Raw genomic sequence first — 51967 nt, 5'->3', positions numbered from 1 at the left:
TCGTCTGCTTCATCGCAATATTATAGCATCGCTGACATTAAGCGCATCATCGAATGGCGGTTTCCTGCCACTGGAATGTGCAGGCTAGGAAGGACGTAGGGGGCTGTCTGCCCCCGCGCCTCACGGCGCTCCCCCGAGGATATTTTCAGGAAGATGAAAGAGGCTAGACCAGATCGCTCTTGATCGGGTCGGTTCGCCCTGTCGGCCGCCAGCCTGAATCGAAAAGGGATATGCGGCCATAGATCGGCCATGCAATTTTGAGGCGGGCAATACGGCGAAGCCGTGTCGCCTGCTCGGTGATGAGCTGTGCCACGTCGCTAACCGATGCGCCGTCTCGAAGGATATACCATTCCCGATTGCGGGTCCGGTCTCGTCCAGCCAGACGCCCCACCTTGGCGTGACAACGGGCCTCAAGAGCGAACGCATGGGGCATTCTCACGGTCTGGACAATGACCATTCGGCCTTGAACGCTGCGCGAAAGCTCCTTCCTCCGATCAACTGTCTTGCGCTGCGTGAAGCCGATCTTGATGCGGCAGGGGTCTTCCTCGTCACAGGTAAGATAGACTGTTCCCCAAGCCACATTGCGCCGAAACCAGCGGATACGGGTGAAGCCCCGAGATCGGCGGGCCATCAGGCCCGCTCCGACTCGGGTGCGATGCCGTAAGGGTATGCGGGACCGTAGCGAACGCCGCCCTGTTCAAAAAAGCCCATGCTCCCGAGTAGCCATGCGCGGTGAAACTCGGTTCCGGCGATCAGGCGGCGAATCGAACGGGGGATATGCCGGCCCGCGTAGCCTGCCAGATAAGCGCGAAGATAAATGCTCTGCATCATGTCGAAAATTCCTTTGTAGCCAGAATACTAGGTGGAAGGGCGGGCCGGAAGGCCCGCCCGACGATCAGGCGCGGGGCTTGTAATAGACACAGTATCCGGTGGGGATGTTCGTGCCGGAGCTGGCGAAGCTGCCCACAGGCAGATCGCGCCAGTCGCCAATTGTGGTGCCGTGGTCGTAGTAGGCGGACGCGGGCAGGATGCAGACCAGACAGCCGCCGGGCTTCAGGAACTTTACCGCATGATCGAGGTGTTTCTTGTAGTGCCGCCCATAAAAAGGGGGGTTCATGACCACCTTATCAAACCGCGGATCGGGCGCGACCTGAAGGAAATTCGCGGTCATGACGTGATGGCCCTTCGCGCGGGCCAGGTCGGCACGGGCGGCGTCGTATTCAACGCCTGTGACGGACACGGCCCCGCTCATCCGGTTTTCGCGCAGATCGGCGTTGCGCCGGGCCAGCTCGTCCATCAGTGCGCCGTCGCCACAAGACGGTTCTAGGATTTCCTCGCCGCCGCTAAGGTGCAGGGCGTCGATCACGGTTTCTGCCACGGGCCGGGGGCTGGCATAGAATTGCAGATCGCGGGCAACATCTGTGCTTGGCCGCTTCGCTTCGGCCTCGTTTGGCGCGTCGGGCAACACTTCGCCATAGAACTCGGCCAGGGCGTGGTTGATGTCTTTTCGGCCCTCGGGGTCGAAAATCAGGTGGCCGTTGCCATTCTTGAAAACGCGGATGATGCCACCGCAGAAATCAGCCTCGCCGTGGCGCTGCACCTCGTCCATCGTGTCTTCAAACTCGCGGTAGGTATAGCGCGGCTGGCTTCGATAGACGCGCAGGGCGTTAAGGGTATCTTTCACCCGCTCCCGGCCCCAACTGTTCCAGCCGGTGACATAGGAAACGATGATCCGTTTCGGCAGGCCCTCAACGCCGATTTTCACTTTGGAATGGCTCTTATAGGCCGGGTCCAGATCGGTGAAGCATTCGGCCAACCCCTTGAGGACGTGAAAGCGTTGATCGAGCAAATAGCTCCCGAACACCTCAGCGATATTTTCCAAGGTGAAGGGCAGGGGTTTGGTCAGCTTCAAGTCGAGCTGCTGCCGGTCCTTGGCGCTGGCGATGTTCTCGATATTCAAGCCTTCGTAGACGTGTTTCCATGCGGATCGCAGCAGGGTCAGGCGCACGTCGCGCTCGTATAGACTCGGATCGGTCGCAAAGACGCGCCCGCCGTAGGTGCCGCCGATGCAAGCGGCGGCATTGATCGCGGTTTCGGCCCTCTTGAAAGCCTCGATGGCGCCGGGGATGCTTTCGGCCTTTGCATCATACTCCGCGACGATCTCGGACAGGCTGCGCCGGATTGCCGGTGCGCCGTGGTCCTTCTGGTCGGTTTCGCCAATCTTTGGAAATTCGCTGTGAAATGTCATGCTCTCGTCTTTCATCCTTGGCCCAGGAACCGCTCGCCAGCGTTCGGGCCATATTCGATCACTTCCCAAACCTCGTGCCCGGTGCGGCTGGCGTAGCGCCATGCCGTTGCCTCGTCCTTGTGGACGCGGGGCAGGTCGTCGGGGTGTTCGCGGGTCTCGAAGGTGCGCCAGCTCATGCCTCGGTTCCCCGAGGCATGGCTGCGAAAAGGTCGTCGTTGTCCCAAGCCGGGTGCGACTTGGCGGCGGGCAGGGGATCGACACCCTTGGTCTCGATCACAAGGCGGGCCGTGCGCTCGCAGGGACAGCCATAATCGTTGCGGTAGTGCTCGCGGATTCGGACTTCGTAGCGGTTCGTCGTCTCCGGGATCGGCGCGACGGTGTATCGCTTGGGCGAAGATTTCCGGCCCAGCCAATCCGCGCCCCATGTGGCGGGATGCTTGTCGCGCTGATACTCGATGCAAGCCAGAATATTGCGCTTGTCGGAGGCGGTCAGGTGCCGCCCCTCGATGAGTGAAATCTGCGGTTTCATTGGGCCTTCTCCTGAAGGTAGGTGCGATACCCCTTCTGATCCGTGCTGCCGAAACAGATCACATGCTGATCGGCCAGATGGCGCAGGTCGCAAAGCGCATACTCCATCAGATCGGCTACCTGGCCGGAGGCGTCAGGATAGAGCGCGGTCAGTGCATCAAGGATGCGCGCTGCCTGAATGTCGGGGGTGTTGTTGGGGGCACTCATGCCCCCATCTCCGTCCAGTCAGTCGCCCAAGTATCCATCGTTGCGACGGTTTTGCCTTCGGGATCGAGCAAGCGTAGATCGGGCTTGTGCGTGGCGGCTGCGTGATGATCGCGGCCCATCTTGCGCAGCAGGTCGGGATTGGCGGAATAGACCACTTCCGCGCCGGGCAGACCGTCATATTCGGACCATAGAGAAAAAAGACGTGCGGACATAAATCGTCCTCCTTGTGGTGATGCCCTATCCGGTCTGGTGCCGAAAATTGGGGCGGGGTTTCTGGCGAGGACCGCTGCAAGCGGCCCTCTCCTGAAAGCCTGCCTCCCGGCGAGGGCAGGAGGGGGGCCCGCGCAAGCTCCATGACAAGGAAGGGGGGAGGGGGATCACCCGGCCACGCAGCTCGGCCCCCGGCCGAGACCGTGGTTGGGGACACCCCCCTGACGCCGCTCATGGGGCTTGCGTGGGGGAACCGGCGGTTCCCGATACGGACAGGGCGCGCTCGCGCGGTCTGGCCCAAGGATGCAGGGGGCGTTCGGCTTGCCCGAATCCCCCCTGCCAGTGTGATCGCCGCGCAAGCGCGGGGATCTCCGAACCCTCTTCCGCCAGAGCTTTCCAGACCGCCCCGGCCAGGGGGACGGGGCAGGGGCCTTGCAGGCGACCTGTGGTAAGGTCTGGCGCTGCGAAAGCGACCGTTACCCGGATGGGCCGAGACTGGCCCCCTGACAGGACCATGCGCCGCGCTGCCCGGTGGCTCGGGACGAGACGGCGGGCGGCGCACCTTGGCGCAGGGACGAGCAGGGGGGAAGGCTCGGGGCGCAGGCCGCTTGCCGGCCGAAGCCTAGGGCGCGGTCCTGGGCGGGCGTGTCCTCGAGCAACCGCACGAGGTCACGAACGACCGGGATTCGCCACGAAATTCAACAATCGAAGATACTAGCACTTGCGGGATATACTTTTCGGCTATATTGTATATCCTGAAAGGATATGCACATGCCCCTCTACATCAAAGACCCGGACGTAGATAAGCTCGTTGACCGCTACCTTGCTGCCTCTGGCGCAAGGAACAAAACCGAAGCGGTTCGCACGGCCTTGCTCAATAGTATAGCGGCGTTGGAGAAGCAGGAAACCCTCGCGGAACGTGTAGCGAAGGTTCAGCGAAAGGCAGCCGAGGCAGGTCTGAAACCGCGCGAATCCGACGACAAGCCGTTCATGGATGAGCTGTGGGGTGATGACTGATGTTCATCGACGCCAGCGCGCTTTGCGCCGTGCTGCTGAATGAGCCGGAAGCCCCGGCGATGCTCAAAGCAATGGAACAGGCCCGAGGCAAGCTGATGATTTCGCCGGTTGTGCGGGTAGAAACGACGCTCGGGATCGCACGGGATCTGAAGGAAAAGGATGGCGTAACGCATATCAGCGAGGCGCACTTCGACAAGGCGAGCGAGCTTGTCGCAGACCTGCTCCAATCACTCGGCGTTCGTGAAATGCACCTCACCGAAAGCATGGGCTCGGCGGCGATCGCGGCGTTGAGGAAATACGGCAAGGTGGCCGGTCATCCGGCGAAACTCAACATGGGTGACGCCCTCGCCTACGCCGCCGCTAAGGCGTTTCATGCCCCCTTGCTCTACAAGGGCGATGATTTTGCGAAGACCGATCTCGCATGAGGTCGGAAGAAAGGAGCTTTCGATGAAACTGATAGCGGCAAACGTGATGCGCAGCCTGCCAGCGGCGGCATACCTGGTTGGCGCAGCAGCAGCCCATGCGCAGGAAGGCTCGGCTGACGATTGCGAGCTTGTGAGCGCGGCCATGTCGCAGATGGTGCAGGCGAACATCGCCAACATCGAAGTGACCGGCAACATGCTGCAAAACCAGGCCGCCATGCTGGCGCATCTGGCGACGAGCGGCGATGGCGACGCCTTGGCGGCGGCGGCGGCCGTGACCGAGAACCTGGGCCAGCTTCAGGTGCCCAACGGCCCGGCCATTACGGATGGAATGGCCGCGCTGCGGCGCATGTGCCCGGAGCGGTGAGGGGGCTGTCTGCCCCCGCGCCTGGCGGCGCTCCCCCGAGGATATTTCAGGGAAGATGAAATGCAGAAAGGCCAAGCCCCGGAGGGCCTGGCCGTTGCAGCCGCCCTACTCGGGGCGGCGCTTGAGGGTGATCCCGACCTTCAGGAAGCCGAGGTTGATCGAGATCGTAAGGCTGAGGTCGATTGCGCGCAGCAGCTTGCGGATGGCTCGGAGCCGGCGAGCGGCGATGCGACGAAGTTTGATGGAACGCTTGCGAATGAATTTCATGGTCTGTCTCCTGATTGAAAAAACGAGGCTCGGTGACACGGCGGGAAAGGCGGGCCGTCAACACGCGCGCAGCGCCCCGAAGGGCTTGGTGTTGACGGCTCGCCGCGCCGTGTAGAGTGGCCGCTGTTTTTCAAGGAGGCAGACCCTGCACCTTCGCAGGGGTCCAGTGTCGCATTGCCGCTTGTCGGCGGTTCGGAGCTGAAGGCTGTGAAGCGCGATCGGCCGCCCTCTCGATGGGGGCGGCCGATTGGTCGGGGCGCAGCGCCGCGCCCGAAGGGCAGGCGGGCCGTGAGGCCCGCCCGGGCGGTCAGCCCGCCTGTTGCCGCTCCATCTGCTTGCGGATCATGTGGGCCAGGTTGGCGAAGTTGTCGCAGGCCAGTTTCACGCCGTGGCGGGTTTCGCCGCTATTGGTCTCGTAGCTCTCGGAGCGGATGGTGCCGGTCGCGCGAACCAGGTCGCCTTTGACGGTGTTTTCCTTGACCCATTTGATGACGTTCTCGTTGAAGATACTCACGTCGTTCCAGAAGGGTTTCGACTGAAAGTCGCCGTGATTGTCCTTGCGGCCATACTCGGCGGCGATGGAAACCCAGAGGACGCCGTTGCCTTCCTTGATCTGACCGACCCGACCGATGATTTCAAACTCAGCGAAGGTATTCATTTTTTGTCTCCTTGGTATCTTAGTGTTTCGATGAAAAACGGTCATGCTGGTCCTCGATGCGATCAAGCCAAAAATCGGAGGGTCCGCAAAGCGGAAACCGATTTTTTGATTGAAGGGCGGGGCGTTAGCCCCGGACGGTCGCTAAGAGAGGAACAAGCAATGTTCCGTTTGAGAAACCCGGACCAAGGAGACGGGTGAATACCTGGGTTGCACGAATTTCAGTGTCGGTTCCAGATCAAGGAAGGCAGCGGCGTGTGGATCTCGACAGGGGCTCGATTCATACTGCAAGGACAATCACGGCGACGGTCGAAACCTGGGGCGACGGATGCTCATCTGCGCAGCGGCAAATGGGTCAAGGGAAACCCGATGGCGGCCTAGCGACAACCGGCACAGGAACAGAAGAGGGCAGAGCGGCTTGCGAAACTGGCTGCGAGAAACTGGATCGAGACGCGGACAACATGCGCGACGCAGGCGCTTGTTTGGAGTTGCGGCAACAGGTGCGATGATCGTCGCGGCCTTGCTGTCGATCGACACCGGGACGGCGGCAGAGCCGATCAATCCGGCTTCAGTCTATGTGATCGACGGCGACACGATTGACCTGGGCGGTGAGCGGTTCCGGCTGGTCGGTCTCGACACGCCGGAAACCTACGATCCGCAATGTGCATATGAAAAGGCGCTTGGTGACGAGGCGACGAGGCGCTTGCGCGAGCTGATCGGCTCGGGCGAGTTGGTGGAACTGATCGTGTTGCCGGGCCGCGACCGAAATGACCGAGGGCTAGCGCGGCTTTACATCGGTCGTGCGGACGTGGCCGGTATCCTGATCGGGGAAGGGCTGGCGCGGGAATACAATGGGGGCAGGCGGCAGGGTTGGTGCTGACGGCCAAGCCGCGCAGCGGCCCCTGCGCGGGTAGCGCAAGGCCGGTGCGTCGGGGCGCAGTCCCGGCGCACCGGGCATCACCCTCGGCGCGGTCCCTTTCGGAACCAGCCCATGACGATAATCGTGATGCCGATGGCGAGCAGGTAGAGAACGGCAATCATCCAGATCAGCATGAACGCCTCGCCAAGCTGCCGGGTGAATGTCCGATCCGCGCCGAACAGGAAATGCTCGGACCCGCTCATGGCCCATCCCATGACGATGCCGAATCCGAGGGCAGGCAGGAACACAGTCAGGAAGGCCAGCATATAGCGGTTGATCGTCGGTCGCCCGCCACGCCAGCAGGCCCGGACGACACGGCCCGGACAAAAGACGATCTCGGCCATGCGATACTGAACCAGATCGAGCCTATCCTTGAAGGTGGTTTCGTCGTCGTCGTGCATGATCGTCCTGAATGTCGGTCCCTGGAAAAAAGAGGCCCCGCGCGAGCGGGGCCAGTGTTATCCTCACCACAAGGATATTCTCAAAAAGCTGGCCTGCCCGGCGTCAAAGATGCGCGCGGCGGCTCCGAATTTCGTTCGACAGATTGGCGGCTTGTGCGAAGCACCCGAAGGCGATGGCTGTGCCGATCCAGTAAATCAGATTGGGGACGTTGACCCCCGCGAAGAACGCGATGCAAGCGGCGATCACGATAGCCGCGCCAGCAGCTCCGATAAAGAACCAGTTCCACATCTTGCCGATCAGTTCGGCAATGATTTCTTCAGCGTGAGCGCGGCGATCAAACATCTAAGTTCTCCTTTAGTTCCAGTCGTAGCACAGTCGATCAGTTCTCGCCAGCGCCATGAATATCCCTCAGAACAAAGCCAGTTGCTCGGGCTGAGGCCGAATGCCGACGCGCCCGCGTGGATCAATGATCCATCCGTCGCCGTCGCGCAGGATGCTGGCGTCAGGTCCGTGCTGGTCGATGAAGACGCGATCCGCCTCCACCTTGCGACTGTGATGAAAGTCGCTCGCCATGTGGCCGCTCGGGCGACGGCACCAGACGCCGGGCGCTCTGCCGCAATCGGGGCAGCGCACGGCAAGGACCGGATGACGGTGGGCGGTGAAATCAGGCATGGGCGTTCTCCAATTCTCCGAGGCGAAGGAATAGCTGCGAGGCCAACACGCGATTCTGGGCGGCGCGGTCGCGATCCTTGTTCTTCGATGCCGCCAGTTGAAGATGGTGATAGGCTGCGTGACGTTCCGCCAGCGGGTGACGGTCAGGATCGGCGGCAATCTCCCGCGCCTTGAGGATCGTCACGAACAGGTCAGATGAAGCGAACAGGTTCGCGATCCTCGCGCCCGAGGCGTCGGTGCGCGACAGCGGGAAAGGCGGGCTTTTCAAGTCGATCCTGCCTTGGCTGTAGCTGTGCAGGACGCTCAACAGATAAGACGGGTCGGCGGGGTATGGGGCGCAGTCCCATGCCCGCCGCACAGCGCGGCGCTCATCTTCGGGCAGGGCGTCGATCTGGCGGCGGGCTTCATGCCACTTCTCTGCCCGAGCGCGACGGTCCCTGATTTCCTGTTCGGACCATGCCAGTGCGCGGTCTGCCATAACACGGTCCTCGCTCGGCTGTGCCTCGGCAATCTGATCGGCCAGCAACGGAAGGGCCTCGCGCTCAAGGCGCTGTTTCCGGCGCAGTGCGGCCCGCTTGCGGGGCGTGTCGGTGAACGGGTGTCGGGGTGAACGCTTGAATCTCATGGGAACCTCCATCGGTGGGCGGGGCGCTGCCGCCCCGCCCTCGATCTCACTTCATGCCTTCGGGCAGCCATGCCCCGATCTTCGCGGCCTGCTCGTCGGTGACGCCAAGGGCGCTGCGCAGATCGTGGTCGCCACGGAACAGGGCTTCCAGCTTGTCGGCCTTCTCGCCCTTTTTCAGCTTGGCGAAGGTCGTGGCGGTCGGGTGATCGTCGGACAGGTCCAGCAGATCGCGCCACAGATCGTTGAGGTAGGGGCCTCCGACGCGAGAAAAGAAGTTCGCCGCATTGGGGGTCCAGACTTCGCGGATATTCGGCTGCGTCTCCTTGTCGATCATCGCGGACAGCTTCTCGTCGCCGCCCCGATATTGAGCGGCAAGGAACCGGACCAGTTCACCGCGCACATGCTCCGGGCCTTTCTTGCGAAACGCGCGGAAGGATGCGCCAAGGTCTTTCGCATCCCACATATCGCGCGGCGGGTTGCTGGTCAGGCGCTCGTCAAGGGCATAGCCCTCGGCCTCGGTCGAAGGCCAGTTCGGAACCTCGGTCGTGGCGATGCCAAGCGGATCGTTCCAGCGCAGGGCGTGGCTCAACTGGTAGGCCAGAAGGTCAATCAGCAGATCGGGATCGCGCAACACCGCATGTTGCCGTGCGCCCTGTGCGACACGGGACAGGTCGTCGCGCAGCTTCTGGCTGATGGGGGATTTCGGCTCGGCCTCGGCGCTCGAATGGCTGGACTTGCGCAGGAACCCGGCCTCGATGGCGGCGGCCCGGTCCTCACGCCTCACCAGCCCCTCGGCGGTCTGAACCTCGCCGCTCTGGTTGACGTAGACAAGGACGCCCGAAACGGCCTTCTGCTCGGCGCTGAATGCACCATCCAACACGGCTTGCAGCGCCGCCAGTTCGGCCTCGCCCTCGGCGTCCAGAACCTCACCTTCGGCCAATTCCGCCAGTTCGTCGTAACGCTCTGACTGCTCTTCGGTGAGCGTCCCTTCATCCCGATAGATGCGGTCCAGCTTCCGTTCCTCGATCTCGTAATAACCAAGATAGGTGGTGTCCATCGCCTCGGCCCATTTCCAACCGTCGCCGGTCATGGCCTCGGCGGTGGCGTTCAGCTTCGCCTTGAACAGTTCGTCCAGCAGGGCAACATCATCGAAATAGGTCTGGTCTGCGAAAAGGTCGCCAGTGACGCGCCCGCCCTCGGCCTCGTAAGCCTCAAGGCCAACAAACTTCACGCGCCGATCCGTGCTGCGCACCGAGTCCGGTTTGAGCATCTGCTTGATCTGGTGATCGCTGTAGCCCTCGCCCCGCACCTTTTCCAGCACGGCCAGCGTGTTCGCCTCGTCCTCGCTGACGGTGAAGGCGGCGGCGTTCGACAGGGTGATTTCCCCGGCCTTCAAGGCGTCCAGAACCGACACCGGCAGGCTTGCCAGCTTCAAGCGGCGATAGACGTGCTTTTCATTGACGCCGAACGCGATGGCGATGGAGGGAACCGGAACGCCCCGCTCGGCCATGCTGCCATATTCGCGGATTTCATCGGCGGCATGGGGTTGTTCGCGGTGGTGGTTCTCGCTCGATGCCCAAATCTCGGCGGTCGCCTGATCGGGCGCGATCTTCACGGAAACCGTAGCGAAGCGCGGATCGTCTTGCAGCAAAGCCAGGGCGCGAAGCCTCCGGCCTCCGGCCACGATGCCAACCTTGCCGGTTTCATCGCGCAGCCCGGCGAGGTTCTGGATCAGGCCAAGCTGGCGGATATTCTCTGCCAGTGCCTCGATCCCCTCGGGGCTGAACACGGTGCGCGGGTTCAGGTCGGAAACATACAGATCATCGAAGGGAACCTGTTCGATGGGGGCGATGATCGTCTCTTGCTTTGTCATGGGTCTTATCCTTGTCGTGTGGTGAGTTTTTGTGTTATCGGTGCCCCAGCCCTGACGGGCTGAGGCGAGGGGGCTTAGATGGCCCCGTGCTGGATCAGGAAGCGGCGTCCGATGCCAAAGTGATCGCCCTTCCTGAGAAGCGCCCAAGCCTCGGCAATGCGGCGCTTCATGGTTTCATTGCTCATTGATTTCACCTTCCTTTCCGTTGTGGTGAGGGGGTGGGAGAGGCGCTTGCCGCCCCTCCCTTGGGCCTGCTCGACAGGCCAGCCTCGGCGCGGGGCAGGGAGAGACCCCGCAACCGAACTCAGTATTCCTCGGGCAGAAGGATGGTCAGCACGCGGCGGGTCTTAGTGGTGTCCGCGCAATCGTCGGAACCGAACTCATAGCCCGCGTCGTAGAAGTTTCCATGCAGGAGGTTGCGCGAACCGGATAGGTTGGGCGCAGATTCACAAAACGGGAGATTTCCAAGATGATGACACCATCTATTGCGGCGACCTGCTTTGTCGCCATTGATCTGAGCAAATCGAAATGGCTTGTGGCGCTTGATGCGCCGCAATTGGCCAAGATCAAATCCGTGCGTTTGGACGGGTTTGATACGGCAGGACTGATTGATCTGGTTCGAGGGACCGTTGCGGAGGCGAGTGAGCTCTTCGGGCCTGATCAGCGACCTATCGTCTGCTTCGAAACTGGATACGATGGTTTCTGGCTGCAGAGGCTGCTGTCCAACGAAGGGATCGAAACCTTGGTCTTGGATCCGACCAGCTTTCTCGTGAACCGCAGAGCCCGCCGGGTCAAAACGGATCGAGTCGACGCCGAAGGCATGGTCGTTCTGCTGAAGAACCACTGTTCCGGTGATCGAAAGGCATTCCGAACTGTGCGCGTCCCGACCGTTGCTGAAGAAGACGCCAAACGCTTTCACCGAGAGCGCAAGAGGCTGATGAGCGAGCGCACTGGCCACATCAATCGCATTCGTGCCCTCCTCGCGCTGCAAGGCGTCCGGCATATCAATCCAGCGATGGTCACATGGCGCAAGAAACTGGAGGGCCTCGAAACTGCCGATGGCCGCCCTTTCCCCGATCAGCTCATGCGCGAGATCGTTCGCTCTTTCGAACGCTTGGAACTGACGAACAAGATGATCAAGGCTCTGGCGGAGGAACGCGACGAAGCCCTTGCGACTGAATCGGAGCGGTTTCCTGAACACGAGAAGGCCGTGCTGCTCGAAGGGCTTCGCGGTGTTGGACGACACAGTGCGATGCTCTTGTCCGCAGAGGTGTTCGGGCGAGAGTTCAAGAACAGGCGACACCTGTCGTCTTACCTTGGCCTGACGCCCAGCCCTTATTCCAGTGGTGATGTCGAACGAAGCCAGGGTATCAGCAAAGCTGGAAACCGACCGGCGCGCACCCTCGGGATCGAACTGGCGTGGTGCTGGCTGCGGTATCAGCCTCAAAGCGCACTCGCGCGCTGGTTCAGAAAATACACGGCTGAACGCCCGGGAGTGAGAAAGAAAGTCGCCATTGTGGCTCTTGCCCGCAAGCTCATCGTGGCTTTGTGGCGATATGTGGAAACGGGACTTGTCCCGTCTGGCGCGGTTCTGAAGGCGGAGGTGTAATACGGGATACTGAAACTTCAGAATAACGCGCAACGCCGGATGGTTGAGTGACCGAGAAGATTGATGGTCTTCACAAACCCTGTAGAAGTTTGGTCCCAACCAAGGCGGCTCCATTCCGGGAACGTGAACGGAAATTTGGTTCGGGCAGCACGCCCACCGTATGCAAGTCGATGCCACTGGAGTGAGCATAATCGAGGAGCCAAACCAGCGTTGCACAGAAAGAAAAGGACTTGAAAATGTAATTTCCTCATGCAGGTCGATTTTCCAGTAAAGCCGAACCTCGCGTTCGCCTTCGGCCACGGTGAAGATGCCGAAATCGTGGGTGCCGTAAGGGTCGTTGTCCTCGGTGAACTCGGAAAACTGCATGACCGCGACCATGATCGCCACCTGTGCCTCGTGCGACAGTGCGGCCACGCCGCGCGTCATGACAATCTGGCCGGGAACGGTGAAGTCAGCGCCCCATGTGGTGCGGAACCGGTCGTTCTGTCTTGCGATAAGCGCGACCCGCGCTGCCTCGACAGCCGCCTCTGCGGTGTTTTCCGAATGAATATCAGCCATGTCTGGCCTCCTTGTGGTGATGCCCTATCCGGTCTGGTGCCGAAAATTGGGGCGGGGTTTCTGGCGAGGACCGCGAAGCGTCCCTCTCCTGAAAGCCTGCCTCCCGGCGAGGGCAGGAGGGGGGCCCGCGCAAGCTCCATGACAAGGAAGGGGGGGAGGGGGATCACCCGGCCACGCAGCTCGGCCCCCGGCCGAGACCGTGGTTGGGGACACCCCCCCTGACGCCGCTCATGGGGCTTGCGTGGGGGAACCGGCGGTTCCCGATACGGACAGGGCGCGCTCGCGCGGCCTGGCCCAAGGATGCAGGGGGCGTTCGGCTTGCCCGAATCCCCCCTGCCAGTGTGATCCCCGCGCGAGCGCGGCGATCACAGATTATCGTCCAAGGCCCAAAAAAAGGCCAGCGCGAGGCTAGCCTAGTCTGCGGGGATTTCCGCACAGGAAGTTCAATTGAACGAGGCGTCGGGGCAAACTACGTGCCTCAGGACAGTCCTCAAGCAAGCATATCCTTCAACGCCGCCACCACCAAATCTGCATGCTCGACTGTGATCTTGTTGGATGACAACCGCACTCCCTCTATATGTCCTCTGGGAAGCATATAAAGCGGGGTATGAGACCCCTTTATGCGCCAGGCAGCAATCCGGTGCTCTCTGAGGTTCCTCACCACCTCTTCGGCGGGAATCTTTTTATGACGAAACGAAAATATACCTCCACGGTTCCTACCAGGATCGATCGGTATGACCCCTTCAAGAGCGGAAACGCCTTCGCGAATTCGGAAAATGCCATCGTTTAGCCGATCCCCGCCATGCAGAGCCTCCTCGATGGCCCGTGACAAGCCGATGATGGCCCCGCAATTACGCTCCCCCATTTCGAGGAAGCGCGCATTTCCCATGTCTTTTTCGATCCGGCCATCGGCTTTGATATCAGAAAGGTGAAGATCGACAAATCCGGGAGACATCCTGGCTCTCAGCTGTGCTGAGACAAAGGCAAACCCGGTGCCCCGGGGGCCGCACAGGAATTTACGCCCGGCACCAGTGAGCACATCGCAACCGGTTGCGTGGACATCAATCTGAACCTGACCAACAGCCTGGCAGGCATCCACGATGTAGACAGCTTGGTATCCCGAGAGGATTTCACCGATGGTCGCAACAGGATTTATGATGCCACAGCAAGATGGAACATGCACGACGGACACGAGCCCAACGTCATTTCCCATGTTTGATTGCAGCCATTCTAGGTCGATTTCACCTTTATCAGTACAGGGTATCGTGATCAGTTCGAGTCCTTCCCGTTCCGAGAGATCCTTCAGATACTGAAGGTTCCCAGCGTATTCGTATTCGGTTGTAAGGATGCGGCGCGCGCCTTTAAACGAAAGTCGGCTCACGACTTCCGTCCACGCCCGGGTAGCGTTGTCGAAGATCGCGATGTCAGCCGCAACGCACCCTAAGAGGGTGCCAAGATTTTCGTAGACGCGCTCGTCAAGCTCGACGTGATGATCGAGCTCAGTGTCATAGGCCCCGACCTGCTGCTCGATTTTCAGGTATGTCGTAGTTGCGGCCAGAACCTCATCAGAAACGGGCCCCGATCCGGCCATGTTCAGATATGCGGTTGGAACGCGCGGTGAGGTGAGTGCCGTCATCTTCAGTAGTCCGCGCCGAAGACAACCCGGTCTGGGTTGTAGAAATCTGCCAGCGCCTGCAGGGCATTCGGCGGATGCTCGGCAAGCCGGTGCAAGAAATGAAGAAGCCATTCTTCCCCGTAAACGCCGGTTATGCGGCACCGATGCCCCTCGTTGTTCAGTGTGTGGAAAAGACTTGGGTTACATCCATGTAGCCCCTCCAGCTCTTCGGCCGCATCCAGGAGGCCGCGGGCATTCAACATGTCGATGATGGCAGGGTCATGCGTTGCGACAGCGAAACGAGACCCGGCCTCGGCGAGCTTCTCGATGCATTCCACATATCGAACATCCAGCTCTTTCCCGCGCGGCAGCGTCAGCGACGAGTGCTCATCATAGACACCCTTCACAAGGCGGATCTTACGCCTGGTCTTGATTAGCTTGGGCAGATCAACCTCGGTACGATGCATGTAGGCTTGGATAGTCAGACCAAGATTTTCATGCGAAGGGGCCAGCTGGTGAAAAGCATCCAGAATGGTGTCGGTCTGGGTGCTGCGCTCCATGCTAATCATAATCGTGGCACCTTGCTCGGCAGCCACCTTCGCAATGCGCGCCGTATTCGTCATCGCGAGTTCGCGGCTTATAAGCATGCCGACACTGGAAAGATCAAAGCCAAGCTGTAGCCCATCCGAAAACGGGCGCCCGCGCGCATGTAAGAGGAAGCGGATGTTTTCCTCCACAACCTGCTCGACCTGACCGCCATCGGATATCTCCTCACCAACAAACTCGACGCCGGCGAGGTATCCCTTTACTGACAAAACGTCGAACTTATCGGCGGCTTCGGACATTGACTTGCCGATGATGTATCGCGCCACCGTTTCGGTGAAAAACTGCTTGATGAATGGGTCGGCCGAGAACTTCTCACGGATTACAGGGTGAGCAGCGATTTTCCTGAGACCCTTTGCGACATCCTGATGCAAAGCATGAAGATTTTGCGATGAAGCTTGACGGAATTCTGGCTTGGTCATAAATCAGGCTCCTTGTGCCAGCGGATGTTGGAGAAGGATGCGCTGAGCAAAGCTCGGTCGATTTGGATCGCGTTCCTCGCGCGAGATTTCATCCTTGTACTTTCTGACGTAGGAGATCAGCGTCTCTTCTTCAGGATGTCTCCGCGTGAAGATGCCGCCCCACATTGCATCCCACTTCCGATAGGAGGTAGTGTCCCGGGAGATGGTGTAGGAACTGGCGTCCACCTGCTTCTTCATAGCTGGTGCTGCTCGTTCACTGCGCGGCGATCATCGTCGCCGCGCCGGTATCGTTGCACACGGCCGTCAGCTTTTCCACCGGCATGTAGCGGCGGGAGACGGCCCATTCATCGTTTTGCTCCAGCATGAGCGCGCCGACCAGCCGGATGACGGCTTCGCGGTTGGGAAAGATGCCGACGACATTGGTCCGCCGCTTGATCTCCTTGTTGACGCGTTCCAGTGGGTTTGTGCTGTGCAGCTTCGAGCGCAGGCTCTCGTCGAAGGCCATGTAAGCCAGCACGTCATGCTCCGCCTCATCCATCAGCTCGGCAACATCGCGGAACCGGTCCCGCAGGCTGTCGGCGACCTCACGCCAGCGGGCATGGGCCTGGTCGCGGTCCTTCTCGGCGAAAACGGTCTTTACCACCGCGCTGACCACCGGCTTGTGGGTCTTGCCCACGCGGGCCAGGAGGTTGCGCTGGAAATGCACGCGGCAGCGCTGCCAGCCGGCACTGAGCACCTTGCGTGCGGCAGCTTTCAGGCCCTCATGTGCGTCGCTGATCACCAACTGCACGCCCCGCAGGCCGCGCCGAGTAAGAGACCGCAGGAAGTCGGCCCAGAACGTCTCGGCTTCCGAGGGCATGACGGTAATCCCCAAGATCTCGCGCCGCCCGTCTGTATTGACCGCCACAGCCACTATCACCGCCATCGAGACGATCCGCCCGCCCTCACGCAGCTTCACATAAGTGGCGTCGAGCCAGAGGAAGGGCCAATCGCCTTCGAGAGGCCGGTTCAGGAACGCCTGCACCCGCTCGTCGATCTCCTCGCAGAGCCGCGAGACCTGGCTCTTGGAGGTGCCCGTCAGCCCCATGGCGCGCACCAAGTCATCGACAGCGCGCGTGGAAACACCATGGATGTAGGCCTCCTGGATCACTGCCATCAGCGCCTTCTCCGCCGTCCGCCGTGGCTCCAGGAAGGTCGGAAAATAGCTGCCCTTGCGCAGCTTCGGGATGTTCAGGCCGATGGTCCCCGCCCGGGTATCCCATTGCCGCGGCCGGTAGCCGTTCCGCTGGTTCTCCCGGTGCGGGCTGCGCTCGCCATGGCCCGCACCGCAAACGGTGGCCACCTCGATATCCATCAGCCGCTGCGCGGCATCCTGGATCAGCTCGCGCAAGAAATCCGCGTCATCGCTCTTGGCGATCATGCCCGGAAGGTCGATCATGTTCTCGGTCATCGTGCTCTCCTTCGTTGTCGTCGGTCTTCGAACAACCTCAGACTACGAAGAAGCGCGATGGCCGCCAGCCCGGCCGCGCGCTGCGCTACGCCAAGGGCTTCGCGCGCGGCCTCTTACACCACCCCACGGGGCACTACCCGATAGGACGGGTCCTCAAGGAGCACTTCGTGCGCCCTCTTGAGGTTGTAGAAGGGGATCGTCGGAAAGATGTGATGCACCAAGTGGTAGCGATCATAGTGCCGGCCGAAGAGGAAATTCTCGACTGCCCAACCATGGCGGTTACGCGTCATGAGAAGGCGCTTATTCTCTGACTCCGGCAGCGGGTAGTGCTCCGCGAGTTCAGCACACCAACCGATCGCGATGTAGGTTGTAAAACACGGTACGATCCAGAAAAGTAGGAATTCGAGCCAGATGTTGAACCAGGTCACCAGTCCTAAGACGACGATCCAGGTCGCAGCAAACATGATCCGGTCGCTCGTGACCGAGATCGGCATGCGGATGACAATCTTGTCCTTCGTGAAGAGAATGCGGTCCTGATAGATATACTTGATATACTCCCAGGATCGATACCCGATCAGAGCCAGAACGAGGTTCTTCAAGATGAACCGGCTGTGGCTTTCTTTGGCCTCGTATAGGCCCAGCAGAATGTGAAAATTGTAATCTGGGTCATCTTCCGGGTCGCCGAAATGACGATGGTGAAATCCCACGTGAGAATTTCTATAGGGCGTAAACATGTGGAAGATCAGGTAAGACGTCAGAACCGTCCCGCCCAGGAAATTGAGCAGTTTGTTCTTGGCAAAGTGAAAATGCGCAGCCTCGTGAAGAATATTGGCAAAGGTGCGCTGCGCAGACCCGATGATAATGATGGCAAGCGGATAGAACCAATAGGATACTCCAACGCACAGATAAATCGACCCTGCGATGAGAGCATATTCAAACGCGAGGGTGCGGACGGCGGCGACGTTGCTGGGCTCAGAGAAATGCTTGAGCTGGCGAAGAACATCCTTGCGTATTTCAAAATCGTGTTCGGCGTAGTCCATCATAGCCTCCGAAAGTATTTTTTTACAGTAGGTTACTGACCAAAGCGAAAGTGATGACGCCCCCGATCATGGTCAGCACGACATTGTTGGTGTAAATCGCGATCATCAGGGTGATCGCCGCAGCCAGCCATCCAACTTGAGTGATGCTGGACAGGGATGAGGCAACGAGCGCCACAATCAAGAGCCCTGGAAGCTCATCGAGCACCCAAGCGAAGCGGGACCTCTGGATCATGTTCCCCGTGACCAGGCCAAGCACGCGGATCGCATAGGTAGCGACTGCCAGCCCCCCAATCAGATACAGAATGTCATGGTTCATGGTTCTGCCTCCTGACGAAGCGCAGTAACTGCATGAAAAGCAGTCCCCCGATCGTTGCGATGACGATGGAATTCGCTGTCGCAAATCCCAATCGGGAAGCAAAAATAGCAATCGCGAACGTGACAGCCCAAGGGGCTAGGTCGGACCGGCCCCGCCACATGCCTCGGCCCATAGCAATGAACGCAGCCGTAAAGGCGAAACCCAGGCCAAGTTTCTCAAGATCCGGCACTGTGGAACCAGCGATGGCACCCATAGTCGTCGATGTCACCCAGGTCAGGATCATTACCGCCCCGGCTTCAACCAGGAAGCGTGCGCCGATAGATCGGTCTTTGTTTGCTTCGGAGACCGTTAACGCCCAGCTTTCATCACTGGTGATATGGATAGAAATGAGCTTCGCCCAAAGCGGCATCCCCTTGAGCATGTCGGCAATGGAAGCAATGATTCCGATGTAGCGCAGATTCAAAATAGCCCCTGCGAAGACTGCCCCCACGACACTTGATGTCGCAGCATACTGGTCAACTGTGACTATCTGCGCCGATCCGGCATGGACCAGCCCGCTCATGACAGGGACTGACCACCAAGGTACGCCTAACTGAACAGCTAGGAACCCGAAGGCGAACCCGTAGAGGGCGGCACCCACGGCCAGGGGGAGGATGGCAACGAAGCCAGATTTGGTGACTGCTGCGGTGTACATAAACCGCATAATTTGGTGGATTATATCAATATCATATAGCTTTTTTCCCCCAATATCGATTTTTCATTACACTTTATATGTGGCATGTGATCATACTCGATCATGGATGGTTTGGATCGAAAAATTCTTGCTCTTGTTCAAAGCGACTCACGGATCACGATCCAGGAACTCGCGGAAAGAACGGGCGCTTCCACCGCTTCTGTTCAGCGCCGACTTCGCGCCATGCGCGAGGCCGGTACCATCAAACGGGAGGTCGCATTGCTCGACCAACAGGCCCTCGGCCTTGGGATTACGGCAGTTGTCTCGGTGGATCTTGAGCGGGACAGCGTCGAACAGACGGAAACCTTCAAGCGGAAGGCCAAAAACGACCCTCACGTCACAAATTTCTATTGTATCGCAGGGGACTCGGACTTCGTCATGATCGTCGTAGCGAAAAACATTCAAGACTATGAAGCCTTTACGCAGCGGTTTTTCTTCGCTGATAAGAATGTCAGGAAATTCCGGACTTCCATCGTTGTCTCCACAGTCAAGGCCACTTTGGAGATGCCGCTTTGAATGGATAGTCACTTTCGCTGCTGCGAAAGCGACCGTTACCCGGATGGGCCGAGACTGGCCCCCTGACAGGACCATGCGCCGCGCCGCCCGGTGGCTCGGGACGAGACGGCGGGCGGCGCACCTTGGCGCAGGGACGGGCAGGGGGAAAGGCTCGGGGCGCAGGCCGCTTGCCGGCCGAAGCCTAGGGCGCGGTCCTGGGCGGGCGTGTCCTCGAGCAACCGCACGAGGTCACGAACGACCGGGATTCGTCATGAAACTACCCTTTCTCGAAGAATCCCGGATGATCCTGATGCACCCCATAGCTGACGACTCTCTGACCAAACCGGCGATTGATCCGGTCAATGGTTTCCGCCAGCTTTTCCCGCTTGTTCGCCTCACCCGGCGCCAGCGGCAGAAACAGCTCGCCCGGCCGTTCGGAAAGCGGGATGACTTCGCCCAGGTGAACGCCGATTGACAGCACATAGCCGTGACGCTCGTGGCGAAACTGCACCCATTCGGCTTCGAACAGCTTCAGGAAAATCGCGGAATCCTGACTCGGCGTCAGGGTTTTCGCGCGAGACCAACCGCGGCCTTCAGGAAGACGGATCATAAGGGAAAACCGCCGGGCGCAAAATCCGTCACGGCGCATTCGCTCGACCGCTTTTTCAGTCAGCCATCGGCCAACCGGTCGCGCGGCATCGGGCCGACGATACTGCGGAGCGAGAACCTTCGAGTTGCCGTAGCCGTTTCGCTGCGTCGGCAAGAGCGGAATCTCCATGCCCTGCAAGGCTCGAACGAAACGCTCACCTTCGACGGAGCGCCAAATCTGCCGGGCGTGGCGAGGATCGAGCGCATAGAGTTCCGCGACGCCCCAAACGGCTGCACGCTGCAACCGGGCTTTGATGCCGTGCGAAATCCCCGGCAGATCGTCAAGCGACAGATGCGCGATACGGTCGGGCATGTTTTCCGGGGCAAGCCATTGCAACCCGTCCGGTTTTTCGAGCTTGCCCGCGATCTTCGCAAGCAGGTGGTTCGGCCCGATGCCCACGGAACAGCGCAGCTCCGATCCGACCTGTTCGCGAATTGCGGCCTTCAACCGGCGGCCGAGATCGAGCGCGGCCGACAGCTCCGCTGTCTGGCCGCCGAGGGCGACCTGAAATTCATCGACGGAGCGGACGGCTTGAAGCTCTGCGATCTGGTCGATGACGCCGGCGATCTTCTGGTTCACGCGAACGTAGAGGCGGTGGCGGCTCGGGCGGAAAATGATGCCTGGGCACAACCGGCGCGCGTCGTAGACGCGCGTTCCGGTTTTGACGCCGAAGGCTTTGGCCTCATAGGACGCCGCGACACAGGCTCCCGATTCGGCGCTGATAGCGGTAATGCCGACAGGTTTACCGCGCAGCGACGGATCGGCCTGCTGCTCCACGCTGGCGAAAAAGCTATTCATATCAATGTATAGAGACCGCATCGGGGTCATGCGTCACGATCCTGCTTGTCGAGAAATGCCATATGTTCTTATTTTGTTCTCATGGTAGAACGCAAGGATCAGCTTCGGAACGTGGCCTTCGGCGGCAATTGGTCAGAAGAAATTCTGATCGTGGGCGAGCTGCGCCAGGTGCTTGCCCTTGTCGAGACGGCCGCGGCCGATTGCGCGGATCGAGATGTGGAAACAGAAGAATTTCTCGCGGCCATGCTCTATGTTCGGAAGAACATCGAGAAAGGGCCGATGCTGACAGGTGCCTTCTTCAAGGCGCTGCGGATCGAAAATCAAAGCCTGCGCCGGGCCGAGGCCCTGCGCGTGGCGAAGATGATCCGAGGATGGGCCGGACTGTAGGGGCGCGGAATGTGCAATCTCTATGCGAACATCGCCACGGCAGAAGCCATGCGTCGGCTGTTTCAGGTCTCGGCCGACCTTGATCGGCTCGGCAACGCCGAACCGAGGCCGGCGATATTCCCGAAGGGGCTGGCGCCGGTGGTGCGCCTCGATGCTGACGGAAAGCGCGAGCTGATCGAAATGCGATGGGGATTTCTTACGCCGCAGGTGTCGAAGAAAACCGGCAAGCCGATCAAGCCCGCCGCCTGGAACAATGCGCGCGACGACAAGCTGCGAAAAAGCGGTCTCTGGCGAGGCAGCTATGAGGATCGGCGTTGCCTGGTCCCAGTCACGAGCTTCAACGAGACCAAGGGCAGGCAGCCGGCGACGGATTACTGGTTTGCGCTCACCGGCGAAGATCCCGATGGACGGCCACCCTTTGCTTTCGCGGGGCTCTGGCGCGGGGAAAACCCGGAGCTGATCGAAGAGGATGAGACGGAGCTTCGGCATACCGTGGTCACGACCGAAGCGAACGAGCTGATCCGGCCTATCCACGCGAAGGGGCGAATGCCGGTCATCATCGAAGCTCCCGATTATGAGACGTGGTTGTCAGGCGATCCGGATCAAGCCGCCGCGCTGATCCGGACCTTCCCGGCTGACAGGATGCGGATCGCTCTGCAAGGTGTCGGGGAAAAGGCGGATCGCGGCTCAGACGGTTGACCGAGCCGCAAGCTGATCGTCGCGGAGTCGCGTAATGGTCTCGCGGCTGACCGCCAGCCGCTTCGCGATCTTGGAAATGGATTCGCCCGCCGCCAACGCGGCCCGCGTTTACTCTTCGGCTTTGGCCGAAAGGGCGCGAGGGTGGCCGAGACGTTTGCCCTTAACCTTCGCAGCTTCCACCCCGGCATGTGTTCGCCCCCGCGCCTTACGGCGCTCCCCCAGAGGATATTTCAGGAAAGATGATGGGCAGCCGAACCGCTTTGTCCGCTCATGCTTAAGTGGTACCGTCGGGACTATTGGTTGGAACGGGAGCAAGGGGAACTAGATGCAAATTGGAACGGGCCAAGCTTGTCCTATTATCGTTGGACGTGAGGGGGCGCTGATCTTGGTTGGCGCGGCCGTAATACTGCTCAGCATCTCGTCCCACATAGAAATTCCGATGGTACCCGTCCCTATAACGGCTCAAACCTTTATGGTATTGACTGTGGGGGCCGTTTTGGGACCGCTACTCGGCGCTGTCGGGACCGTTATATGGCTACTCTGCGGCGCTATCGGTTTGCCTGTGCTTGCGGGTGGCGCAAGCGGCATCGGTCATTTTGCGGGACCGACCGCCGGATTTCTCTTCGCGTTTCCCATTGCCGCCCTCACTGTCGGCGTCCTGGTTTCCAGACGGCAGGGCCAGGGGTTTGCCTATCGGGCATGGTGGGTATTCCTGGCAGGTATCGCAGGGCACATCATTTGTCTCGGGCTCGGCGTGCTCTGGTTGAGCACGTCGATCGGCATAGGCGCAGCGCTCGAAAATGGCTTCTTTCCTTTCATCCTGGGGGGCATCATCAAGTCGGCCGCTGTTGCCGCCGTGGTGATCGGGATTGAGCACCAGAGGGGCAAGGCATCGTGATCGAACTGCGCGCGCACCATTTGCTGTGCATGCTGACGTTTGCTGGAAAGGGCTACTCACCAGGGTTTGTAGCCAAATTTCACTCTGTTGCCAGAGCCATCAACCAGGGAACCCCGGTCAAAATCATCGCAGGCCCCGATGAACTCTGCGCGTGTGTGATCGCGGAAGACCCCGAGCCACATTGCCATAACGCGTCCGTCACGGCCCGAGATCTGACCGCTGCGCGAGATGTCGGTGACAAGCTCGGTATCGTAATCGAACCCGGTACCATTCTCAGCTTCGACAACCAAACCATTGCTTTGATGCGATCATGGTTTCGCAGCGGAATAACACGAAGGGCCTGCATTGAATGCCAGTGGCATGAACTCTGCACGCGGCTGGCAGAAGACGACTTTGCCGGCTGCGAACTGGAAGGAACGCGCGGCTAAAGCGGCGACCGTGCCTGGATCGCCTCGGCGATTTCATCCCCAGTTTTTAAAGTCCGGACGACCAATGGGACAAGGAGAGCCTTCACGCTACGATCAAGGCCCCGGGCCTTCTGCGCCATGCGCACCTCGTCCAGCGTTGCGCGCACCAGTGGGATGAATCGGAGCGCAAGGGATATGGCGAGGGCGATGTGATCGGCCGGCACCCAGGAAGGAGCATGTTTGAGCCCCGCTTGAATGCCGTCGACAAACTCGCTCGTTTTCGTCGTCATGGTGATGAGCGACGCCGCGAGGATCAAGATTCCAAAGCGCACGACAACGAAAGCAGCAAGTTCGAGCCCCGCGAGAATGATTTGCGCGATGAAAATGATGGCAAGAATCCACAAGGCAGGACGGATCGCCCGATAGGCATGTGAGAACCCGATTCCAGCCAGCCAGTAACCTATGGCGACCAGGATCGCGCCCACAGCCAAGGGCACCCATCCCGACAAAACGAATAGAAGGGTGCAGAAGAGCACGAGCGCCAGGATCTTATAGCCGGGCGATATGCGATGAAGTGGGCTATTCCCGAAGACATAGAGGTCTACGATCATGCTGATCTCGCGATATAGTCTTCGATGACGGCGTTCGGCTCGCCATCCCCAACGATACGACCTGCCTCGATGTGGATGACCCGATCAAACTCGCGCAACAAATCCAGATCGTGCGAGACGAGAACAACATGCTCCTTGAGGTCCGTAATCGCTCGCATGAGGCGCTTTTTGTTCCAGAGATCGAGCAATGTGGTCGGCTCATCGAAAACGATCATCTGAGGCTGCATGACCAGGACCCCGGCGAGCGCAACCATCTGCCGCTCTCCGCCGCTCAGTTGATGTGTGAGACGATCTTTCAGGTGTTCGATCCGGAAGCGCGCCATCACCTCGGCTATGCGTTCTTTGATCGTCGCGCTTGGCAGCTTCAGATTTTTCAGGCCGAAAGCGAGGTCTTCGTCCACGATCGGATAGACGATCTGGTTGTCTGGGTTCTGGAACACGAACCCCACCTTTCGGCGCAACTCCTTCAGCTCGGTCGATCCTTCGAAAGTAATCGTACCCGAGCTGGGCTTTTCCAGTCCATTGAAGAGCCGGGCAAATGTGCTTTTGCCCGACCCGTTCCGTCCGATGATCCCAATGCGCTTTTCGTTGAGATCTATGTTGATATCGCTCAGGATCGGCCGGTCGCCTTTCTCGACAACCACTTGCGAGAAGGAGAGCATTGCTGATGTGCCCCCTACTCGGTCGTAGCGGCCTGGCGCTTGCGGGGCGTAATGATCGGATAGGACTTCTTTACGATCACGATCACGGCAGCCGCGATAAGGCATTTGATGATGTCACCGACGAAGAACGGGAGGGAACCGACGAAGGCGGCCCAAACAGAGATTTGGGCAACGAACGCGCTCCAGGGAATACCGATCGCATAGAGCACGACAATTCCCCCCACCACCGACGCCAGGAAGGCGTTGAGGTAGTTAAGCTGATGCCAGAAGCGCTCCACGAGGAAACCGACCACGAAGGCAGTGAAGATCCAGCCAATCAGATATCCCCCCGTAGGGCCAAGGAAAACACCAAAGCCCCCACGGCCTCCCGGAAGCAGGGGAAGCCCGATCGCAACGAGCAAAAGGAACAGAATCATCGACAAGCCGCCGCGTGTGGCCCCCAACACGCCGCCGGCGAGCATGGCGCCGAGAGATTGAGCGGTGATCGGAACGCCGACAACGGGCAGGGTGATCGGCGGAAAGACCGCCAGCGCGGCCATGATGGCCGCGAAGAGTGCGATAAAGACGATATCACGCGTTTCCATGTTTGCCCCCTTAAGCCAACTCACGTCGCACGAAGCGCTTGTCCCGGTCCGTAAAATACTCGCTGTCGGTCAACAGCGAGCCGTCTGGCAGACCGATTTCCATATGGGACCGCGTGAAGGCTTTGTGACCGTATTTTTCTGCCGGATATTCCAGGTTCCGGGCGCGTTGAAGATCGTAATGCGACCCGTCCTCGACGAAGCGCATCACAAAGGCAGCTCGCTTCGGCAGTGGTCCATCCTCCAGCATTATACTGCGGTGAACAACATATTTGTTGAACACGAGAACATCGCCCGGCTCGAAGTCATCCTCGACCTGATGATATTTGAGGATTTCGGCCATGGTGGGCGAATTGAGAATGCCCGAGCGCATGGCAAAATAGTCATCCATGGTCGTCTTTTCGCCCGCCTGTTCCTTGGCTTCGAGCGTGGAAATCATGGCTGGTTCGATCTGGTCATAGATGAACTTGCCAGATACGACCCGCTCAGGCACGTAGGCCATACCACCACGTTGGCCTGACTTGTGAACGGGATGGAGTGCTGCCCATATCGTGCAGCCAAATTCATCGGCAACCTGATAGCCAAAGCTTTGAACGCCGACATGCCAGGGGAATCCTTTGCTGATGTTCTTTTCCAATTCGAAGCAGAGCTCGAAAGTCAGGAACAGGTCCTTCTGCACGAGCGCCGTCAATGCCTTGCGAAAATACGGCCGGGCGATCAGCTCATAGATATCCGTTTTTTCGGTCTCGAAATCGTATTTGAGGCGGCTGAACTCGCTTTTAAAGTTCTCCGGCGCTCGGCTCATTTCCACCTCAACCCGATTGAGCAGGGTATGCACGACGTCAGGATTGAAGAATCCGTCCAACTTTACAAACCCGTCACGTTGAAATTGCTCAACCTGCTGGGGCGTTACATGAAAGTCGTTATCAAAAGGGTGTTCCTGCATCGCTGCCTCCGCTCTAACACCATGCTCGCGTCAGACTGCACCATTTCAAAGCTGAATGCTACCGGAGGATTACACGCCCAACTACTAAGGATGTCGGGCTGAGACCCGGTTAAGGGGCGATCCAGATCAAGCCTTGGCACTTATCCGAACCTTCTCGGCCGACAGGATGCGGATCGTCCTGCAAGGTGTCGGGAAAAGGCAGATCGCGGCTCAGTCGGTTGATTGTGCCGCTAGCTGATCGTCGCGGAGTCTCGTGATGGTCGCTCGGCTGACTGCCAGCCGTTTAGCGATCTTGGAAATGGATTCGCCCGCTGCCAACGCGGCCCGCGCATCCTCTTCGGCCTTGGTCGAAAGGGCGCGGGGGCGGCCGATGCGTTTGCCTTTGGCCCGCGCGGCAGCAAGCCCGATCTGGGTTCGCTCTCGAAGCAGGTCACGCTCGAACTGAGCAACGGCGTTGATGACATTCATGGTCAATGTTCCCGATGCACTTGTAAGATCCAGCCCAGGAAATGCGAGACAGTGAACGCGAACGGGAATTTTGGCCAACTCCGCAACTGTCGATGACACGTCGATCGCATCGCGGCCGAGGCGGTCGAGCTTCGTCACAACCAGTATGTCGCCCGGTTCCAGCCGATCGACCAGCCGCGCGAACTGGGGGCGCTGTTTCGCGGGGACGCTGCCGGAAATCGTCTCCGTAAGGATTCGATATTCCGGCATCTGGAAGCCCGCCGCCTCGATCTCGTGAACCTGCGATGCGACAGACTGCTCGACGGTCGAAACCCGAACATAGGCAAAGGTTCGGGGCGGGTCGGCCTGGGCCGGTGCGAGGGGTAAAGCTGAAGGCAATGAACACGTCCCTAGAGTGACCGAAATATCTGGCCGAAAAGTAGCATGCGTTCAAAACCCGAGAAAGGTAGTTTTGGACAGGTCCAGAGGCATGTTCCATAACGGTTCCTTTGTGGACACGGTTATATTAGAGATTATTGACGGCTTTGAGCTCAGCAGATTCGTCTTCGGACATGCAACGGGCTTGATCTGGATCACCCAAAGGAAACAGCGCACCTGCATATCCTTCGTTCGCGCAGATACTCGTGATGATTTCCCCGAAAGCTCTGCCATGCTGAAGGGCAATTTGGTGGCGCACGGCAAAACCCAAAGCGGTGCCGGTGATGAAGATCAAGAAGCCTATAGTCGTGGCCTTCTGTGCTGTCGTCATGTTGTGTTCTCCAAACGTTGGAAACAGTGTTCAGTGGGGGCTGTCTGCCCCCGCGCCTTGTGGCGCTCCCCCGAGGATATTTCAGGGAAGATGAAAGGACGGAAATCATCGCGATGTTGTTGTTCTGAGTCCATCATTATGATATTGATGGCCTTGCGATACAGGCAGGGATGCCGATGGTCGCGGAAGGTGAAAGCGTCATGCGCTGTTCTCCAAGAGGGTCGGGACCGCGAGGTGCCGGCCCTCTCTCGTAGAAAGGGTCTCACATGAAAATCATCCTGATTTTGGTGCTGTTCAACATGCAGTCGGGTTCCGAGGTCATCACGGCCGAGTTTGACGATGTGGAGGCGTGCGAGCTGGCGGCGCTGCGCACGTTCCAGGGCGTCAGCGCCGAGGTCGAAATGCGGGGGCTGGAGCCAGCCGGGGCAACGATCGCCGGCACGGTCATCGCGCACGGCGATGATGGTGCGGAGCTTGGCATGTATAGCTGCAATCCGTCGCGGTCGGATCGACGGAACGGTTAACCGCTGCATCCTAGTATCCTCGCCGGCGCTGCAAGCCGATCACGCTGCCGATGAGGTTGAGGTTGCCGCGTTTGTGCGCCCGGATCATGCCGCGCAGCGCACCGCCGGGGTTACGCACCGGGGTTTGCGGGTGGTCGCGGTTCGCATCGAGGACCAGGACGCAAAGGGTGGCGCCGAGGCGGCCGAGTTCGCCGCACGCGGATCGCCATGCGGAATAGTTGATCCCGAGCGGCGAAAGCATGTCGTGGGCGGCGTCGATCATAGTTTCCTTCGTGATCTGATTGGATCTTGCCTGAAGGGTCATCTGGAAGTCGGGCGATGCGAGCTTGAAAAGCTGCTCCGGTTCAAAAAGCGCCTCAAGTTTGGGGTTGATAACACCGCTATCCGCTTCACACTTATTTTCTCTGCAAATATCGGGGCCGGAAGGCCCCGATCTAAGGAATCCAGTGTGCGCGGGCTTGCCCGCGCTCCTTTCATCCACGCTAGCGTTACAGGATACAGAAGGATTCTGCTGGTTGTCCTCTTGTATAAAGGACCGGAAGGTTTCTGCCGGTTCACAGGAAGAATTAGGTAGGTTTTCAATGATCTCTTCGAGTTCCATGCACAGCTTGGCAGTGGCTTCGACATGGACTTCGAGGCGGTCCAGTCCGAGGGAATGAAGCCGGTCGGAGCGCGGCCAGGCATCAAACCGGGCGAGGACCGAGGCGACTGCCTCATCTTCCAGTGCTTCGGGGGCGAGCCGCGCGATTGCTTCCTTCATCCGGCGCAAGCGAACGCTGCGAAGGCTCTTCAGCTCCTTGATGCGCTTGGTCACGGCGCGCTTCTGGTCGCGCAGGGCCAACAGGTCGGCAAAGCAGGCTTTGAGCGGGGTGAAAAGCAAGCCCCGCCCGGTCCCGGCTTCGCGGGCACCGTTCGCCTTGGTGTCACGCTTCAGGATGTTCTTGCGCTCGAAGTTCCGCTCATGGCTGCGGAGCTGCCGTGCGGTCATTTGAAGGCGCTCGGCCATCGTTTCCTGGGTGCCGTAGAAGGTCGGATCGGCACCGGGTTCGATCCAGTCCTTTTCGCTCGTGCTGCCGATGAGCTTGGTCAGCACGAAGATTGCTGCGCCGCTCAGGTTTAGGTCGGGTCCGATCTCGCTGATAACCGCGATCACGTCGCGGCGGGTCATGCCCTGCGGCAACGCGACTTGTGGTGAGTGGTTCATTTCCTTGTCCTTTTCTGCTCGTTGGACAAGGCGGCAAGGCAAAGTTCTCCTGTTCGCACAGGTGCGTTTTTTGCTTGTTTGGCTGTCGGGAGGGTGGTAGAACCAGTCCTGAAAACAGATTGTGTTGGACCGTTCGGAACGCCAATTCCTTGGTTCTTAGACCCCCCCTCGCTTGGTTGCCGCCTTGCGGGGGGTTTGCTTTTCGGGGTGTCTGCTCTCCTTGCCTGTTCGATTCTTATGATCGTTCACGACAGGCATACTCTCTTTAGTTGCCTGTCGCAATTATAGTATTGAACGGCCTTCCTCGGCACTACTCTTAGTAGTTGACCTGCTCGAAACCATAGTTGCCTTGATAATCACGCCATTCCACGAAAACCGAACGGTGCCAGATGCCAGGGCAGTTCTCGCCAAACCGCTCCATTCCCGTGTGAGCTTCAGGCAAAGCGCCAACCGATGAATTGCGCCAATAGAAGTCTCCTTGGGTGCCATAAGACCCCATGCGGACGTTCGCCATGCGCGAGCAGTCGTCACGGGTCTCGCGCTGGCGGGCATAGGTCACATTGAAGACGCGGATCGAACGGACGAAATCGAACTCCGACCCGCTGATGTCGATGTCGGCCGTGCCGTTGTCGTCGCTGTATTCCCCTTCCTGCACGAAATGCAGGGCGAAGCCTTCAGGCAACCGCCGGGCAGCCCCGCCGCTCTGGCGAAGAACGGCGGGTTGCGGCTTAAGCGCGGCGTCCGTGAGTGGTGCGCTTGGAAAGGATTGCAGCGGCGGGGGGGCGCTGTCCTGCATAAGAATGTCAAAGAAGCGGGCCCGGTTCAGCTCGGACGGATCGACGTTGAAGGACGCGCCCATCGGACAGCGCCAGATTTGCAGGGGCGGCTCGACCGGCCAGGGTGTGATCCTGCGAATGAACTCTGCGCGGGCACGAGCACAAGGCTCTGAGGCTGGCCAGCCGCCCGAAAGGCAGAGCAGAATGGCACAGTCGATCTGATAGCTTTGTGCTTGTGCCCGCTCCGGGGCCGCGACAAAGCTGGACGCCGCGACGGCGCAGGCCAGTGCGGTTGTTCGGAGCAGCTTCAACATGGTATCTCCTTCGATTAATGGCGGTGCTATAAGGAAGAGCGCACTCTTATAATCTTGTGATAGGGCGAATGCAGGCCGATTGGCAACATATTCCGGTTGAAAATCATCTTGCAGGCCGGGGCAAGGGCGGTTCGCGCCAGCTTCTCGCAGGCGTTCATCTGCTCGGTTCGACCGTAAGGGTATCGACGGCCACAAGCGGAAACCCGCTCAACTATAGAGGTATCAGTCGTCGGAGACCACTTGATCGAAGAAGCGTCGGTATTCCTCACTGACCTCCTGCCCTTCCTGGAAGGCCCGCGCCCGCTCTTGATCGAGACATTGCAGGTAGACGCTGAAGTCCTCGAAGTAGATCTGGAAGTCGTCATAGATCAGGTCGCGATACTCCCTTGCGGACTCGATTTCGGCGGGAACGAAGGGCCGTTCAGGGGGAAAGCAGGTATTTGCTTGCACCCCGGAAGCCGAAAAAATAGACGACATTATAAGCATGTAGGCCGGTAGCTGCGTTCTCGGCATCCTGCGCTGTCCCTTTAGATCACTTGGGAATTTGGTTGGTGATGTGTATTGGTGCCTTAGAGCAGAACTTTCTGCGAGGCGCAACATTACAATGTTGCGCCCCATCTTATAATGTCGTAGGACTGAAGAGCCCGAGAAGGGTTCACGGTCCGTTAACCAGAAGGGAAAGCGCCGATCGTGAGGACAGACCTAAACAAAGAAGCGCCTAATGTGGTTACAGAGACGCAATTCAGGGTCCTCTTGCAGCAGGGGTATCAAGCTGAGGTTGTATGTAAAACCCCAGCGTTCCGAAAAAATGCAGTCTGGTATGGGGAGTGGTTCATCCGGGCTGTCACCGAAGACAGATCGGTTGAGAAGCTGCTTGTGCCGGGGCGTCGCTGGAACAAGCAGGAAGAGGAAATCCAATTGCGGCTCTTCAAGACCGCGAACGGCCTCATCTCCTTCCTCGAAGGGTTTGGCTTCGATCCGATCCACATCCCCCTGCGAAAAGGGGGCCGCGCCCTCCACGTTCTGCCGAACGGCAACACGCTATCTGACGACGACTAGCGCCGCTCTGGCGCTGTCCTGCACCGTTGCTCTGGCTCAGGGCATGGTGCTGGTGATGGAGGGCGATGGATCGCTTCGACCCTCCACCCCGCAAACCAACTTCGCCCGAAATTACAATGATGGTGTCGGCCAAGGATCGGCTTCCGACGAGCTGACGCTGTTCGGCCGTGACCGGGATGCAGCCGAGGAAGGGGACGGTTCGTTCCGGGTGGCTGCTGTGGCGCCTCGCGCCGTGGCACCCCGACCCGCGATCCTGAATGCCATCGACCAGACCGCCCTTCGCTACGCGAGCCATCCGGCTTTGCGCCGCGCGAACATCAGCGTGACCGAATGGCGGCTGCTCTATCAAGCGAACATTGAAATTGAGAGTGCCTACAACCCGAGCGCCCGAAGCCATGTTGGCGCGATCGGGTTGGGGCAGCTCATGCCAGCGACGGCGGCCAATCTCGGCGTCGATCCCCACGACTGGCAACAGAACCTCGACGGGTCTGCTCGGTATCTCCTGATGATGCTGGCCCGCTTTGGGGACGCTCGACTTGCTTTGGCCGCCTACAACGCGGGCCCCGAGGCGGTGGAGCGGCATGGCGGCATCCCACCCTATCGGGAGACGCAAAACCACGTCAGCCGCGTGCTGGCAGTTTTCAACAGGCTCGAAGGAGAACATTCATGAAGCCTAATCTTAACGTCTTCGTCGCGCTCTGCGGGGTTCTGCTGATGCTGGCAGAACCCGCTCTGGCGCAAAGCATCGACCTATCGCCAGTCCAGGATGTGCTTCAGGGCATCGTGGACGCGATCACCGGCCCCCTTGGGATCGTGATCGGCACGCTGGCGCTGATCGGTGTTTTCCTGTCGTGGCTCTTCGGCATTCTCGATTTCCGTCAGGCCATGTGGGTTGTGGTGGCAATCGCGGGTATCGCTGCCGCACCGACCATCGTTTCCGCAATCTGGTCTTCGTAAGGAGCTGGCACGATGGCGGAACAGTCTCGTCTTTTCCTTGGCCTTGTCCGGCCTCCCAAACTTCTCGGGCTGCCGATCATGTATGCGATGGTCTGGCTTTTCGGGTCTGTTCTGATCTTCGTCTGGCTTCAGCATTGGGCAGTCGCGGCTATCGCGGCGGCTGCCTATCCCCTGCTGTGGAAGGCGGCGGATTGGGACGAAAATTTCCTCGACGTGGTGGTGACGGCCTTGCAGGTCACGCGCCCGACCCTCAATCGCAAAATCCACGGCGGAGACAGCTATGCCCCGTGATACGAATTATGACCCCCGGTCCCTGCTGCCTGGCTGGTTCGGGCGTGAAGTGAAGCTCGCCTCGATGCTGCCCTATATCAGCCTCGTTGACGACAAGACCGTGCGGACGCGGGGCAATGAACTATTTCAGTGCATCCGTCTGGACGGGGTGAACAGCAACACCACCGACGACGAATATCTGGACCGCACACGGGCGCTCTTTGCGTCCGTGGTCGCGCGGATCGGGCCGGAATGCTCGTTCTATGTCCACAAAGTTTCAAAAGCGATCACGCCCGATCTTGTTCCGGTCGAAGGCGATAGCTTCGCCGCGGCTGTGGATCGTCGCTGGCGGCAGGCTCTCGGTCAGCGCCATTTGCGGGACAAGACGCTGACGCTTACCGTCATGAACCGCCCGGCTGTCGGCTCTAAGCTGCCGCTGCGCGCGGCCAAGTCGGCCGAGCTGCTGCGGGCGCAAACGGAAAAGCGGATGGGCAGGCTTCAGGAGGTTGTTCGCTTCCTTATGTCGTCCTTCGCAGACATGAACCCCCGGCTGCTCAATGAGCCTTCGGGCGAGCTTCTTGGCTTCCTGGGCGCGTTGAACACTGGCCAAGAGCTGCCGCTGTATCGCGGTGCCCGCACGACAATCGTTGCCGAAAATGTGGCGAACACGCGCGTCACCTTCAAAGGCGACAAGTTCTTTCTGTCCGATGGGGCAACCGGCCCGCGCATCGGCTCGATCTTCGCGGTGAAGGACTATCCCGAGAAGACGCATTGCACGATGTTCGATGAGCTGAGCCTGCCGGTCGATATGATCGTGACGCACAGCTTCACCCCCATCAACAGCAACTGGATGGCAGGGCGGATCAAGCGGCAGATGCGGCTTCGGGCCTCGGCTAACGATGGCGCCGTGTCGCTGCTCGAAGAGCTGCCGACCGCGCTCGATGATCTTGAATCGAAGCGTCTGAGCTTTGGCGATCACCATATGTCGGTGGCCGTGTTCGCGGACAGCGAAGAAAAGCTGGCAAATATCGGCGGCGAGATCAAGAACACGGCCTCGACCGAAGGTGTGAACCTGATTGCAGAAGGCTTCGCCAGCGCCACCCATTTCTTTGCCCAACACCCCGGCAACGGGCACGCGCGGAGCCGAAAGGGGGCGGTGACGAACCGGAATTTCGCGGACTTCGCCGCGTTCCATCGGACACCGCTCGGCAAGACAGCGGACCAGGTGCCGTGGGGCAAGGTTATCACCATGTTTCCCACACCGGAACGCTCGGCATTCTCCTTCAACTACCATGAACAAGGCTCCCCGGACAAAGAGCCGACCGGCGGTCACACGCTGATCCTTGGGCGTCCTGGCTCGGGGAAGTCGGTTCTCTCGGCATTCCTGATGACGCAGGCCCGGCGGGCCGGGGCACGTCTTTTCGTGTTCGACTATCGCTTGGGCATGGAAATGGCGGTGCGCGCAAACGGTGGCCGCTATTCCTCGATCAAAGCCGGTGACGCGACGGGGCTCAACCCGCTGTGGACCGAGATTGACGAACGCGGGCAGGCATGGCTCTCCGACTGGCTGGCCTCGCTGATCCATCGTTCGGACAAGCCGCTGACCCCCGCGCAGACGAACCTTATTCAGCAAGTGGTTCGGCAGAACGCGACGGCCAGCGATGCGAACCTGCGCAACTGGCACGATCTGGCCTCGCTTTTTATCTCGGCCGATGATGGCGGTGATCTTCATGAGCGCCTGCAAGAATGGACTGCCGAGGGTCGATATGGCTGGATTTTCGGCCAGAACCGTGAAGATACGTTCTCACTCGACGGGGAAGTTGTTGGCTTCGATCTAACCGGCATTCTCGACAGCGAAAGCGAGAAAGAGCGGATGGCTGTGCTGTCCTACCTCTTCCGCCGCGTTGAGCGGGTTATCGAGGACCGCAAGCCAACCATCATTGTCATTGATGAGGCGTGGAAAGCTCTCGACAACGGCTATTTCGCTGAACGCCTCTCGAACTGGCTCGTGACGGCCCGGAAGCAAAATGCGGTCGTCGTGATGATGACGCAGTATGCCAGTCAGCTCGAACAGACGCGCACCGGCAAAACCATCGTTGAAGCGGTGCCAACGCAAATCCTTCTGCCGAACATCCGGGCCAAGGCATCGGACTACGCGATGCTGAACCTTCATGACAAGGAACTGGACGTGCTGCTCACGTCCAGCCCGGCGTCCCGCATGGGGCTGGTTCGAGATGACCAGGGATCGGTCGTCATCAATGCAGATTTGAGCGCCCTCGGGCCGCTCCTAACCGTCCTCGGCGGGATGGAAAAAGGTGAACAGTTGGTGGGTGCCGATTACCGCCAGCGTGAAGATTTTTGGAGGGTCGAATGAAACCTACTGCAATCCTGATTATGCTGACCGCTCTCGGTGTCGCTGGCTGTGCCGAGTATCGGCCGTCCGAAGCGAATTGTTTCGACACGGTGACGCGCAGCAGTCACAGCATGGCCTTCCTTCCTACGAGTGAACCGCAACCGCAGGCCCGGATTTCGACCAAATCAGCACCCTGCACCTTTACCGCGATCGGCGGCCCGGAGGGCCTTGGTGATGGGTAAGACGGCTGCACTGACGGCCATCGCCTTCCTGTGGGGAACCAGCGCGATCGCGCAGGGTGTCCCCACAGTGGACGGTAGCCTGATTATCAGAAACGAGGCGTCGAACGCTCATCGGGAAAGCGATCTCGCCACGCAGCGCGAAACGCTCGCGGTGCAGGAAGAGATTGCGGCAATCGAGCAAGAACAGCTCTCCATTCTGCAACAGATCCTCGACGCCCAAACCAGCCTCGGCGGCCAGGGCATTCCGGGCATGGTCTCCGCGTTGGAAGATGGGGCAGACCCCGAGGCGTCGGCCGATGTGGTCTATGACCCGGATGACAGCAACCCCGGCGCTGCGCAGATGTTCGGGGACGCGGCAAAGAACGTTGAAGAGCTGATTATCCAGGTCGCGCAGGAAACGCATGGCCGCTCGGGTGTCAATCAAGCGGGGTTCTCGGTCAGGGAATGGCGCTACATGTTGCAAGCTCTGATTTGGCAGGAAAGCCGGTTCTCCATCGGCGCACGGTCGCCGGTCGGGGCCTTTGGCCTGACGCAGATCATGCCCGGCACCGCCGGCGATCTCGGCATCTATCCCGAGTATTACGACAGCCCGTATTTGCAGGTTGAAGGCGGCGCTCGCTATCTGGCGCAGATGCTTGCCATGTTCGACGGCAACATCATCCACGCCCTCGCTGCCTACAACGCCGGTCCCGGCAACGTGCAGAACTATGGGGGAGTGCCGCCGTTCCAGGAAACGCAGCACTACGTTCAGGTGATCCCGGCGAAATACAACGAATATCTGGCGCGTGGCGGCGGCGGCGATGCCGTTGGCACCATCGACCCGGCGCTGCTCGCGAACTCGAACCTCTCCTTCACCGGCGCCGGGGCCAGTTTCTACGCGAACAACAGCATGGCAACGGTCGAAGCTGCCGCGCGACGACTTCAAAGCATCATCCAGCGGATCAGCGAAACCGAGGATGTGCAGGAGGCTATGGCGCTGAACACCTATGCCCGTGCCGAGTTTGGGCGGCTCAGCGCCATCATGGCCCGGCTCCTTGCGGCCAGGGCACGCCCGGCAAGCGCCGAGTCGATCGCGCTCGCGGCCGACCGCCAGCAAGAACAGCAATTCATGGACTTCAATATGGAGGATTTCGACTGATGAAACCGTCGATGAACATCAACGCGGTGATCCGCAAAATCGCAACCGCCGGTTTCCTCGGCCTCGGCCTCGCTGTTGCGCCCGTTTCGCTGCTCGGGACCACGGCACCGGCTGCCTATGCGCAAGGCGTTCCCACCGTGGACACGCAGAATATCGCGCAGGAAATCCGCCAGCTTCAGCAGATGATCGAAGATGAAATCCTTCAGAACGATCAACTGCTTCAGCTTCAGGAACAACTGACAACGCTGCAAGAGCAATACGCGCAACTTCAGGACACTTATGCCGCCCTGACAGGCCTCGCCGAGCTTCCCGAGATCATTTCGACGGAAATGGAAGACTGGCTGAACGGGCTGCTCGATCAAGAATTTGGCGACATTACCGGCACCATCGCCGCGATCCAGCAAGGCGATTGGAGCGGCCTTACTGGCTCCGGTTCCAGTCAAATCCGAACACAGATGGAGCAAGTTCTGGCCGAACACGGTTTCGATGAAGACACGCTTTCGGAAATGGCGAACAGCGGCAATGGCGGCGCGGAACGGGTTGCCACCCGAGCCACGACTGGCGCGATGGTCTCTGCCGCCGCACAGAACAGCTACACCGAAGCCGGGCAGTCGCTTGAGCGGATCGACCGCCTCGTGGACCTGACGGGTGACATGGAAACCCTGAAGGAAAGCATCGACCTCAACACGCGCGTCGTGGCTGAGAACGGCATCATTCTTGTCTCGATCATGCAGCTTCTCGCGGTTGGCACCGTGGGCGAGGGCCAGGCCGGCGTCATCGAAGCAGCGGATCGGGCGGAAGAAGATCGCTACATGGACTTCACCATGCCCGATCTTTCGGCAGACTAAGAGAGGCGGGCAAGTGGTTAAGGATCAAGAAATCATTGAGGAAGAGCTGATTTACGGTGCCCGTCGCCGTGAAAAGCTCTGGCAGAAGCTGGCCTTCGTCGGTTTGGGTTTCGGCGTGTTGGGATGCCTTGGAGGAATGGCGGTCGCGGTCCTCGATGTTGATCCTGCGCCGGTTGTCGTTCCCTACGACCCCAATTCCGGCATGGCCCTGCCGAATGCCTCTGTCGGGGCCGTGCGCGTCACCGAGAATCAGGCGGTCATTGAAGCTGCGGTCTTCCGCTATGTCACGCAGCGGGAGACTTACAACCAGCTCGACAATGACCTGCGCGTTCGCGGGGTGCTGGCAATGTCGGACGGCAACGCCGCTGCCTCGCTGCGCCAGCTCTGGAACAGCGCAAGCGAGAACTATCCGCCCAACGTCTACGGCCCGGATGCCCGGCTCGACGTTGAAATTCTGAGCATCAACCGGATCGGGGACAACCGGGCCACTGTGCGCCTTCGCAAGCGGCTCACGTCGCAGCAGGGCGTCCAAGCTGGCCTGTTCACGGTCACGTTGATGTTCGACTTCCGGCCCGAAGAGCGGCGGCAGATTGATGAGGTCTGGACGAACCCGTTCGGCTTTACCGTCACCGAATACGCAATTCGCTCGGACAGAATGGAGAACTGATATGAAGATGCTTAAAACCGGCCTTCTGTCCGTCGCTCTTGCCCTGGCAGTTGCTCCGGCCTTCGCGGAAAGCAACCCGAGAGCCGGAAGCCACGACAGCCGCGTTCGGATCGCAACCTACACCGATGGACAGGTCTACCGCCTTCGCGTCAGCCTGACCCATGTTACCAGTGTGGAGTTCGGTGAAGGGGAAACCATCCGCTCGATTATTGCTGGTGACACGGAAGGCTTTCAGCTCGACGGCGTTCCGGGTGGCCGTGCCTTCGCCGTGAAGCCCTTGGCTCGGGGTGTCCACACGAACATCACGGTCTATACGAACCGCCGCAGCTACTATTTCAACGTCACGGAATCGTCCTCCCCGACCTACTACGTTGTCCAATTCCGGTATCCGCAGGATCGAACGCGCCCGACGAACGCCGTCGCGCAAAGGGCACCGAATTACAACTATGCGGCGTCGGGGCGCTCGGAAATCACTCCGACAGCCGTGTGGGACGATGGGACATTCACCTATTTCCGCTTTGCTCCGAACGCCCCGGTCCCTGCGATCTTCCAGTATTCGGCAGGCCGCGAGCGAACGGTGAACAGTCAGCAGATCGAGGACGGCGTTCTTCGCGTGTCAGGGGTGAACCGCCAGTGGGTTTTGCGCCTGGGCGATACCGTCATCTGCATACAGGAAAATAGCGCCGGAGGAACCGGATCATGAGCGACGAAAAGGATCTTGAAGAGCGCCTGTCCGCGCTCGAAGCCGGAGGCGAAAGCGGGCCCAAGAAGGAACGACCGTCGCCCAAGGTGGCGTTGGCCGGTGTCGGCGCCATCGCGGCCATTGGCCTGATCGCATACCTGGCCCTGCCGTCTGATGAACCGGAAAACCCGCTGCCAACCGCGCGGCCTGCCGAGTTTCAGGAAGAGGGCGATGGCTTCGGTGCGATCGAGCCCTTCGTGCCCCCTGCCCCGCCTGAACCGGAGGTCGTCGAGGTAGAGAGCGAGATTGAGTCTGCGCTTCGGGCTCAGCTCGAAGCTCTTCAGGCTGAAATTGCAGAGCTGCGCGATGCGCCGGACGATGATGGTGAAGCGGCTGCGGCATTGGAGGCCCTAACGGCACAGGTAGCCGCGCTTCAGGAAGCATCGGATGCCGCAAGATCGGAATTTCAGGAAGAGTTGGCGGCTCGGGATCGCGAGCTTCGTCGCCTTCAATCTGAGCTCGAAATCGCGCGGCTCGATCAAGAAAATCCAATGGCACCGCCAAGCAATGAAGAGGACGCGCGACTTGCGGAACTGGAACGCCGGCGAGCGGAGGCGGCCGCGTTTCAAGAAGCCCGGATCAACTCGCCCATGATCGCCTTTGGCAACTCCGGTGCAGGGAGCGATGAAAGCGCCCTGTCGGAAAGAACGCTCGGAGAAGTGACAGATTTCGTTCTCAATGGCGCATCGCCTTCGCAGGTAACGCAGGCTGAGGTCATCGCCAACCCGTCGAACACGGTGGTTCAAGGCACGATGATCCAAGCCGTCACCGAAACGGCGCTGGACAGCTCTCTGCCGGGACAAATTCGGGCGATTATCTCGGAGGACGTGCATTCCTATGACGGGTCGCGCGTCCTGATCCCTCGCGGCTCTCGTCTGATCGGGCGCTATCGCTCGGGCCTCAATGTGGGCCAGCAACGTGTGACCGTCGCATGGGACAGGATCATTCTGCCGACGAACCAGACTGTCACCATCAGCTCGTTCGGTGGCGATGAGTTGGGCCGGTCGGGCGTAACGGGCTTTGTGGATACGCGCTTCGGTGAACGCTTCGGTTCTGCCGCCCTGATCTCGATCCTCGGCGCGGTGCCTGCGGTAGCAGCAAACCAGATTGATGACGAAGTATCCTCTGACATTGCTGAGGACGTTGGCGATGATCTGCAAGACGCGACCGACGATGTGATGAGCGATTACCTGTCACTCGGCCCGGTGATCTACGTCGATCAAGGTGCGCGGATCACCGTCATGGTGGATCGGGACGTGGAGATCTTCTGAATGACTTCCAGCTACCTCCAAGCATCGCTCGACAAGCTGCCTGACGCCATGCGGGATGATGTGATCGAGATTTGCATCAACCCGGATGGCCGGGTCTGGGGCGAATTTCAGGGCGATCACTTCATGCGCCTTCTCGATGCGTCCATGAGCCAGACGGAAATCCGCGACCTGGGCAACCAGATCGCGTCCGGGGCAAATACTAGGATCGGGAAAGAGAAGCCCATCGTCTCCGTAAGCATCGAGTATCGCGGCCGACCGATCCGGGCGCAGGTGATCCAACCGCCTGCCGTCCAGACAGGGCATTCGATCTCGTTGCGCTTCTTCTCTACCCTGCCGCTGGAAAAGATCGAGCTGAAGTATCTCTATGGTGCAGAACGCAGCCTTGAAGGCGTCCGCCAGGAACGGAACCGCGAGCTGCGCCAGGTCGTGAAGAGCGGCGACATTTACGCCGCGATCAAGTTCTGCGTCGAGAACAAAATGAACATGGTGGTTTCCGGCGGAACGTCCACTGGGAAAACCGTCGCGGCCAGGAAGATCCTCTCCTATGTCGGGGAAGATGAGCGCATCGTGACTATCGAGGAAGCGGCCGAGCTACTGCCGAACCAGCCGAATGTCGTAACGCTGATCGCGAACCGCGATGTGGAGACGCAATCCGCTGACACTCTTCTTACCTCCACGCTGCGGATGCGGCCTGATCGCATTGTCTTGGGTGAGGTTCGGGGGCGCGAGGCGATGACCTTCCTAGAGGCCATCAACACCGGGCACGGCGGCTCGATGACGACGCTCCACGCGGAAACGCCGCAATTGGCGGTTCAGCGCCTCGCCATCGCCGCCCTGAAGACGGATGTGCCGATGACCTATGCCGACATGATACAGTATATCGAAAGTTCGATAGACGTGATTATCCAGGCCGGGCGGCACAACGGCGACCGGGGTATAACGGAGTTCTACCTGCCGGGCAACGAAAGTGAGGACCAGAGCAATGAAAACCTTTGAAAACGAAGTGCTGACTTTCGACCCTCTGTCGGCAAAGAGCATGAAGTCCATGCCCGAAAAACTCAGGGAATGGGGACAAGCAGGCTTCAAGGTAGTCTCCGTGGTCCACGCCAGTGCGGAAGGGCGTGCTGGATCGAACATTCATGTATTCTTGACGCGTGAAAATGCTTCAGGGGAAAAGGAGGATGCGGCGTGATTAAAGCTATCAGCATCGCGGTCCTCGTTCTGGCCCCCGTCCCCGCCATTGCGCAATTCGTGCCCACGCTGGACAATGAACCCCGTGTGTGTCCGGAACAACCGCCCCGCCCTGACTGGATGGAGAATGCACATGTGCGGGACGCGCATAAGAACATCCTCGTTCAACAGATGTATCGAGCTCAAAGTTTGAATGCAGTTGTCGAAACTGGCGATTGTTCCTGTGAAACTCGCTTTCCCTCCTGGGATGCGGCTTCGGAATATTACTTTGAAAACTACGCCGGCCTCGACAGACACGAGATCCTTGAACGCACCTCGGAATACAGTCGAACGGCGAACGAGCTGAGGCCCGCAGCAAGATCAATTTGCGAAGAGCAAGGTAACTGGTGAGGGTCACATGAGCGTAGTAACCTTCTTCGTAGAGACGGCTGATAGCTTCCTGGAAGAAGCAGCCGAATCACAGTTCGGAGCTATAGCTGCGACCGTTGGAACTGTGATTGCCCTGTCCGCTACACTGATCGTAATCCTGATCTTCATAAACATGGCCTTTCAGGTTCGAAGTGTGGACGGGCGCACGTCATTCTGGCTTGCCGTGAAGATCGGATTGGTAGCGCTGTTTGCAACGAACTGGGCCCAATTCAACTATCTTGCAGACGGGATTCTCAACGGGATCGACAGCATCGCCGGGTCTCTAGTGGCCTCGGTAGGTGGCGGTGCGCCGGGGCCGTCTGGAACTTATGCGGAAGAATTTGACCAGCTCATCAACCGCATGGGCGAATACCTCAACGCGATCGGTGAGAACCTGAACTGGATGGCCGGGGCATTGATCGACACGCTTGGAATGTTCCTTCTCTCGGTTCTAGGCGCGATCGCAGCGTGGCTTGTGATGATGTCAAGGATGCTGATCTCGATCCTGATTGGCCTTGCTCCGATCATGATCTTCCTGACGCTTTTCGACGTTACGAAGGATTACTTTGCTCGGTGGCTGTCCACCCTGATCTCCTTTTCCATGTATCCGATCATCATCGCAGGCGTATTCTCGACCATCATCGGCGTTGCGAGCGCGCTGATCGACCGTCTCGGAGACCCCTCAAGCGCAGCAAACATCGGTGCCTTGCTGCCCTTCTTCATGATGATCCTGATGGGAAAAGGTTTCATTCTGGCGACCCCGTTTATCGCGCGCTCCCTATCTGGCAACATCGTCATGCCTGCCATGAATGCAGGGATGGGCGGCAGCTATCAGTTCGCCCGAGCTGCTATGGGAAGCCAACAAGCCCGAAACCGCTACCAAGTGGGAGCGGCTTCTACGGCGGAAGTGGTTGGCCTTCGGGCCAATGAATATGGGAGGCGAGCTATGGCCTCGATGCGGGGATCGCCGTCTTCGACGGGCGGAGGCACCCCACCATCGACCGGAACGGGTGCCAAGATGCAGCGCATGAAAGATCGAGCTGACCGCCTCGGAGATTGAAAAAGGCCCGCACAAGCGGGCCTTTTTCTTTGTGTTGGTCGGCAAGGACATCGCTACTCGGCCGCGGTTGCGCGTTCGCCTCCCTGCCCTTCCGTAAAACTTGCCTCGAACTCTGCCAGCTTTGCATCGGCATCACGCAACGCCTGCACGTCGGCATCGGAAACGTCGCCCGGCTCGGGCAGATCGAGCCTCTGCTGAACAGACAGGTCTAACTCGCGCTGGCGCTCGTCCATGTCCCGAGTCGCCTGCGTAGCCTGGGCGACAGCTTTGGACCGTTTGCGCTTCGACGTTTTCAGCTTTGCTCGATGAGGCTGATCGCTGGCCTCTTTCACGGAAAGGTTCTCGGCCGCCTCCTGCGGCGCAGCCGCCGGCGTCGGCTGCGCCTCGTCCTCCGGTTCTTCCGCAATCACCGGCTCGACGGCTTTCAAGGTCCGCTCAGGGAAAGGTAGCTCGCCCTTCTGTGCGCCGTGGATCGCCTTGAAAAACGGATCGTCGTAATACTGGATACGCTTTGCCCGGATCGGCATTTGGGCATCCACGACCATCACAATGTCATCGAGCGGCATCCGCCGCGCCTCATCTTCGGGCAACAGAGACGTTTCCTCGGTGCGTTCGGACATGCTGCGACCCTCGAAGGGGTTCCGACCAATCGACCGGGATCGCGTGACCACGCGCTTGGTCGTCTTGCCCACGGCCTTGCTCAGTTCTTCGACGGTCTTTTCATCGGAGGGCGTGAGGTAGAGCTTCACACCAGCGTTGCCCTGCAACGCCCTGCGGGTGTTCTCGCCATATATCTCGTCCAGCGCAGGGATCGTTTGCGTGACGATAGCCAAGTGCCCCTTGTAGGAGCGCAGCGTCTCGATGCTCTCGACCACGATGGGCATCTTCCCGAGGCGGTTGAACTCGTCCAGCATAATCATCACCGGCCAGGGTTCATCCTTGCCCGGCTCCTTGTCCTGAAGCGATGAAATCAGGTCGGAGAAGAACAGGCGGATCAGCGGGGCCATCGGCTTCACCATGTTCGGAGCGACGACCAGGTAGACGGTGAACGGCTTCTTGCGGATCGTCCGGAAATCGAAGTCCGATTCGATGGTGGCGGCGTCGATCGCCGGGTTGCTCCATTGATCGAGGCCCGAGGTCATCAACAGGGACACATAGGAGGTCAGCGTATCGTTGTTGGTGGATGCAAGCCGCTCGAAAATCAGCTTCGCAGCGTGGTTCCGAACCTCGTCCCGACGCTTCATGAACTCTTTCTGCTTATTGCCGCCGGACGCGCTGATCCGGTAGATTTCGCCCAAGGTGGGCCGCTTCCGCTCGAAGGCCAGAAGACCGGCTGCAACGAAGAGGTCGATACCGCCTTTCAGAAGCCCTTGGACACGATCACTGTCAGCTTGCAGGAAGAGCGAGGCGAGAAGCTGAAGCTCCATCTGCTTTCGGTCAGGATCGTCCAGCTCGAAGATCCTCAGCAGCGGGTTGTAGCGATGGCTGCGCCGGTCGTGCCAATCGGTCGGTGCAAAGCGGAACACCTTGTCGCCCTCCGACGCTCGATGCCGGGCCGTATGCTCAAAATTCTCCCCCTTCACGTCCAGGACCACGGCGGACCCTTTGAAGGTAAGAAGGTTCGGGATAACGAAGCCGGTGGTTTTCCCCCGCCCGGTCGGTGCGACGATCAATGCGTGGGGAAAAACCTTCGACGTGACGAGCTTTCCGCGCGACTTCGGCTTGCCCATCTTGCCCAGGATAAACCCTGTGCCGGGTTTACCGAAAAACCCGTTGCGGGCCATTTCAGCGGCCTTCTGCCAATGGGTGCGCCCGAAGCGGGTGAGTGCAGACCCGGACAGAACCGCGCTCAGAAGCATCCCGGCTAGGGCAAAGCCGCCGATGATGAGATTGACCTTCTCGAAGTCGTTGGGGCGGACGATCCGCATATCCAGGTAGTTCTGCGCCAGCCAGAAGAAGTCAATCTCAGCCGACAGCCCATAATCGCGAAACGTGAGGTAGGCAGTCGCAATCACATAGCCGACAGCGGCCGAAACCAGCGTCAGGAGGATTACGCCAACTGCGATCTTGCCCTTATCCATGCGTCTGCCCCTTTTCGCTGTGGCTCTGAACATGCTTCAGGCGCTGCGCATCGTATTCTTCATCGGCAATCTCGGAAATGACCTCGCGGGTGGCCTCGCTGTTGGCCGTCGCTTCATCCGATTGCAGATAGGCTTTCGCGGCGTAGAGCCGTTCCAGACGGTCATCAATGACGTTCTCCAAGGCATCTGCATCGCCTTCGCGCAATGCCTCGATCCGCTCGTCATCCAGCTCGCGTTCGATTTCCTCGCGATAGGCGCGGCCACTGGCCTCGTCTGCGAAGGTCGGGTTGATCTTGTCGTCACGTTCGTGAGCAATGACACGCTCGATCTCAGGACTGCGGCCGGCGCTGGTCAGTTCACGTTGCGCCGCCACCTCGGAAACCCGCTCACTGTCCCGAATGCTCATTGCCGTGGCGTAGGTCTGACCCAGACCCCGTGCAAGGTGATCGGGCATGTCCGGATACCGGGCCTTGAAGTCATCTGCGACAGTCGCCTTCACATCGGTGGATTCGTCAGCTCCGGCGGCGCGGGCCTCCGTCTCGATCCGGTCGTATAGGTCGTGATCGACAATCGTTTCCTGATAGGGCTGGTCACGATAGATCAGGTCCGGGGACGCTACGATTTCCGGCTTGTCTCGGAGATAATCGGCCTGCTCGCTTGCAATCCGCTCCCGCGCCATTGCCTCGATCCGGCCGTCCTCGGACATAGCCTGCACACGATCATAGCGCGTATCGAAGTCCTCCGATTGATCGGCTGACATAAGCTCGTCGCGGATGCGGCTGCTCATGCGATCAAGGCTGGCCTGCTCGATATGGGCCTGATGGGAAACCCCGCCCTCGTTGTCGGTCTCGACTTCGTAGGGGCGCATCGCATCATCGAACTCGCGCAAGCGATCCTGCTCGAACCGCTCTACTTCAGCACTGTAGCCCGCAAAATCCTCATGCTCATGCGAACGGAACTCGCGGGTATCCTCGCGCACCAACCCGTCGCGCATCTGCTCACCATATCTGTCAGCGGTGTCGCGCAACAAAGCATCGGCCCGGCGCTGATCTTCAACCGACATACCTCCTGCCGCGCGCTCTTTCGCCAGAGCCGTGAACGCCATGCCCAGCTCCGCGTTGGTGCTGACATTCGTGCGCCCCTGCGCCGCACGATCCCGCTCGATCACCAAAGGCTCGAATGTGGCATAGTCATTGTTTGGCCCATCGAAATTGTCACGAACCCCCTTCTCGACCTCGGCCACGGCCTCAGCCTCTCGTGCGGAAATGCCATCATTCTCAGCTCGAATTAAGGCGTCCTCGGTCCGCAGCTCATCGCTGACACGTTCCCGATAGACTTCATCGTTCGCCTGATCGCGCAGGAAGTCTTGATAATCCGGATCGTCCTCGAACACCCCATCGTCGCGCAGAACCTCGGCCCGTTCGAGCGCGGTCCCTAGCTGGACATGCACCTGGTCCAGCTTGTCCACCGCTTGTTGAAGATCTTCGCGCCGTTCGAGATTGAGCCCATCAGTCTCCGCGATGCGGCTCAAATCATCGGAAAGCCATTGGCGTTCCAGCGCAGCGTTATTCGCTGTGGTTTCGATCCGTGCGATGATCGTCTCGGACGAAATGCCTGTGCCACGCAAGGCCGTTTCGATCTGCGCCCTCGTCTCAGGCTCGCGCAGCCGCTCGACGGCATCGCGGTTCACATTGGTCTCGGAATAGACCCCATCGGCCGAAGGCGCATCAAGTAGCGTTTGCGAACGGGTGCCAAGAGGCTGCATGTGGGCAACCCCCCGATAGATTTCATTGAGACGCGCCTGCGCTTGGGGTCGCTGCACCTCGGGCGTGCTGGCAACCATCGCCTCAACGCGCTCCATCCGTGCGGCAAAGCTGCTTCTCAGATCATCAAAGGACTGTTCCTCGGCCATGTAAACTTCTCCATTCTGTTCAAGATGCCCGCCCCGTGCCATCATCTCACCGGCACGAAACAAGGCGTTTGCAATATCCTCACGGTTCTCGGCCGACGCCTCGGCGGCCAGTGAACGGTAAACCTTCGTATTGCTGGCGATCTCCGCCAGCGCGCGGTCCAGATCGCGCCCGACGCGGACACGTCCAACCGGCTCCCTGCCCTCTTCCTTGGCCGCGTAAACCTCCTTGGTGCGCGGCTGATATGTTACCACACCCCGATCCAAACGGCGCGTTGCTTCGAGACAAACACCATATTTTTCAGCCTCTTCGACCATCGCCGTGCGGAAGTCGTCGTAGTTGAAATGGTGATCCCGCCCCAGATAGAAGAACTCGCCCTCCTGGGACCGCCGGTTCAGGACGACATGGGCATGAGGATGAGCCCGATCCTCATGCACCGCGATCAGGTAGTCGAAATTGCGATCTTCCGTGGCGAAGAACCGCTCGCAAACGTCGCTGGCAATGTCTCGAACATCAGCCCCGCGCGTGCCAACGGGGAACGACATAAGCAGATGGGTCGTGTGCCCCATCTTCGGGTTGAAACCCTTGTCCCAACGCTCGGTGAAACGATCTGCCACGCTCTTGATCTCGTCGGCGCTCAACTGGCGCTTCCCATCGAGAACGCCACGGCTGTCCACGATATGCGAACTCTTGGTGGTCAGATACTCAAGCTGATTGACGAGCTGACCCCGCGTGTGTGTTCCGCCTGACCGGATTGCCTTGAAAACGGCCGCTCGATGCCCCGCCCCGGCACGGGCCATCTGCTGCCGCTTCTGACCCAGGCCCTGCATAGAGCCTCGAACCTTGCTCCACCCATCTTGGAAAAGCTCACCAGTGACGGCGGCAACCGCATTATTCTTCGCCATCTGCCAGCTCCTTCAAGGCGGCATTGACCGTCAATGTCAGGTGACTGCGGCGGCGCTCTGCTAGCGAATGAACCTGATCGGCAAAGTCCAGAACGAACCCGGCGAGGCTCCGCATCTGCGATAGACTGCCCGGCCCGAAGGGCGGTCGAAGGCCCTTCTTGTTCGCCTCGTTCATGCGCTTGGCGATCTGGGAGACGTTGTTACCCACACGATTCAGGGCTGCACGGAAGCTGCTCAGCTCAGAAGACAGGTGTTCATCGGGGATGAAAACGCCATTCGCACACTGGATCAGGCGGCGCAAACCATCCGATCTGCTGTTGATCCCGTTCTTGCTCAAGACGGCATCGAACGCGCGAAGCTCTTCTTCGGTAACGGTTACGCTGACCTGGCGCGTCCTGATGCTGCTTTCGCGGCGGCGCTCTTTTTCAGTCCGAACCGTGTAGTAGATCGCCCGTTCCGTCACCTTGAAGCGCGCCGCAAGTGCCTTTGCGGAAACGCCTTTTCCGCTCTCGCGGACGATGACGAGCCGTTCTTCACGGGTTAGACGGCGGCGCGACGACATACTGAACATACACTCCTTATTTCCTGCCACCTTCATACAGACGAATAGGCTTCGACGCAATCCGGGGATTGTGTCGAGTGTCGAAGCCGTTAAGTTCGGCTGTATTCCGCATTAGGCACGGCTAGCCCGTGCCGTGATCGAACCCTGGTTCGATCTGGGCCGCTCCGGCCCACCCCTCTAAAAATGCCCCGTGAGGCGCTAGAAGCGCCTCTCCGCACCCCTCCCCCTCAGAAGCCTCGGAAGCACCCTCAGCGAGCCGCTGCGGCGCTCCTGTGCGCCATGCCGTCCCCGACCGAAGCAGACAGTCCCAGCGAAAGGTCTGATTGCGATGAAGAAGAGAGGCAGCACGCCGGCCCTTTCGCCTCCTTAACGCTCCGCCCCGCACGCAACACGCAACACGTAACACGTAACAATGAACAGTTGCCACGCGACAAACAACACGCAACACGGAACATACCACAGGCAACAAGCGGCACTGGACACTGGACACTGGCCACTGGACACTGGATAATTAACACTTGACCCGCAACACGCAACAAGGGACAAGTAACAGGCGACAGTTGAAACGCGACAAGCGACAAGCGACAATCAGCCCGGAACACCGGACAAGCAACACTGAACATGAGGCCGAGCAATGCCGAACGAAAACATGAAAGTCATCACGGTCATGACACGCAAAGGCGGCGCCGGAAAGACGATGCTGACCCGTGCCCTGGCGAGTGCAGCTATGAACACAGGCAAGAAATGCCTTGTCCTAGATGCTGACCCGCAACAAGCCTTGTTTCGATGGGCTGAGAAGCTGAAGATCGAAGATCCGAATTTCACCATCGAAGAGCTGAAGTCACCCGAAGCATTCGAGGCGCGGGTGGATGCTGCCTGGGAAGAAGGGTCAACGGATTTCATCTTCGTTGACACGCTCGGGGCCGCTGGTGCTTGGGCCGACGATCTCGCGGCCTTCAGCGACATTCTTGTGGTGCCCATGATGCTGTCCAACGACGATATGGAAATCACGCAAGACACCCACAAATGGTATGTTGACCTCCGGGGAAGGACCGAAGATCCCGAAAACCTGCCGACCTTCCATGTCGTTCTTTCCAGCGTTCCCGCACGGATGAGTAAAACCGAACAGCAACTTGAGCTGGAAGCGGTTCAATCCTTCCCCGTCGTCCAGAACTACTTCATGGAGCGCAAACAGCATAAAGACGCCGCCAGCCTCGGATTTCTCCACTATCTCGCTGAGGCACGGCGCAACGATCCGAACCCTCTGCTCCGCACCCACGCAAAGCACTATGAAGAGGCTCTGGACGAAGCACTGGCGATCCTTCAGGACATTGGAGGGATCGCATAATGGCCCGAAAGCAACGCCCGAACATCAAGGGCTTCAACCCTGAATACACCACCAATTTCGGAACCACTCGCGAAAGCACCGGAACCTTCGCAGCGGAAATCCCGAAACCCTCCGCTCCGGCGGAACCGGCGGCTAAACAAACGCCAACTCCTCCGAAGCCCGATCCTGAAACCGACACGCCCTCTGCCAGCAAGCCTAAAGCTGACAAGCCCGCTCGCCCGCGCGTGGAGAAAGAGCGACAACCGCAGGCCCCAAAGGCACCAAAGCCCGCCGCAGAAAAACGGGAAACGCGCCTCGACGCTGCTGTGAAGGTCGATCAGGGCAAGAAACTCGATGCTCTGGAAGGGCAGGGGATCGCGGCCCGCGATGTGATCGTGCTTGCCGGACGCCGAGCAACGGCCAGGTTCGAGCTGAAGGCCAAATACATCGAAAAGCCCGAGGCAGATCGCCTCCCGATGCGTGAAGGCTACCACACAACGAAGCGGCTCCCCGCGAACATCCTGGACGATCTGCGCGAAAAGCATGATCCGCTTCGTCTCCAATCCGATAGCGCGATGGTGCGGGGCCAGTTCGAACCAGTGTTCTGGACCTGCCTTGATGAAGTCATCGAAGAGCTTCGACAGAAGAAAGATTAGAAGACGCGGCAAGCCGCGTCACGTTATTGCGTAGAAGGGGGAAGGAGTTTCGGCTTCCTTCCCCCTGAAGCAAAATAGACAGGGCCGTGTCCTCGGCTGCGCCTGCGGGCCGCACCACCCCTGTCGATTTTGCTTCACCCCCATCCTCTCACGCTCGCCGCTCGGCAGGGGTAAGCGAGCGCTTACCCTCCCTTCAATGATGAAGAAGGCGCGGGAACGGGGCGCTCCGTGGATCAAAAAAACGGAGTGAAAACCATGCCGAGGCAAAAAAGACTGGAAGCGAAAGCAATCAAGCGCATCCTCGATGCCAGGACGCGCGAAATCGTCGGATGGCTCTACGAGTGGAACACCGGCGAGATACTTCCGCGCTGGAAGGACGGGCGTAGGGAAAATGTCATCTATGAGTAAGACACCAATGTTTTCGCTGTCGGCCGAGGAAGACGGGCGAAGCCTTGGCACGGTCTACTCGACCAGCTCGAAGACCCTGCGCGAGTTTGGCGCGGCTTACATGCGCGATCCGAAGACGCGCGGGGAAATTACCTTGAAGAACCCCGAGGGGCGCGTGGTTGCCTCTTTCGACGTGTGGCAAGACAAATGGTCGGAAACCGCCGAAACCTTTGAATAATCTTCCCTTTTTGTTCTCAAAATGCTAGGCTGGCTCCCAAAAGGAGGCAGCCTATGCAGTTTCATAAAGCATTGATTTGCAGCACAATTATTCTGACGGCATCGCCCGCTGTGGCAAGTGCCTGGGAACATGAGCATGAACGCGGGGTCGATCTCTACCGCACGGAGAATGCGGGCATGGTGGTCTCGCTGGTTTGTGATCCGAACACGGTTTACGGGACCTCGGAAAGCGCCGTCCTGATCGAAGCCGGCAACAACCCCGACCTGTCGGCCGAGGTGGGCTTCAGCTTTCCCGATGGCAACAGGATCGGCGCGGCAATGGTGCATGGGCGCTACGGAAAAGCGACGGCCAACCCCGTGGAATGGGAAACTCTGATCGCCGGATTCCGCGCGCATCAGACAGTCACGGTTATGATTGGCGACAGCTCGACCGAGGTTGAGCTTGGCGATCCCATGCCCTTCACCTGCCTCTGACCTTGCGCCTGCGAAAGCAGGCTCGGCGCGAAGCGCCGGGCGGGGCCGGGGCCGCGCGCAAGCGTGGCCCCGGCCCCGTCAAACATAGCACCAGGGCAAAGGAAACCCCCGCCGGGGGCAGGGGCTGACAGGTTCAAAGCTCGACGCCGGGGCGCAGATTGCCGTCTTGGTCCAGCCATTGCCGCGCCTCGGCGCAAGCGTAGCAGATGCAAGAGCCCTCGCCCTCGATCGCCACCGGCGCGAAATAGACCGGCGGGTTTATCCTGCCGCATTTGCGGCAGGACAGGCGGGGCAGGGTGTGGGGGCCGCTCATGCGGCCACCTGCTTTTCACCCTCGGATACGCGGGCCTTTTCGTTGATGTAGTCCACGGCCTTCTGTGCCTCGGCAGCAGCCTTGAAAATCATTTCCTTGTCGGATTTCAGGGCCTCAAGCCATCCTTCGACATAGGCCGCGCTCTGGTCAAACTGCGGCTCGACGCCAAGCTGAACGGCAAGGAAACATGCGCCGATCTCCGCGACCAGCTCGTCAAAGGCGTATTCCTTCCGGTTCGCACGGGCCTTCTGAGTGGCAAGGCGCTTTTCACCGCAAGCCCAATGGGTCAGTTCGTGGGCAAGTGTCCCATAGTATCCGGCGGCGCTGTAAAACGTCGCAATCGGAGGCATATGGATGTGGTCTTTCGTCGGATGGAAATAGGCGCGCGGTTCCTCCGTGGTGATGATTTCCGCCCCGCTGCGGGCAAAGAAAGCGTCAAGTTCGGCGTCGGCCTCGGTGCCAAGATCGCGGGGCGGTTCCGGGCGGATGTAATAGGCTTCCGGCAAGCCCTCGATCTGGTCGGCATTGAAAACATTGTTGGTCTTGGCAAACCGGATGCGGCGCTTGCCGTCCTCGCCCACTGCCGCGTTCTCGTCCTCGCGTTCAATCGAGCCATAGAAAACAGATTTCGTCGCCTTCTCGCCCTTCTTCACGCAACCGCCAAGCTCAAGGGCCTGTTTGAAGGTCATCCAGCGCGCGGAATTGTAGCCGCGAACATGCGCCGTCGCCCAAAGCATCAGAATGTTGATGCCTTGATAGGAATCGCCATTGTGCCGCAAGGGAAAGCTCGCGCCGCTCATGTCGCCCGTCCACGGCTTGCGCCACGGCGGGGTGCCCGCCTCGATCTGCGCAATGATCGTGTCGGTGACGTGCTGCTTGATGTCAAAACGCTCTTTAGCCATATCTGGCCTCCTTGTGGTGATGCCCTATCGGTCTGGTGCCGAAAATTGGGGCGGGGTTTCTGGCGAGGTCCGCTGCAAGCGG

Annotated in this window: 68 protein-coding genes and 1 pseudogene; 30 read left to right on the top strand and 39 right to left on the bottom strand. The window is 59.6% G+C overall.

Translation table 11 applies throughout. The features are described from left to right. Positions 1-163: 163 nt before the first annotated feature. The 7 genes from ACWNZ3_RS22780 to ACWNZ3_RS22750 all read right to left on the bottom strand — a co-directional run bounded on the left by ACWNZ3_RS22780 (position 164) and on the right by ACWNZ3_RS22750 (position 3195). Complete coding sequence (locus tag ACWNZ3_RS22780) at positions 164-631, bottom strand: GIY-YIG nuclease family protein (RefSeq protein WP_088716854.1); 468 nt, start codon at positions 629-631, stop codon at positions 164-166. Continuing rightward, complete coding sequence (locus tag ACWNZ3_RS22775; protein ID WP_088716853.1) at positions 631-831, bottom strand: hypothetical protein; 201 nt, start codon at positions 829-831, stop codon at positions 631-633. Before ACWNZ3_RS22775 ends, ACWNZ3_RS22780 begins: the two co-directional genes overlap by 1 nt. 64 nt (positions 832-895) lie before the next feature. Continuing rightward, on the bottom strand, positions 896-2248 hold the full coding sequence (locus ACWNZ3_RS22770; protein WP_088716852.1) for a class I SAM-dependent methyltransferase: 1353 nt from the start codon (positions 2246-2248) through the stop codon (positions 896-898). Between the two features lie 11 nt (positions 2249-2259). Further along, positions 2260-2424, bottom strand: coding sequence for a hypothetical protein (locus ACWNZ3_RS22765; RefSeq protein WP_157903888.1), 165 nt, complete (start codon positions 2422-2424; stop codon positions 2260-2262). Continuing rightward, the gene (locus ACWNZ3_RS22760; protein WP_088716851.1) at positions 2421-2777 is read right to left on the bottom strand and encodes a hypothetical protein; all 357 of its coding nucleotides are present in this window, start codon (positions 2775-2777) and stop codon (positions 2421-2423) included. Before ACWNZ3_RS22760 ends, ACWNZ3_RS22765 begins: the two co-directional genes overlap by 4 nt. Beyond that, positions 2774-2983, bottom strand: a complete 210-nt coding sequence (locus tag ACWNZ3_RS22755) for a hypothetical protein (RefSeq protein WP_074647538.1) — start codon at positions 2981-2983, stop codon at positions 2774-2776. The genes ACWNZ3_RS22760 and ACWNZ3_RS22755 overlap by 4 nt, the downstream gene beginning before the upstream one ends. Beyond that, positions 2980-3195 (bottom strand): hypothetical protein, encoded by a 216-nt coding sequence (locus ACWNZ3_RS22750; protein WP_088716850.1) that lies wholly within the window; start codon positions 3193-3195, stop codon positions 2980-2982. Before ACWNZ3_RS22750 ends, ACWNZ3_RS22755 begins: the two co-directional genes overlap by 4 nt. A gap of 769 nt (positions 3196-3964) precedes the next feature. Between ACWNZ3_RS22750 and ACWNZ3_RS22745 the strand changes: the two genes are divergently transcribed. The 3 genes from ACWNZ3_RS22745 to ACWNZ3_RS22735 are packed head-to-tail and all read left to right on the top strand — an operon-like array spanning position 3965 to position 4999. Beyond that, positions 3965-4210 carry a type II toxin-antitoxin system VapB family antitoxin gene (locus ACWNZ3_RS22745; protein WP_074647545.1) on the top strand — a complete coding sequence of 82 codons (246 nt, stop codon included), beginning with the start codon at positions 3965-3967 and terminating at the stop codon, positions 4208-4210. After that, on the top strand, positions 4210-4635 hold the full coding sequence (locus ACWNZ3_RS22740) for a type II toxin-antitoxin system VapC family toxin (RefSeq protein ID WP_088716897.1): 426 nt from the start codon (positions 4210-4212) through the stop codon (positions 4633-4635). The genes ACWNZ3_RS22745 and ACWNZ3_RS22740 overlap by 1 nt, the downstream gene beginning before the upstream one ends. Before the next feature lie 22 nt (positions 4636-4657). Beyond that, entirely contained in the window at positions 4658-4999 is a 342-nt protein-coding gene (locus ACWNZ3_RS22735) for a hypothetical protein (protein ID WP_088716896.1), read from the top strand. A gap of 105 nt (positions 5000-5104) precedes the next feature. Here ACWNZ3_RS22735 and ACWNZ3_RS22730 read toward each other — a convergent pair whose 3' ends face one another. Together ACWNZ3_RS22730 and ACWNZ3_RS22725 are read right to left on the bottom strand one after the other, a co-directional pair. Further along, positions 5105-5266: a hypothetical protein gene (locus ACWNZ3_RS22730; protein WP_157903891.1), complete on the bottom strand. Its 162-nt coding sequence runs from the start codon at positions 5264-5266 to the stop codon at positions 5105-5107. A 307-nt stretch (positions 5267-5573) separates the two neighbouring features. Next, positions 5574-5924 carry a single-stranded DNA-binding protein gene (locus ACWNZ3_RS22725; RefSeq protein ID WP_074647520.1) on the bottom strand — a complete coding sequence of 117 codons (351 nt, stop codon included), beginning with the start codon at positions 5922-5924 and terminating at the stop codon, positions 5574-5576. A 475-nt stretch (positions 5925-6399) separates the two neighbouring features. On the opposite strand from ACWNZ3_RS22725, the gene ACWNZ3_RS22720 reads away from it, so the two are divergent. Further along, positions 6400-6801 carry a thermonuclease family protein gene (locus ACWNZ3_RS22720; RefSeq protein ID WP_164744780.1) on the top strand — a complete coding sequence of 134 codons (402 nt, stop codon included), beginning with the start codon at positions 6400-6402 and terminating at the stop codon, positions 6799-6801. A gap of 77 nt (positions 6802-6878) precedes the next feature. Here the strand turns inward: ACWNZ3_RS22720 and ACWNZ3_RS22715 are convergent, their stop codons facing one another. From ACWNZ3_RS22715 to ACWNZ3_RS22690, 6 genes are all read right to left on the bottom strand, one after another. Then, the gene (locus tag ACWNZ3_RS22715; protein ID WP_088716893.1) at positions 6879-7241 is read right to left on the bottom strand and encodes a hypothetical protein; all 363 of its coding nucleotides are present in this window, start codon (positions 7239-7241) and stop codon (positions 6879-6881) included. Positions 7242-7344: 103 nt separating this feature from the next. Then, entirely contained in the window at positions 7345-7584 is a 240-nt protein-coding gene (locus ACWNZ3_RS22710) for a hypothetical protein (RefSeq protein ID WP_088716892.1), read from the bottom strand. Positions 7585-7650: 66 nt separating this feature from the next. Continuing rightward, positions 7651-7914, bottom strand: coding sequence for a zinc finger domain-containing protein (locus tag ACWNZ3_RS22705; RefSeq protein WP_088716891.1), 264 nt, complete (start codon positions 7912-7914; stop codon positions 7651-7653). Next, entirely contained in the window at positions 7907-8539 is a 633-nt protein-coding gene (locus ACWNZ3_RS22700) for a hypothetical protein (protein WP_174861803.1), read from the bottom strand. Before ACWNZ3_RS22700 ends, ACWNZ3_RS22705 begins: the two co-directional genes overlap by 8 nt. 46 nt (positions 8540-8585) lie before the next feature. Then, positions 8586-10412: a ParB/RepB/Spo0J family partition protein gene (locus tag ACWNZ3_RS22695; protein ID WP_088716890.1), complete on the bottom strand. Its 1827-nt coding sequence runs from the start codon at positions 10410-10412 to the stop codon at positions 8586-8588. Between the two features lie 304 nt (positions 10413-10716). After that, positions 10717-10968, bottom strand: a complete 252-nt coding sequence (locus ACWNZ3_RS22690) for a DUF3768 domain-containing protein (RefSeq protein ID WP_496902614.1) — start codon at positions 10966-10968, stop codon at positions 10717-10719. Between ACWNZ3_RS22690 and ACWNZ3_RS22685 the strand changes: the two genes are divergently transcribed. Then, positions 10882-12021, top strand: coding sequence for an IS110 family RNA-guided transposase (locus tag ACWNZ3_RS22685; RefSeq protein WP_496902613.1), 1140 nt, complete (start codon positions 10882-10884; stop codon positions 12019-12021). The genes ACWNZ3_RS22690 and ACWNZ3_RS22685 overlap by 87 nt on opposite strands. Before the next feature lie 255 nt (positions 12022-12276). Here the strand turns inward: ACWNZ3_RS22685 and ACWNZ3_RS22680 are convergent. From ACWNZ3_RS22680 to ACWNZ3_RS22645, 8 genes and pseudogenes are all read right to left on the bottom strand, one after another. Then, positions 12277-12447 (bottom strand): annotated as a pseudogene (locus ACWNZ3_RS22680) (DUF3768 domain-containing protein); the annotation flags it as partial. A 622-nt stretch (positions 12448-13069) separates the two neighbouring features. Next, positions 13070-14215, bottom strand: a complete 1146-nt coding sequence (locus tag ACWNZ3_RS22675; protein ID WP_157903889.1) for an aminotransferase class V-fold PLP-dependent enzyme — start codon at positions 14213-14215, stop codon at positions 13070-13072. Positions 14216-14217: 2 nt separating this feature from the next. After that, positions 14218-15219, bottom strand: a complete 1002-nt coding sequence (locus tag ACWNZ3_RS22670; RefSeq protein ID WP_088716887.1) for a proline dehydrogenase family protein — start codon at positions 15217-15219, stop codon at positions 14218-14220. Between the two features lie 3 nt (positions 15220-15222). Continuing rightward, on the bottom strand, positions 15223-15456 hold the full coding sequence (locus ACWNZ3_RS22665; protein WP_496902612.1) for a hypothetical protein: 234 nt from the start codon (positions 15454-15456) through the stop codon (positions 15223-15225). 16 nt (positions 15457-15472) lie between these two features. Further along, a complete protein-coding gene (locus tag ACWNZ3_RS22660) occupies positions 15473-16669 on the bottom strand; it encodes an IS256 family transposase (protein WP_142495134.1) in 1197 nt (398 codons plus the stop codon). A gap of 113 nt (positions 16670-16782) precedes the next feature. After that, complete coding sequence (locus tag ACWNZ3_RS22655) at positions 16783-17709, bottom strand: fatty acid desaturase family protein (RefSeq protein WP_496902611.1); 927 nt, start codon at positions 17707-17709, stop codon at positions 16783-16785. 22 nt (positions 17710-17731) lie between these two features. Further along, the gene (locus ACWNZ3_RS22650; protein WP_088716885.1) at positions 17732-18025 is read right to left on the bottom strand and encodes an AzlD domain-containing protein; all 294 of its coding nucleotides are present in this window, start codon (positions 18023-18025) and stop codon (positions 17732-17734) included. Continuing rightward, positions 18015-18719 carry an AzlC family ABC transporter permease gene (locus ACWNZ3_RS22645; RefSeq protein ID WP_088716901.1) on the bottom strand — a complete coding sequence of 235 codons (705 nt, stop codon included), beginning with the start codon at positions 18717-18719 and terminating at the stop codon, positions 18015-18017. Before ACWNZ3_RS22645 ends, ACWNZ3_RS22650 begins: the two co-directional genes overlap by 11 nt. Positions 18720-18821: 102 nt before the next feature. On the opposite strand from ACWNZ3_RS22645, the gene ACWNZ3_RS22640 reads away from it, so the two are divergent. Then, on the top strand, positions 18822-19274 hold the full coding sequence (locus tag ACWNZ3_RS22640) for an Lrp/AsnC family transcriptional regulator (RefSeq protein ID WP_088716884.1): 453 nt from the start codon (positions 18822-18824) through the stop codon (positions 19272-19274). A gap of 256 nt (positions 19275-19530) precedes the next feature. Here the strand turns inward: ACWNZ3_RS22640 and ACWNZ3_RS22635 are convergent, their stop codons facing one another. Then, the gene (locus ACWNZ3_RS22635) at positions 19531-20730 is read right to left on the bottom strand and encodes a DNA polymerase Y family protein (RefSeq protein WP_088716883.1); all 1200 of its coding nucleotides are present in this window, start codon (positions 20728-20730) and stop codon (positions 19531-19533) included. Positions 20731-20811: 81 nt separating this feature from the next. Between ACWNZ3_RS22635 and ACWNZ3_RS22630 the strand changes: the two genes are divergently transcribed. Both ACWNZ3_RS22630 and ACWNZ3_RS22625 read left to right on the top strand, forming a co-directional pair. Beyond that, positions 20812-21087, top strand: a complete 276-nt coding sequence (locus ACWNZ3_RS22630; RefSeq protein WP_133066463.1) for a hypothetical protein — start codon at positions 20812-20814, stop codon at positions 21085-21087. Positions 21088-21096: 9 nt separating this feature from the next. Continuing rightward, a complete protein-coding gene (locus ACWNZ3_RS22625) occupies positions 21097-21786 on the top strand; it encodes an SOS response-associated peptidase (protein WP_088716881.1) in 690 nt (229 codons plus the stop codon). Here the strand turns inward: ACWNZ3_RS22625 and ACWNZ3_RS22620 are convergent. Then, entirely contained in the window at positions 21775-21882 is a 108-nt protein-coding gene (locus ACWNZ3_RS22620; RefSeq protein ID WP_121497624.1) for a helix-turn-helix domain-containing protein, read from the bottom strand. The genes ACWNZ3_RS22625 and ACWNZ3_RS22620 overlap by 12 nt on opposite strands. A 229-nt stretch (positions 21883-22111) precedes the next feature. Here ACWNZ3_RS22620 and ACWNZ3_RS22615 point away from each other — a divergent pair, with 229 nt between their 5' ends. Further along, on the top strand, positions 22112-22684 hold the full coding sequence (locus tag ACWNZ3_RS22615; protein ID WP_088716880.1) for a biotin transporter BioY: 573 nt from the start codon (positions 22112-22114) through the stop codon (positions 22682-22684). Next, on the top strand, positions 22681-23112 hold the full coding sequence (locus tag ACWNZ3_RS22610) for a DUF1284 domain-containing protein (RefSeq protein ID WP_088716879.1): 432 nt from the start codon (positions 22681-22683) through the stop codon (positions 23110-23112). The genes ACWNZ3_RS22615 and ACWNZ3_RS22610 overlap by 4 nt, the downstream gene beginning before the upstream one ends. On the opposite strand, the gene ACWNZ3_RS22605 is transcribed toward ACWNZ3_RS22610, so the two are convergent. The 6 genes from ACWNZ3_RS22605 to ACWNZ3_RS22580 all read right to left on the bottom strand — a co-directional run bounded on the left by ACWNZ3_RS22605 (position 23109) and on the right by ACWNZ3_RS22580 (position 27107). Further along, positions 23109-23702 carry an energy-coupling factor transporter transmembrane component T family protein gene (locus tag ACWNZ3_RS22605; RefSeq protein WP_088716878.1) on the bottom strand — a complete coding sequence of 198 codons (594 nt, stop codon included), beginning with the start codon at positions 23700-23702 and terminating at the stop codon, positions 23109-23111. The genes ACWNZ3_RS22610 and ACWNZ3_RS22605 overlap by 4 nt on opposite strands. After that, positions 23699-24364, bottom strand: a complete 666-nt coding sequence (locus tag ACWNZ3_RS22600) for an energy-coupling factor ABC transporter ATP-binding protein (RefSeq protein WP_088716877.1) — start codon at positions 24362-24364, stop codon at positions 23699-23701. The genes ACWNZ3_RS22605 and ACWNZ3_RS22600 overlap by 4 nt, the downstream gene beginning before the upstream one ends. A gap of 14 nt (positions 24365-24378) precedes the next feature. Beyond that, positions 24379-24948: a biotin transporter BioY gene (locus ACWNZ3_RS22595; protein WP_088716876.1), complete on the bottom strand. Its 570-nt coding sequence runs from the start codon at positions 24946-24948 to the stop codon at positions 24379-24381. Between the two features lie 10 nt (positions 24949-24958). Continuing rightward, positions 24959-25891 (bottom strand): phytanoyl-CoA dioxygenase family protein, encoded by a 933-nt coding sequence (locus ACWNZ3_RS22590; RefSeq protein WP_088716875.1) that lies wholly within the window; start codon positions 25889-25891, stop codon positions 24959-24961. Positions 25892-26101: 210 nt separating this feature from the next. Continuing rightward, positions 26102-26737, bottom strand: a complete 636-nt coding sequence (locus ACWNZ3_RS22585; protein WP_231017865.1) for a recombinase family protein — start codon at positions 26735-26737, stop codon at positions 26102-26104. A gap of 127 nt (positions 26738-26864) precedes the next feature. Further along, on the bottom strand, positions 26865-27107 hold the full coding sequence (locus ACWNZ3_RS22580; protein ID WP_088716874.1) for a hypothetical protein: 243 nt from the start codon (positions 27105-27107) through the stop codon (positions 26865-26867). Between the two features lie 266 nt (positions 27108-27373). Between ACWNZ3_RS22580 and ACWNZ3_RS22575 the strand changes: the two genes are divergently transcribed. Further along, positions 27374-27631: a hypothetical protein gene (locus ACWNZ3_RS22575; protein WP_088716873.1), complete on the top strand. Its 258-nt coding sequence runs from the start codon at positions 27374-27376 to the stop codon at positions 27629-27631. A 10-nt stretch (positions 27632-27641) separates the two neighbouring features. Here ACWNZ3_RS22575 and repC read toward each other — a convergent pair whose 3' ends face one another. The 3 genes from repC to ACWNZ3_RS22560 form a co-directional block, all read right to left on the bottom strand. Beyond that, positions 27642-28835, bottom strand: a complete 1194-nt coding sequence (gene repC / locus ACWNZ3_RS22570) for a replication initiation protein RepC (protein ID WP_088716872.1) — start codon at positions 28833-28835, stop codon at positions 27642-27644. A gap of 316 nt (positions 28836-29151) precedes the next feature. Continuing rightward, positions 29152-29925, bottom strand: a complete 774-nt coding sequence (locus ACWNZ3_RS22565) for a hypothetical protein (RefSeq protein ID WP_088716871.1) — start codon at positions 29923-29925, stop codon at positions 29152-29154. A 222-nt stretch (positions 29926-30147) separates the two neighbouring features. After that, complete coding sequence (locus tag ACWNZ3_RS22560; RefSeq protein ID WP_338068414.1) at positions 30148-30438, bottom strand: hypothetical protein; 291 nt, start codon at positions 30436-30438, stop codon at positions 30148-30150. 210 nt (positions 30439-30648) lie between these two features. Here ACWNZ3_RS22560 and ACWNZ3_RS22555 point away from each other — a divergent pair, with 210 nt between their 5' ends. From ACWNZ3_RS22555 to ACWNZ3_RS22490, 14 genes are all read left to right on the top strand, one after another. Then, positions 30649-30984, top strand: coding sequence for a hypothetical protein (locus ACWNZ3_RS22555; protein WP_088716870.1), 336 nt, complete (start codon positions 30649-30651; stop codon positions 30982-30984). Positions 30985-31027: 43 nt separating this feature from the next. Next, on the top strand, positions 31028-31654 hold the full coding sequence (locus ACWNZ3_RS22550; RefSeq protein WP_074647465.1) for a lytic transglycosylase domain-containing protein: 627 nt from the start codon (positions 31028-31030) through the stop codon (positions 31652-31654). After that, complete coding sequence (locus tag ACWNZ3_RS22545; protein WP_074647466.1) at positions 31651-31941, top strand: TrbC/VirB2 family protein; 291 nt, start codon at positions 31651-31653, stop codon at positions 31939-31941. Before ACWNZ3_RS22550 ends, ACWNZ3_RS22545 begins: the two co-directional genes overlap by 4 nt. A 12-nt stretch (positions 31942-31953) precedes the next feature. After that, positions 31954-32232, top strand: coding sequence for a VirB3 family type IV secretion system protein (locus ACWNZ3_RS22540; protein WP_074647467.1), 279 nt, complete (start codon positions 31954-31956; stop codon positions 32230-32232). Further along, positions 32222-34585, top strand: a complete 2364-nt coding sequence (locus ACWNZ3_RS22535) for a VirB4 family type IV secretion/conjugal transfer ATPase (protein WP_074647468.1) — start codon at positions 32222-32224, stop codon at positions 34583-34585. The genes ACWNZ3_RS22540 and ACWNZ3_RS22535 overlap by 11 nt, the downstream gene beginning before the upstream one ends. 213 nt (positions 34586-34798) lie before the next feature. After that, positions 34799-35944 (top strand): lytic transglycosylase domain-containing protein, encoded by a 1146-nt coding sequence (locus ACWNZ3_RS22530; protein ID WP_152477515.1) that lies wholly within the window; start codon positions 34799-34801, stop codon positions 35942-35944. Beyond that, positions 35944-36792 carry a type IV secretion system protein gene (locus tag ACWNZ3_RS22525; protein WP_231017864.1) on the top strand — a complete coding sequence of 283 codons (849 nt, stop codon included), beginning with the start codon at positions 35944-35946 and terminating at the stop codon, positions 36790-36792. Before ACWNZ3_RS22530 ends, ACWNZ3_RS22525 begins: the two co-directional genes overlap by 1 nt. Positions 36793-36805: 13 nt before the next feature. Beyond that, positions 36806-37459 carry a VirB8 family type IV secretion system protein gene (locus ACWNZ3_RS22520; RefSeq protein WP_088716868.1) on the top strand — a complete coding sequence of 218 codons (654 nt, stop codon included), beginning with the start codon at positions 36806-36808 and terminating at the stop codon, positions 37457-37459. A gap of 7 nt (positions 37460-37466) precedes the next feature. After that, positions 37467-38162: a TrbG/VirB9 family P-type conjugative transfer protein gene (locus ACWNZ3_RS22515; RefSeq protein ID WP_231017867.1), complete on the top strand. Its 696-nt coding sequence runs from the start codon at positions 37467-37469 to the stop codon at positions 38160-38162. Then, on the top strand, positions 38159-39472 hold the full coding sequence (locus tag ACWNZ3_RS22510; protein ID WP_088716866.1) for a TraB/TrbI/VirB10 family type IV secretion system protein: 1314 nt from the start codon (positions 38159-38161) through the stop codon (positions 39470-39472). The genes ACWNZ3_RS22515 and ACWNZ3_RS22510 overlap by 4 nt, the downstream gene beginning before the upstream one ends. Next, positions 39473-40468, top strand: coding sequence for an ATPase, T2SS/T4P/T4SS family (locus tag ACWNZ3_RS22505; protein ID WP_088716865.1), 996 nt, complete (start codon positions 39473-39475; stop codon positions 40466-40468). Then, entirely contained in the window at positions 40455-40664 is a 210-nt protein-coding gene (locus ACWNZ3_RS22500) for a hypothetical protein (RefSeq protein WP_127562613.1), read from the top strand. The genes ACWNZ3_RS22505 and ACWNZ3_RS22500 overlap by 14 nt, the downstream gene beginning before the upstream one ends. Beyond that, positions 40661-41053: a hypothetical protein gene (locus ACWNZ3_RS22495; RefSeq protein WP_127562612.1), complete on the top strand. Its 393-nt coding sequence runs from the start codon at positions 40661-40663 to the stop codon at positions 41051-41053. Before ACWNZ3_RS22500 ends, ACWNZ3_RS22495 begins: the two co-directional genes overlap by 4 nt. 7 nt (positions 41054-41060) lie before the next feature. Next, a complete protein-coding gene (locus tag ACWNZ3_RS22490) occupies positions 41061-42131 on the top strand; it encodes a TrbL/VirB6 family protein (RefSeq protein WP_088716864.1) in 1071 nt (356 codons plus the stop codon). Positions 42132-42184: 53 nt separating this feature from the next. Here the strand turns inward: ACWNZ3_RS22490 and ACWNZ3_RS22485 are convergent, their stop codons facing one another. From ACWNZ3_RS22485 to ACWNZ3_RS22475, 3 genes are read right to left on the bottom strand one after another with little or no spacing between them, the layout of a single operon-like run. Then, positions 42185-44212 carry a type IV secretory system conjugative DNA transfer family protein gene (locus tag ACWNZ3_RS22485; RefSeq protein ID WP_088716863.1) on the bottom strand — a complete coding sequence of 676 codons (2028 nt, stop codon included), beginning with the start codon at positions 44210-44212 and terminating at the stop codon, positions 42185-42187. Further along, positions 44205-47027 carry a relaxase/mobilization nuclease domain-containing protein gene (locus tag ACWNZ3_RS22480; RefSeq protein ID WP_088716862.1) on the bottom strand — a complete coding sequence of 941 codons (2823 nt, stop codon included), beginning with the start codon at positions 47025-47027 and terminating at the stop codon, positions 44205-44207. Before ACWNZ3_RS22480 ends, ACWNZ3_RS22485 begins: the two co-directional genes overlap by 8 nt. Beyond that, on the bottom strand, positions 47014-47598 hold the full coding sequence (locus tag ACWNZ3_RS22475) for a ribbon-helix-helix domain-containing protein (RefSeq protein ID WP_231017863.1): 585 nt from the start codon (positions 47596-47598) through the stop codon (positions 47014-47016). Before ACWNZ3_RS22475 ends, ACWNZ3_RS22480 begins: the two co-directional genes overlap by 14 nt. Before the next feature lie 625 nt (positions 47599-48223). Here ACWNZ3_RS22475 and ACWNZ3_RS22470 point away from each other — a divergent pair. The 5 genes from ACWNZ3_RS22470 (at position 48224) to ACWNZ3_RS22450 (ending at position 50670) form a co-directional block, all read left to right on the top strand. After that, the gene (locus ACWNZ3_RS22470; RefSeq protein ID WP_088716861.1) at positions 48224-48937 is read left to right on the top strand and encodes an AAA family ATPase; all 714 of its coding nucleotides are present in this window, start codon (positions 48224-48226) and stop codon (positions 48935-48937) included. After that, entirely contained in the window at positions 48937-49572 is a 636-nt protein-coding gene (locus ACWNZ3_RS22465; protein ID WP_127562611.1) for a hypothetical protein, read from the top strand. The genes ACWNZ3_RS22470 and ACWNZ3_RS22465 overlap by 1 nt, the downstream gene beginning before the upstream one ends. A gap of 228 nt (positions 49573-49800) precedes the next feature. Continuing rightward, the gene (locus ACWNZ3_RS22460; protein WP_127562610.1) at positions 49801-49980 is read left to right on the top strand and encodes a hypothetical protein; all 180 of its coding nucleotides are present in this window, start codon (positions 49801-49803) and stop codon (positions 49978-49980) included. Then, positions 49973-50197: a hypothetical protein gene (locus tag ACWNZ3_RS22455; RefSeq protein ID WP_127562609.1), complete on the top strand. Its 225-nt coding sequence runs from the start codon at positions 49973-49975 to the stop codon at positions 50195-50197. The genes ACWNZ3_RS22460 and ACWNZ3_RS22455 overlap by 8 nt, the downstream gene beginning before the upstream one ends. 53 nt (positions 50198-50250) lie before the next feature. After that, positions 50251-50670 carry a hypothetical protein gene (locus ACWNZ3_RS22450; RefSeq protein WP_088716858.1) on the top strand — a complete coding sequence of 140 codons (420 nt, stop codon included), beginning with the start codon at positions 50251-50253 and terminating at the stop codon, positions 50668-50670. 133 nt (positions 50671-50803) lie between these two features. Here the strand turns inward: ACWNZ3_RS22450 and ACWNZ3_RS22445 are convergent, their stop codons facing one another. Further along, complete coding sequence (locus ACWNZ3_RS22445; protein ID WP_088716857.1) at positions 50804-50983, bottom strand: hypothetical protein; 180 nt, start codon at positions 50981-50983, stop codon at positions 50804-50806. Continuing rightward, entirely contained in the window at positions 50980-51885 is a 906-nt protein-coding gene (locus ACWNZ3_RS22440) for an ArdC family protein (RefSeq protein ID WP_088716856.1), read from the bottom strand. The genes ACWNZ3_RS22445 and ACWNZ3_RS22440 overlap by 4 nt, the downstream gene beginning before the upstream one ends. Positions 51886-51967: the final 82 nt, after the last annotated feature.

The sequence above is a fragment of the Sulfitobacter sp. IGS-18 genome, from assembly GCF_059628195.1.
Note: the sequence above shows the minus strand (reverse complement) of the source record. Positions and strands in the feature narration are given on the sequence as shown.

What these genes read in the sequence shown, in the direction of transcription:
- ACWNZ3_RS22440 (WP_088716856.1), bottom strand. Translation starts at nt 51,885, where the DNA reads ATGGCTAAAGAGCGTTTTGACATCAAGCAGCACGTCACCGACACGATC.
- ACWNZ3_RS22465 (WP_127562611.1), top strand. Translation starts at nt 48,937, where the DNA reads ATGGCCCGAAAGCAACGCCCGAACATCAAGGGCTTCAACCCTGAATAC.
- ACWNZ3_RS22660 (WP_142495134.1), bottom strand. Translation starts at nt 16,669, where the DNA reads ATGACCGAGAACATGATCGACCTTCCGGGCATGATCGCCAAGAGCGAT.
- ACWNZ3_RS22580 (WP_088716874.1), bottom strand. Translation starts at nt 27,107, where the DNA reads ATGACGACAGCACAGAAGGCCACGACTATAGGCTTCTTGATCTTCATC.
- ACWNZ3_RS22485 (WP_088716863.1), bottom strand. Translation starts at nt 44,212, where the DNA reads ATGGATAAGGGCAAGATCGCAGTTGGCGTAATCCTCCTGACGCTGGTT.
- ACWNZ3_RS22590 (WP_088716875.1), bottom strand. Translation starts at nt 25,891, where the DNA reads ATGCAGGAACACCCTTTTGATAACGACTTTCATGTAACGCCCCAGCAG.
- ACWNZ3_RS22600 (WP_088716877.1), bottom strand. Translation starts at nt 24,364, where the DNA reads ATGCTCTCCTTCTCGCAAGTGGTTGTCGAGAAAGGCGACCGGCCGATC.
- ACWNZ3_RS22510 (WP_088716866.1), top strand. Translation starts at nt 38,159, where the DNA reads ATGAGCGACGAAAAGGATCTTGAAGAGCGCCTGTCCGCGCTCGAAGCC.
- ACWNZ3_RS22515 (WP_231017867.1), top strand. Translation starts at nt 37,467, where the DNA reads ATGCTTAAAACCGGCCTTCTGTCCGTCGCTCTTGCCCTGGCAGTTGCT.
- ACWNZ3_RS22755 (WP_074647538.1), bottom strand. Translation starts at nt 2,983, where the DNA reads ATGAGTGCCCCCAACAACACCCCCGACATTCAGGCAGCGCGCATCCTT.
- ACWNZ3_RS22730 (WP_157903891.1), bottom strand. Translation starts at nt 5,266, where the DNA reads ATGAAATTCATTCGCAAGCGTTCCATCAAACTTCGTCGCATCGCCGCT.
- ACWNZ3_RS22735 (WP_088716896.1), top strand. Translation starts at nt 4,658, where the DNA reads ATGAAACTGATAGCGGCAAACGTGATGCGCAGCCTGCCAGCGGCGGCA.
- ACWNZ3_RS22725 (WP_074647520.1), bottom strand. Translation starts at nt 5,924, where the DNA reads ATGAATACCTTCGCTGAGTTTGAAATCATCGGTCGGGTCGGTCAGATC.
- ACWNZ3_RS22500 (WP_127562613.1), top strand. Translation starts at nt 40,455, where the DNA reads ATGAAAACCTTTGAAAACGAAGTGCTGACTTTCGACCCTCTGTCGGCA.
- ACWNZ3_RS22655 (WP_496902611.1), bottom strand. Translation starts at nt 17,709, where the DNA reads ATGGACTACGCCGAACACGATTTTGAAATACGCAAGGATGTTCTTCGC.
- ACWNZ3_RS22760 (WP_088716851.1), bottom strand. Translation starts at nt 2,777, where the DNA reads ATGAAACCGCAGATTTCACTCATCGAGGGGCGGCACCTGACCGCCTCC.
- ACWNZ3_RS22650 (WP_088716885.1), bottom strand. Translation starts at nt 18,025, where the DNA reads ATGAACCATGACATTCTGTATCTGATTGGGGGGCTGGCAGTCGCTACC.
- ACWNZ3_RS22505 (WP_088716865.1), top strand. Translation starts at nt 39,473, where the DNA reads ATGACTTCCAGCTACCTCCAAGCATCGCTCGACAAGCTGCCTGACGCC.
- ACWNZ3_RS22705 (WP_088716891.1), bottom strand. Translation starts at nt 7,914, where the DNA reads ATGCCTGATTTCACCGCCCACCGTCATCCGGTCCTTGCCGTGCGCTGC.
- ACWNZ3_RS22450 (WP_088716858.1), top strand. Translation starts at nt 50,251, where the DNA reads ATGCAGTTTCATAAAGCATTGATTTGCAGCACAATTATTCTGACGGCA.
- ACWNZ3_RS22550 (WP_074647465.1), top strand. Translation starts at nt 31,028, where the DNA reads ATGGTGCTGGTGATGGAGGGCGATGGATCGCTTCGACCCTCCACCCCG.
- ACWNZ3_RS22780 (WP_088716854.1), bottom strand. Translation starts at nt 631, where the DNA reads ATGGCCCGCCGATCTCGGGGCTTCACCCGTATCCGCTGGTTTCGGCGC.
- ACWNZ3_RS22640 (WP_088716884.1), top strand. Translation starts at nt 18,822, where the DNA reads ATGGATGGTTTGGATCGAAAAATTCTTGCTCTTGTTCAAAGCGACTCA.
- repC (WP_088716872.1), bottom strand. Translation starts at nt 28,835, where the DNA reads ATGAACCACTCACCACAAGTCGCGTTGCCGCAGGGCATGACCCGCCGC.
- ACWNZ3_RS22565 (WP_088716871.1), bottom strand. Translation starts at nt 29,925, where the DNA reads ATGTTGAAGCTGCTCCGAACAACCGCACTGGCCTGCGCCGTCGCGGCG.
- ACWNZ3_RS22750 (WP_088716850.1), bottom strand. Translation starts at nt 3,195, where the DNA reads ATGTCCGCACGTCTTTTTTCTCTATGGTCCGAATATGACGGTCTGCCC.
- ACWNZ3_RS22445 (WP_088716857.1), bottom strand. Translation starts at nt 50,983, where the DNA reads ATGAGCGGCCCCCACACCCTGCCCCGCCTGTCCTGCCGCAAATGCGGC.
- ACWNZ3_RS22765 (WP_157903888.1), bottom strand. Translation starts at nt 2,424, where the DNA reads ATGAGCTGGCGCACCTTCGAGACCCGCGAACACCCCGACGACCTGCCC.
- ACWNZ3_RS22670 (WP_088716887.1), bottom strand. Translation starts at nt 15,219, where the DNA reads ATGACCAAGCCAGAATTCCGTCAAGCTTCATCGCAAAATCTTCATGCT.
- ACWNZ3_RS22675 (WP_157903889.1), bottom strand. Translation starts at nt 14,215, where the DNA reads ATGACGGCACTCACCTCACCGCGCGTTCCAACCGCATATCTGAACATG.
- ACWNZ3_RS22770 (WP_088716852.1), bottom strand. Translation starts at nt 2,248, where the DNA reads ATGACATTTCACAGCGAATTTCCAAAGATTGGCGAAACCGACCAGAAG.
- ACWNZ3_RS22490 (WP_088716864.1), top strand. Translation starts at nt 41,061, where the DNA reads ATGAGCGTAGTAACCTTCTTCGTAGAGACGGCTGATAGCTTCCTGGAA.
- ACWNZ3_RS22595 (WP_088716876.1), bottom strand. Translation starts at nt 24,948, where the DNA reads ATGGAAACGCGTGATATCGTCTTTATCGCACTCTTCGCGGCCATCATG.
- ACWNZ3_RS22540 (WP_074647467.1), top strand. Translation starts at nt 31,954, where the DNA reads ATGGCGGAACAGTCTCGTCTTTTCCTTGGCCTTGTCCGGCCTCCCAAA.
- ACWNZ3_RS22745 (WP_074647545.1), top strand. Translation starts at nt 3,965, where the DNA reads ATGCCCCTCTACATCAAAGACCCGGACGTAGATAAGCTCGTTGACCGC.
- ACWNZ3_RS22575 (WP_088716873.1), top strand. Translation starts at nt 27,374, where the DNA reads ATGAAAATCATCCTGATTTTGGTGCTGTTCAACATGCAGTCGGGTTCC.
- ACWNZ3_RS22470 (WP_088716861.1), top strand. Translation starts at nt 48,224, where the DNA reads ATGCCGAACGAAAACATGAAAGTCATCACGGTCATGACACGCAAAGGC.
- ACWNZ3_RS22545 (WP_074647466.1), top strand. Translation starts at nt 31,651, where the DNA reads ATGAAGCCTAATCTTAACGTCTTCGTCGCGCTCTGCGGGGTTCTGCTG.
- ACWNZ3_RS22605 (WP_088716878.1), bottom strand. Translation starts at nt 23,702, where the DNA reads ATGATCGTAGACCTCTATGTCTTCGGGAATAGCCCACTTCATCGCATA.
- ACWNZ3_RS22525 (WP_231017864.1), top strand. Translation starts at nt 35,944, where the DNA reads ATGAAACCGTCGATGAACATCAACGCGGTGATCCGCAAAATCGCAACC.
- ACWNZ3_RS22480 (WP_088716862.1), bottom strand. Translation starts at nt 47,027, where the DNA reads ATGGCGAAGAATAATGCGGTTGCCGCCGTCACTGGTGAGCTTTTCCAA.
- ACWNZ3_RS22530 (WP_152477515.1), top strand. Translation starts at nt 34,799, where the DNA reads ATGGGTAAGACGGCTGCACTGACGGCCATCGCCTTCCTGTGGGGAACC.
- ACWNZ3_RS22775 (WP_088716853.1), bottom strand. Translation starts at nt 831, where the DNA reads ATGATGCAGAGCATTTATCTTCGCGCTTATCTGGCAGGCTACGCGGGC.
- ACWNZ3_RS22740 (WP_088716897.1), top strand. Translation starts at nt 4,210, where the DNA reads ATGTTCATCGACGCCAGCGCGCTTTGCGCCGTGCTGCTGAATGAGCCG.
- ACWNZ3_RS22535 (WP_074647468.1), top strand. Translation starts at nt 32,222, where the DNA reads ATGCCCCGTGATACGAATTATGACCCCCGGTCCCTGCTGCCTGGCTGG.
- ACWNZ3_RS22700 (WP_174861803.1), bottom strand. Translation starts at nt 8,539, where the DNA reads ATGAGATTCAAGCGTTCACCCCGACACCCGTTCACCGACACGCCCCGC.
- ACWNZ3_RS22685 (WP_496902613.1), top strand. Translation starts at nt 10,882, where the DNA reads ATGATGACACCATCTATTGCGGCGACCTGCTTTGTCGCCATTGATCTG.
- ACWNZ3_RS22695 (WP_088716890.1), bottom strand. Translation starts at nt 10,412, where the DNA reads ATGACAAAGCAAGAGACGATCATCGCCCCCATCGAACAGGTTCCCTTC.
- ACWNZ3_RS22475 (WP_231017863.1), bottom strand. Translation starts at nt 47,598, where the DNA reads ATGTTCAGTATGTCGTCGCGCCGCCGTCTAACCCGTGAAGAACGGCTC.
- ACWNZ3_RS22455 (WP_127562609.1), top strand. Translation starts at nt 49,973, where the DNA reads ATGAGTAAGACACCAATGTTTTCGCTGTCGGCCGAGGAAGACGGGCGA.
- ACWNZ3_RS22645 (WP_088716901.1), bottom strand. Translation starts at nt 18,719, where the DNA reads ATGTACACCGCAGCAGTCACCAAATCTGGCTTCGTTGCCATCCTCCCC.
- ACWNZ3_RS22625 (WP_088716881.1), top strand. Translation starts at nt 21,097, where the DNA reads ATGTGCAATCTCTATGCGAACATCGCCACGGCAGAAGCCATGCGTCGG.
- ACWNZ3_RS22635 (WP_088716883.1), bottom strand. Translation starts at nt 20,730, where the DNA reads ATGACCCCGATGCGGTCTCTATACATTGATATGAATAGCTTTTTCGCC.
- ACWNZ3_RS22665 (WP_496902612.1), bottom strand. Translation starts at nt 15,456, where the DNA reads ATGAAGAAGCAGGTGGACGCCAGTTCCTACACCATCTCCCGGGACACT.
- ACWNZ3_RS22615 (WP_088716880.1), top strand. Translation starts at nt 22,112, where the DNA reads ATGCAAATTGGAACGGGCCAAGCTTGTCCTATTATCGTTGGACGTGAG.
- ACWNZ3_RS22560 (WP_338068414.1), bottom strand. Translation starts at nt 30,438, where the DNA reads ATGCCGAGAACGCAGCTACCGGCCTACATGCTTATAATGTCGTCTATT.
- ACWNZ3_RS22715 (WP_088716893.1), bottom strand. Translation starts at nt 7,241, where the DNA reads ATGCACGACGACGACGAAACCACCTTCAAGGATAGGCTCGATCTGGTT.
- ACWNZ3_RS22710 (WP_088716892.1), bottom strand. Translation starts at nt 7,584, where the DNA reads ATGTTTGATCGCCGCGCTCACGCTGAAGAAATCATTGCCGAACTGATC.